Consider the following 55280-nt stretch of genomic DNA (forward strand, 5'->3'; position numbering starts at 1 on the left):
CGGGTGCTGCACCTCTCCGAGAACCACCGCTCCGCGCCGGCGGTGCTCGAGCTCGTGAACGAGGTCTCCGCCCGCGCGTTCCGCCCGCCGCCCGGCGAGCCGCCGCGCGACGACGAGCTCGCGTTCGGCGAGCACGACCGGCTGGTGGCCACCCGCCCCGAGGCGCTCCGGCCCGCGTGCGAGGTGCTGGAGGACGGCGCGGAGGGGAACGCCGCCGAGCGGCGCGAGCGCGAGGCCGAGGCCATCGCGGCGCGCATCCGGGCGCTCGTGTCCGGCGCCGCCGGGGTCGAGGTGCGGGAGCGCGACGGCGTCACCGCGCGGCGCCCGCGCTTCGGCGACGTCGCCATCCTGTTCCGGCGGCTCACGCAGATCGCGCCGTACGAGCGGGCGCTGCGCGCCGCCGGCATCCCGTATCGGCTGGCGCGCGGCGGCGGCTTTTACCAGGCGCCGGAGGTGCGGGATCTCGGCGAGCTGCTGGCGGCCCTCGCCGACCCGTCCGACGCGGTGGCCTGGGCGGCGCTGCTCCGGTCGCCGGCGTGCGCGGTGTCCGACGGGTCGCTGCTCCTGCTCGCCCGCGCCGGGCTCGGCCGGCTGCCCTGGCTCGCGCCGGCGGAGCTGGCCGCCGAGGTCGATCGCGCCGCCGCGGGCGCCCAGCCCGGCGCGGGCGTGGTCGCGGCCGGGCCGGGCGCGGGCCCGCCCGCAGCCGTCGCGCCGCGTGCGATCCCCGCGGACGAGTGGGCCCGCCTGCTCCGGCTGCTCGCCGCCTATCGCACGCTCCACGCGCTCCGCGACCGGGTGCCGGTCGGCGAGCTGCTCTCGCGCGCCGTGGAGGCGCTGGACCTCGACGCCGCGCTGCTCGCCGGCCCCGACGGCGAGCGCCGCGCCGTGAACCTCGAGAAGGCGCTCGCGCTCGCCGCGCGCTTCGGCGAGGACGGGGGTACGCCCGCCGAGCTGGCCGCGCACCTCCGGGCCCAGGCGGCGCGGCCGCCGCGCGAGCCCGAGGCCGAGCTGGAGGCCGCCGACGCGGTGTCGCTCCTGTCGGTGCACCAGGCGAAGGGGCTCGAGTGGCCGGTCGCGTTCGTGCCCGACCTGGGCGCGCGGGCCCGCGCCGACCTGCGGCGCGCGCTGCTCGATCGCGAGGGCAGGCTGTGCGTGGCGCTCTTCGACCCCGCCCGCGAGGCGTTCGTCGAGACCGCGGCGCTCGCCCGCGCGCGCGACGACGACCGGCGCTCCGCCGCCGCCGAGTCGCGGCGGCTGCTGTACGTGGCGCTCACCCGCGCCCGCGACCTGCTGGTGCTCTCCGGCGAGGGCTCCGGTGCGGAGACCTGGCGCGGGCTGGTGGAGGCCGGGCTGGCCGAGCGGCCCGACCTCGCCCGACGGATCCCCGTGGCCGAGGACGCCGCCGCCGCAGCCCACGCGCCGCCCGCGCCCGCGCCCGCCGCCGCATCGACCACGGAGCCCCTCGCCCCGCCCCCGCTCGCGCCCCCTGCGCCGCCCGCCGCCACGCGCGCCGCCGTCACCGAGCTCGCCGAGTACGCCCGCTGCCCGCGCCGCCACCTGCTCGGGCGCGTGCTCGGGATCCCCGAGCCGCGCGGCGCCCCCGGCGTCCCGCCCGGCGACGACCCCGGCCGCGCCACCGCCCGCGGCACGCTCGCGCACGCCATGCTGGCCGAGACCGATCTCGGCGCGCCGCCGCTCGAGCGCCGGGCCCAGCTCGCCGCCGCCGCCGCGCGGCGCGGTTACGACCCCGCCAGCCCCGGCGTGCGGCGGATCCTGCTCGAGGTGGCGCGGTTCGCCGAGGCGCCCGGCGGGCGCGAGCTCGCGCTCGCCGCGCGCGAGGGCCGGCTCCTGCGCGAGGTCCCGTTCCTGCTCCGCCTCGGCCCCGGCGACGGCGCGCCCGCGGTGTACCTCGTCGGCGCGCTCGACGCGCTGGTGCAGGAGCGGCGCGGCGGCGGGCTCACCGTGGTGGACTACAAGTACGCGACCCCGAGGGCCGGCGCCGCGGAGCGCTACCGGCTCCAGCTGCTCGCCTACGTGCTCGCCGCCGCCCGCGCCCACCCCGGCGCGCGCGTCCGCGCCCGGCTCCAGTTCCTGCGCGGCGACCACCGCGCCGTGGACGTGACCCCCAGCGCCCGGGAGCTGGAGCGCTTCGAGCAGGACGCGCCGCGCCTCGCCGCCGAGGCGCGCAAGGGCGCCGAGCCTTCCCCCGCCGAGCTCGGCCGCGACGAGGCCCGCTGCCGCGCCGAGGGCTGCGGTTACGTCCCGCGCTGCTTCCCGAGGCGGCACGGGGATTGAGCGAACGTTCACCCCGTGCCCGTGCCCGTGCCGGTGCCCGAACGCTCGGCGCGAGCGCCGCCGTGCCCCCCGCCGCGACGTCCCCGCGCGTACGCGTCGATGAGCGCATCGCCCAGCACCCGCCGCGCCAGAAGCTCGACGCCGAACGCGACGCGCTGTCCCACGCCATGCCGGGCGCCACCCGCGAGAACGTGCTCGAGGCCGCGCTCGACCAGTTCCTTGCCGAGCGCGCGCGGCGGAAGGGGCTCACGGCGAAGCCGCAGAAGCCCCTCCGGCCTTCCGGGTCGGCGCACATCCCTGCGCACGTGCGCCGCGACGTCTGGGAGCGCGACGAGGCTCCCCCCGAGCGGCATCGCCACGACCCGCGGGCTCGATCCGGCCGGGCGGAGGCGGTTCGGGCGCCCGAAATAGAACCGGCGCCGCAGCGCTCGACGCCATCGACGGCGCGGCGACCGCCCGGATCGGCACGATGACCTCGCGACGCGGCGGATTCTCGACGGGCCGGATCGAGGCCGCCACCGCCGCCGCGTCCCGGCTCGACAGCCCGAAGAACCGCGGCAGGATCTCGGCGCAGTTCTCGGTGGTCACCACCTTCGACAGCTCGCAGACGAGAGGCCCGGGCCCTGTACAGCCCGCGCCGGTCGAACTCCGCCAGCGCGACCAGGAACTCCGCCATGGCGTGGCGCTCAGAGCGGAGGAGGGCAACCAGACGGTTCGTGAACTCGAGCGCGGTGTCCATGGAGGAAGCATCGCACGCGAATTTCGCCGACCCCTCGTCGCCGAACACCGCTCAGCGCCGATACGCGCGCCCCCGCCGCCGACCGCTCGCCGCCCGTCGGTGCCGCACGCATGACGCGCAGCAACCGTCCCGCCCCACTCCGCCCCGCCCGCCCTACGGATGCCTCGTCGGATTCGCCCCCGTCTCCACCGCTTCCTTCCCGAGATCCTCCCGGTGCCGCACGTCCGTCCGGTGCATCCCGAAGCGCGCGCTCCCCTCGCCGAACTCCCGGAGCACGTCCGATGGGCTCGTGTACGTCCGGTCGGGCAGCGACCGGAGGAAGTTGATGGCGTCCGCCGGCGCGCCGGCCTCGGCCGCCGCGGACGACAGCTCGTCGCGCGTGATCGGGTACTCGACCTCGGACAGGATCGCCGAGGGGCTCCGCTCCGGACGCTCTCCCACTCCACGGGCCATTGGTGCCTTCCTTTCGGGTGGACCACGGAAACCTGCGCAGCCCGCGGCGCGACGGCGAGGCGCGGCCCGGCGGCCGCCGGCTTTTCCCCTTGCCTCGTTCGGGCGCGGGTCCGTAGATTGCGGGCGGAAATCATTCAGGCACCGCCCCCGAGCCACCGACACCGCCAACCGAAATCGCTGGAGAGAGAGATGCCCGAGCACACGACCGAGCGCGTGAAGCAGATCCTGTCCTGGTACGGATCGGACAACCCCGGGACGCTCGCGAACCTGCACCGCATGCTCATGCACGGGAAGCTGGGCGGCACCGGCAAGATGGTGATCCTCCCGGTGGACCAGGGCTTCGAGCACGGACCGGCGCGGTCGTTCGCGAAGAACCCCGACGGCTACGATCCCGACTACCACTTCCAGCTCGCGATCGACGCGGGCTGCAACGCCTACGCGGCGCCGCTCGGCTTCATCGAGGCGGGCGCGGCGAAGTTCGCGGGCCAGATCCCGCTCATCCTCAAGCTGAACAACTCCGACTCGCTCTCGAAGACGGGCGGCGCGCCCTGCTCGGCGGTGACGGCGTCGGTGAAGGAGGCCGTCCGCCTGGGCTGCTCCGCGGTCGGCTTCACCATCTACCCGGCCTCCGACGCGCGGAACACGCAGCTCGAGGAGCTCCGCGAGATCACCCAGGAGGCGAAGTCGATGGGCCTCGCGGTGGTGGTGTGGAGCTACCCGCGCGGCTCCGGCGTCTCCAAGGACGGCGAGACCGCGGTGGACATCAGCGCGTACGCCGCGCAGATCGCCGCGCAGATGGGCGCCCACGTCATCAAGGTGAAGCCGCCCAAGGACCTGGTCGAGCTGGACGCGGCGAAGAAGGTCTACGAGGAGCAGAAGATCCCGACGAAGACCCTGGCCGAGCGCGTGCGCCACGTGGTGCAGAGCGCGTTCAACGGCAAGCGCATCGTCATCTTCTCCGGCGGCGAGGCGAAGGGCACCGACGCGGTGCTCGAGGAGATCCGCGGCCTGAAGGAGGGCGGCGCGTTCGGCTCGATCATGGGCCGCAACGCGTTCCAGCGCCCGAAGGCCGAGGCGCTGAAGCTGCTGTCCGAGGTGATGAAGATCTACGCCAGCTAGGCGCGCGCTCCGGCGCGGGTCCAGGGGGCGGCGCCGCCGGGCGCCGCCCTCGCCGTTTCCGGGGGGGGGGCGCCGCGCGGCGTTGCGCCCGAGCGCGGCCGCCGCCGCGACGCCTGGGCGCGCGCCAGCCGCCCGCCTGCCGTACGCTCCGTGAATCCTCCGGGCCCGCGCGGGGCCGGGCCCACGGGGGCCGATGCGCGCCCGTCCCGCGGCATGGAACATGCCAGAAGCCGCTGTTTTCTCTTGCCTATGAAGGCAGGCGGGGTTTATACGGCTTTACCTTTTGTTTCGCGGTCTTCGCACCGGCATCCGGCCCGCGGCGCGGACCGCGGCGTCGAGGCAAGGACACACTCCATGCGGCTTTACCCGAAGGTCATCCCGACGATCGCCCGCGAGGTCGTACAGACCCTCATGCAGGACGGCGACGTGGAGGTGGAGACCCTGCGCATCGCCGACGCCGAGATGGACATGGCGGCGATCATGAAGGAGTACCTCGCCGCGGAGGAGCGGGTGAACGCCGCCACGCGCGAGGCGCTGGAGCGCCGCGGCTACGATCACTCGCGGTTCAACCAGGTGAAGCGCGAGATGGCGGACGTCCGCGGCTTCAAGATGGGCGACGAGGGGATCGAGTACGTCATCGGTCAGATGATCGAGTTCCTGCTCATCTCCCGCAACGTGGAGGAGGTCTTCTCCGAGGATCACGTCCTCCGCAAGAAGGTCTTCAACATCTTCAAGAAGCACCTCGACGTGGACGAGGAGATCGACCGCGAGGCGCGCGCCCGGCTGAAGCACCTGCAGGAGGGCACCGCCGCCTGGGACATCGAGTACCAGAAGACGGTCGAGCTGCTCCGGCGCTCGCGCGGGCTCATCTAGCCCCTCGGCGACACCCCGCGTCACCCACGGCCCGCCCTCGGCGGGCCGTCCCGTCTCCGGACCCGGCGCCGCCGCCGGAAAGTTGACCTTCGATATCGCCCGATTACCGTGGACCCTCGGTGCGGAGGGCGGCGGAGATGGCGCGGGCGGATCGGTTCTACCGTGGGGTCCGCGGGAGCGCGGCGCTGGCCACGCGCCCGCTCGCCGCCGGCGCGATCGCCGCCGAGGCGCTCGAGCCCGGCGAGATGCGTCGCCTGCCGTTCGAGGGCGAGCTGCTCGGCGCTGCGCGGGTGCGGTCCGGGTTCGTCGCCATCCCGCTCGACGCGTTCGACGCCGCGGCCCTGGCGCTGGAGGCCGAGGAGCAGGCCGCGTACCTGCACCTGCTGCGGCTCTCGTTCGGCGAGGGGCGCAACTGGTGCCGCGCCGCCAAGCGCGACCTCATGGCGCGCCTGCGCCTGTCCGAGCGCCGGCTGCTGCGCGTCCTCGACGCACTGGTGGAGAAGCGCTTCGCGCGCCCGCTCCACCGCGACAACCGCGGCACGCTCTGGCGCGTGTACCTGCCCCGCGAGGCCGCCGGCCGGGCGCCCGGGGACGAGGTGCTGCTGGGTCGCGCCATGCCCGCCGCGCTCCCGGTCCGGGCCCCCGACGTCCCCGCGCCGGTCCGCGCGCCCGCCCCGCCGCCGCCGCCCGCCGCGACGGGCCCCGAGGCCGCGCTCGCCTGCGCGCTCCGCGACGCGCGGGGCGAGGACGGGCCGGACGCGCTCGGCCGCGCCCTCCGCGACGTGCGCGACCTGCTCGCCGAGGGGCACAGCGCCTCGCGCATCGCGGCCGCGATCGACACCGTCCGCCGCCGCGCCGTGCGCGCGGCGCAGAAAGGCCAGCCATGAGCCGCCTGCCCGCCGTCGCGCTCGTCGAGTCGCTCGATCCCGACGCCGTCGAGGTCTCACCCGAGGCGCCGGCCGCACCGGGGGCGGGGGCGGTCGACGCGCTCCGCCGCCGGCTGTCCGGCTCCACCGCGCGCGAGCACGTGGTGCTCGACTTCCTGGAGGACGACCTGCGCGAGGCGCGCGCGGCGCTCTCCGCGGTGGCCGCGTACGTGGCGAACGTCGAGGCCGCGCTCTCCGACGGCGAGCCGAGCCAGCAGCGCCTGCTCTCGCTCGCGCTGGGCGGGGCGCCCGCCGAACGGCTCGACTACCTCTCGGGCGTGCTCGGGAGCGTGCGCCGCCGGCTGGCGCAGGTCGCCGCGCGCATGTGAGGCGCTCAGAGCGCGTGAATCCATCCCCGGACCGAGCCAGGCGGTCGAGACGCGAGCAGCGCGAGGCGCGACGACCGAGCATGCCCCGAGGCATGTGAGGGAGGAGCAACGACGCGATGCGACGCGGATCGGCCGCCGCGGCGACGGGAGGGGATGGGTTCACGTGCTCTCAGGGCGCGCGCGCGCCGCGCACGCTCGCCAGCATCGCGCGCACCGGCCCCAGGTCGATCTCGCTCACCGCCGCGACCAGCAGGCGGCGCCCGTCGTTCGAGAACCACAGGTGCAGCGGGCGCGCCCGCGCCGCCGGGTCGTCGGCGCGGCGCGCCACCGCGTCCACGCGCAGCGTCTGGAACCGGCCGGCGGGCGTGTCCACCGGCTCGATCTTCCGCGCGACCGTCCCCTCCAGCCGCCAGAAGCGCCGGTTCGCCACCAGCTCGAAGCAGAACGCCTCCCCTGGCGCGAGGCGCGCGGCGCGCAGCAGGTAGACCGCCGAGAGCGCGTCCAGCACCGGGCCCTGGCGCGGGTACGACGTCTTCCCCTCGCGGTCGCCGTAGCGGTATGCGACCACCACCTCGCCGGCCGGCGGCGCGAGCCGGGTGTCGCTCACCTTGCGGACGCCGTTCTCCAGCGCCTCGTCGCGGTACCGCTCGGGCAGGAGCGTGTCCGCGTCGATCCAGGAGAACCCCACCGCGGTGACGTTCTTGAGCGCGGCGAGGGAGGCGTCGGTGCGCGCGCGGGCGCGCAGCGGGATGACGCGCCCGCGGGACATGGGGCGCTCCACCGAGAGCTGGAGCGTGCCGGTGCGCACCATGCCGAGCAGGTCGAGATCGAAGGTGAGCGTCTCGCCGGGGCCCCAGGGGCGGGCGCCGGCGGCGAGCGGCGGCGGGCCGCAGGCCGGGGCGGCCGGAGCGGCGGATGGGGCGAGCAGGGCGAGCACGAGCAGCGCGGCGGAGGTCATCTGCGGCGCCCCGGCCGCGCCCGGGCGCTCAGCGCGCCGCCAGCCGCCGGGCGAGCGCGTCCCCCAGCCGCCGGCGCGCCGCGAGCCAGCGGGCCGGGTCGCGCTCCCACCCGCGGGCCGAGGGCACCAGCGCCTCCGCCGTCGTCGCGGCGAGGCCGCCGAGGCCCGCGGCGGACGCGAGCCGCAGCAGCTCCACGTCCTCCAGCGCGTCGCGCACGATCTTGAGCCGGATGGACTCGACCGGGAACGGGCGCGTCCCCCCGAGCATGGCCGGCCGCCCCGGGTAGAGCAGCGTCCCGTCGCCATTCCCCGCGAACGCGCGCACGTCGGTCCATGGGTCGCCTCGCCAGGCCTGGAGCATATCGTAGTAGAGCTCGCCGGAGAGGCCGCGCCGCCAGCCCAGCCAGGCCACCGCGCGCGCGGCCGCGCCCGGCCGGTCCACCTCGTAGCCCGGCCAGCCGGTGAACGTGCGGCGCATCTCGGCGTGGAGCGGGCCTTCCCCGGGCAGCTCCGCGCACCCGTGCGACATGCAGGACGCGTAGGAGAAGGCCACGCGCGGCGGCGCGCGCCCGTCCGGCAGCGCGTTCAGCACCGGCGCGTAGGCGTCGACCAGCCCGTCCAGCGCGGGCTGCGGGAGCGTGGTGGCGAACACGCGGATGCCCGCGGCGCGGGCGAGGCGGGCGCGGCGCGCCAGCTCGGTGACCTGGTCCGGCCGCGGCTCGTCGAGCGTGTACAGCCAGAGCCGGTCCGCCCATCCGCGCGCCTCGAAGTGCGTCCGCCACGCGCGCAGCGTGGCGGCGAGGTCCGCCTCCGGCCCGTTCCAGACGCGTCCGGCGATGCGCACCTCGGCGAACGCGCCGCGCACGCCCGGCACGAGCGTCCCGTCCAGCACCGGCCCGACCTCGGCGTCGTAGCGCGTCCAGTCGAGCGCGCAGCGCGCCGCCGTGCAGGTGCCGTCGGGCGGATCGGCCGACAGCGTGTACGGCGTCACCCGGTGCCGCAGCGCCGCCGCGGCGAGCGCGCGGGCCACCTCGGGATCGTCGGGGACGCCGAGCGCGCGGGTGCCGAGCCGGGTGGAGAGGCCGAACGGCGCGGCGAACGTGCCGGTGCGCGGGATCGCGAACGGCCACACCCGCAGCCGGACCGGGACGGCGGCCGCGCGCCGTCCGCCGTCCGAGAGCCGCACCACGCCCGCGTAGCCGCCGGGCGCGGCGTCCGCCGGCACGCAGACCTCCACCCAGATCGCCTGGAGCCGGCCGGTCGGGACCTCCACCGGGAACGCGCGCCGCGCCTCGCGGAACCAGGGGTCGCGCGCCGGGACGAGCGGGTCCGGCCACTCGCCGGCGGCGCCGTCCGGCCCGCTCGGCCGCGCCAGGCGCACCGTCGCCACGCGGTAGAGCGCGACCGGGATCCGGCGCCCGCGCCGGCGCTCGTCCGGGGCGAGCGGCGCGGCCTCGGCCGCGAGCGCCACAGGGACGCCGCGGGGCCGCACCGCGACCTGCGCCGACTCGCACTCGCCCTGCGCCGCGACCAGGTCCACCGCGCGGCCGGGCGGGAGCGGATCGGTGGGCCTGAGCTTGTCGAGGCCGCTCGCCACCGCCCACTCGAGCGCCTCCGGCGCGGCCCGAGGGACCGGGCCGGGGCGGGCGAGCGCGAGCAGGGCGAGCAGGATCGCGGGAGCGGCCACGCCGCGAAGGTGGGCGCCCGGGCCCTCGGGCACAAGCGAGCGCGAGGGCTCGCCCCGCGCGCGCCGCCCTGGAGGGCGGCGCTCAGCGGACCGTCGCGACCTCGCCGCCGGGCCGGTAGCTCTTCAGCGTCGCGACGATGCTGCCCACCGCGAAGTCGGCGGAGGCGCGGACCAGGATGTGGCGCGGATCGTCGGACAGCCACATGTACGAGTCGCGGCTGGTCGAGAACTTCCCCTCGAGCGCGGTGCGGACCTTCACCTTCAGGGTCGGGAACGTCCCGGCCGGCGTCTCGACCCGCTCCTGGCCGATCACCTCGGCCACGAGGGTGAACTGCTTCGAGCCGGAGACCACGGGCAGCTCGTAGCGGTGCCCGACCGTGAGCGGCTGCAGCCGGATCCACATGAACGCGCCGGTCAGGTCGTGCGCGTCGACCGGGATGGGGAACGTCTTCTCCTTGCGCTTCCCCTTCCGCTGCACGACCACGGTCGCCTGCCCGTTCGCCCGGTCGAAGCGCGCCGAGTCCACGTGGTAGTCGCCGACCTCGTAGGCCTTCAGGTCGGAGCCGCGGCTCATCCGCGCGGTCGAGTCCCAGTACGAGACCAGGTGCTCGCGGATGTCGATGAAGCCCGCCACGCCCTCGGTCTTGGCCTGGAAGATCACCGGCCAGACGTCACCCTCCGGCTGGCCGACCACGATGCGGCCCTCGCCCGTGGGGAGGTTGAGGTACCGGACGCTGAACACCGTCTCCTCGCCCGGCGCGAAGGCGTCGGCGCGCGAGGCGGGGACCGCGGCGAGCAGTGCGGCGAGGGCGAGCGTCCAGGTCTTGGTCATTGCGGCGGTTCTCCAGTCGCTTCTTCGAGCCATGCCGCGCGCGAAGCGGTGCGCGGTCGCCCCGAGGTAGAGCAAGGCCGGTGCCATCACCACGACAGCCGGACATTCTTCGGGATTCGAAGGCCGCCGCGCAATCACTGATGCGGGAGCGCGACAGCCGTGTCGCGCGTCCGACACGCCCCTGCGGCCTCCGGGGGTGGTCCCTTCGACCAGAATGGACGGGAGGGGCCCCCGCATTCCCACCCCCGCGCGCGAGGGACGCGACCGGTCGCCCGCTCGCTCGCGCCTCACCCCGAACTGGTCTAGGCTCGCGCCCAGCCGCGCCCGGCGCGGCGGAGGGAGCAGCGCGGTGCCGATCGATCGCGGGTACGAGGACGACGACGACGTCGATCAGGACGAAGGGAGCGGCCGGCGGTTCCAGGACTTCGACTGCCCGGACTGCTCGGCCAACAACCCGTACGACGACGGCTTCGGCGACGGAGACGAGGTCCGCTGCTTCTACTGCGGGCAGGACTTCGCGGTGGTGGTGACCGAGGCCGGCCGCCTGCGCCTCAAGACGCTGTAGCCGGGCCGGCGCCGCCCCGCGCCCCGTGCGGCGGCCGCGCGCCGAAGATGGCGCTGCCGACGCGGACCAGGGTGGCGCCCTCCTCGACCGCGATCCGCCAGTCGGCGCTCATCCCCATCGACAGCTCGCGCAGGCCGAGCCGGTCGCGGAGCGCCCGGAGCGCGCGGAAGTGCGGGCGCGGGTCGTCCTCCGGCGGCGGGATGCACATGAGCCCGGCGAGCTCGATCGACGGCAGCGCGCGGACGGCCGCCGCCAGCGCCTCGACGCGGTCCGGCGGGCAGCCCTCCTTCGACGCCTCTCCGCCGACGTTCACCTCGAGCAGCACGCGCGCGGTGGCGCCCTTCTGCCCGAAGCGGCGCGAGAGCTCGGCCGCCAGCTCCTCGCGGTCCACGGCGTGGACCAGCGCCACCCGGCCGGCCAGGTACTTCGCCTTGTTCGTCTGCAGGCCGCCGATGAAGTGCCAGCGCAGGCCGGGGAGGTCGGCGAGCGCGTCGGCCTTGGCGCGCCACTCCTGCGCGTAGTTCTCGCCGAAGTCGCGCTGGCCGGCCGCGTAGGCCTCGCGGATCGCCTCGGGCGGCTGCGTCTTCGAGACGGCGACCAGGGTCACGCCGGCCGGCAGGTCGGCGCGGATCGCGGCGAGCCGGTCGGCGATGGTCACGGGCGCTCCCACGGCAGCGGGAAGCCGGCGCGGCGGAGCAGCGCGGCCGTCTCGGCGAGCGGCAGGCCCACGACGTTCGACACGCTGCCGCGGACCTCCTCCACGAACGCGCCGCCCGAGCCCTGGATGGCGTAGGCGCCCGCCTTGTCGAGCGGCTCGCCGGTGCCGACGTACCAGTCGATCTCGGCGTCGCCGAGCCGCGCGAAGGCGACCTCGGTCGCGACCACGGCGTCGAGCTCGACCCCGAGCGCGCTCGCGTTCCGGCGGACGCACACGGCGGTGAGGACCTCGTGCCGCGTCCCGGAGAGCGCGCGCAGCATCCGCCGGGCGTCGTCCGCGTCGCGCGGCTTGCCGAGCACCTCGCCGCCGAGGACCACCGCGGTGTCCGCCGCGAGCACCAGGTCCCCGGGCACCGCGCGCGCCTTCTCCCGCGCCACCCGGAGCACGTAGTCCCTGGGCGGCTCGCCGGGCAGCACGCGCTCGTCGGTGTCGGCCGGGCGGATCTCCAGCGCGAGCCCGAGCTGCGCGAGCAGCTCGCGCCGGCGGGGGCTCTGCGACGCGAGGACGAGCCGGGGCGCCACGTCAGGGCTGCGGCGCAGCCGGCTGGGCCGCGCCCAGCAGCGCCACGTTCTCCTCGATCTTCGCCTTGCCGCGCAGCTCCTCGAGCCAGGCGCGGCGCACCTGCTCCGCCTTCATGCCCTGGAGCCGCGCCTCGATGCCCGCGCGCTCCGCCTCGAACCTCGCGGGATCCGGCGACTCGCGCAGCTTGACCACGGCGATCACCGGGCCGCTCGGCGTGTCGAAGACCTTCGGGAGCACCTCGCCCGCCTTCGCGGAGAGCGCGGCCTGCGCCAGCTCCGGCGCGGCGCCGACGCGCGGCACCACCGGCGAGCCGGCGCCGAACGGCCCGGTCTCCTCGGCGGCGAGGGCGGTGCCGCCCAGCGTCACCTTGCCCTTGCCGGCGGGCGGGAACAGCTCGTCGAGCGCCTTGCCCTTGCGCGCCGCGTCCAGCGCGGCCTGCGCCTTCTCGCGGGCCAGCGCCTGCGCGCGGTCGCGGGCCAGCAGCTCGCGGGCGATGTCGAGGCGTGCCGCCTCGAGCGTCACCTTGCGCGCGGGGACGACCTCGTCGGCGCGGATGAGGTGCCAGCCGGCGGGGGTGCGCACCGGCTCCGAGACCTCTCCGGCCTTCAGGGCGAGCGCGGCCTTGGCGAACGCGGCGTCGGCGAGCCCCTCGGAGACGAAGCCGAGGTCGCCGCCCCGATCCTTGGTGTTCGGGTCGTCGGACAGCGCCGCAGCCACCTTGGCGAAGTCCTCGCCCTTCTTCACCCGTGCCGCCGCCTCGTCGATCTTCTTCCGCGCGGCCGCCTCCTCGTCGGCGGAGGCGCCCGGCGCCACGCGCGCCAGCACGTGCCGGACGTGGGCCTTGGCCCTCTGGTCGTAGCGATCGGCGTTCTCCTTGTAGAACGCCTCGACGCGCGCGCCCTCCTTGTCCGCGAACGCCTTCGCTTCCGCGTCGGGCACCTTCACCTCGGCCTGCGCCGCGGCGACCGGGAACCGCACGAACTGCAGCGAGGCGCGGTCGGCCGAGGCCGCCCACTGCGCGCGCACCTCGGTGGCGGGCACCTTCACGGTCTCGACGAGCGCGCCGAGGATCTTCTGGTAGAGCAGGTCGTCGCGGACCGCCGCCTCGAAGTTGCCGGGCGAGCCGTAGTTCGCGCGGACCGCCTCGAGGTAGGTCTCGTAGCGGAACTGGCCGTTCTCCTGGAACGCCGGCATCTGGTGGACCGCCTCGGACACCTCGCGGTCGGTCACCACCACGCCGCGGCGCCGCGCCTCCTGCAGCGCCAGCTCGCGATCCTCCAGCACGCCCAGCGCCTGGCGCCCGAGGCCGAGCTGCGCCGCGAGCTCGCGGGTGAAGCCCTCACCGGCCTGCTGCTGGTAGAAGCGGAGCAGGTTCTCGTACTGCCGCTCGAAGTCGGCGGCCGAGATGCTCTTCCCGTTGACCCGGGCGGCGTAGGCCGGGGCGCCGCCGCAGCCCGCGCCCCCCTTGGACAGCGAACCGGGACCGAAGTTGATGGCGAACACCACCACGATCCCGAGGACGATGAGCCAGGAGAAAATGCCCTTCTTGTTGGCCCGGACGATATCGAGCATGAAGCGATGCTCCGAGTTGTTGTAAGACGAACGCCCTGGAAAGGGGTGGGCGCCGCGAAGTTGAACACCCTAGTCAACAAGGGCTAAAATGCAAGGGTTTTTGGCCCTGCTGGAGTCTCCGGAGTCCCCGTGTTCGCCTTGCTCAAGCGGTACCGCGAGCTGATCCTGGTCGCGGTCCTGCTCCTCGTGCCCCTCGGGGTCTTCTTCGCCCACGCAAAGCAGCCCAGCGAGCGCACCCGCCTGGATCGGGTGGTGCTCTGGATCACCTATCCGGTCCAGCGGGTGGTGGCCTGGGGCGTCACCGGCGTGCTCGACGGCTGGCGCGGATACGTCGCCCTGCGTCACGCGCAGGAGCGCGCCGTCGATCTGTCACGGCAGGTCAACCTGCTCCAGATGGAGAAGCAGCAGCTCGTGGCCGAGCGCGCGGAGGCGGAGCGCATCCGCAAGCTGCTCGCGTTCGCGGAGGCGACCCCCGAGCGCACCTACGTGGGCGGGCGGGTGATCGGCGTCCGCCTCGGGACGGCCGGCCTGCAGATCGTCACGCTCGACCGCGGCGCCGCGGACGGCGTGGACCGCGCCATGCCGGCGGTGGTGGCGGAGGGCGTGGTCGGGCGGGTGCACTCGGTGACGGACCACACCTCGGACGTGCTGCTGCTCACGGATCGCAACAGCTCCATCGCGGTGCGCGTGGACCGCACCCGCGCGCGCGCGAACGTGCGCGGCACCGGCAAGCCCGACGGCTGCAAGCTCGACTACGCGCTCCGCACCGAGGACATGATCGAGGGCGACCAGCTCGTCACCTCTGGCACCGACGGCGTGTTCCCGCCCGGCCTGCCGGTCGGCCGCGTCACGCACCTGCAGCGGAGCGCGAACGGCCTGTTCCAGGAGGCGCAGGTGGTCCCCGCCGTGGACGTCACGCGCGTCGAGGAGATGCTGGTGATCACCTCTGCGGAGCGCGCCGCCGAGGCGCAGCCCTCCGCGTACGCGCCGGGGACCCAGCGGTGAAGCCGCTCGCGCACGTCGTGTTCGCCCTGCTGCTGGCCGGGCTCCAGGCCGCGGTGCTCCGCTGGGTGGGCGGCGGCGCGTTCTCGGTCTCGCTGCTCGCCGCCTGCATCGTGTACCTCGGCCTGCAGGCCGGGAACGTGGACGGCTCGGTGGCCTCGGCCGGGGTCGGCTACGTGCTCGATCTCATGACCGGCTCGCCGAAGGGGCTCATGACGTTCCTGGCGGTGGCGGTGTTCGTGCTCGCGCGCGGCGCCGGCGCCGCGGTGGACGTGCGCGGGCGGGCGGGCTTCGCCGCGCTCTCCGGGCTGGGCGCGCTGGTGCTGTCGCTCGGCGCGCTGCTGCTGACGCGGCTGACCTCGGCCCCGGAGGTGCAGCCCGGCGCCGCCCTCCTGCCGCGCATGCTCCTCGAGGCGCTCCTCACCGCCGCCGTGGCCCCGCTGATCGGGGCGGGCATGCGCCGCATCGACGGCCTGTTCCACCGCGAGGAGCCGGGGCTCCTGCGCTGACATGTCGCTCATCCCGCCCAGCGCGCCCGGTGCGGCGCAGAAGGAGTTCAGGCCGCGGCTGGCCTGGGCCACGGGCCTGGTGGTGCTCGTGTTCCTGACGCTGCTCGGGCGTCTGTACCAGCTCCAGATCCTCCGCGGCGACGAGTACAAGGAGCGCGCCGACGAGAACTTCGTGAAGGAGCTGCGCATCCCCGCCGACCGCGGCCTGATGCTCGACCGCAACCGGCGCGTGCTGGTGGACTCGCGGCCCTCGTACGACGTGACGCTCACGCCGTACTTCTGCGGGAAGCAGTGCGACGAGATCCTGGCGCGCGTGGCGGCGCTGCTGCAGATGTCGCCCGAGGAGGTGGCCCGCGCGCAGGGGCAGCTCCGCTCGGCGCGCAAGCTCGAGCGCTTCCGCCCGTTCACCGTGAAGGTGGACATCACGCGCGAGGAGCTGGACCGGTACCTGGCGCGCCAGATGGACCTGCCCGGCGTGGACGTCCAGCCCATCCCGCACCGCAACTACCGCTTCGGCGGGCTGGGCGGGCACCTCATCGGCTACATGAACGAGGTCGGGGGCGAGGAGCTGAAGCGCCTCAACGAGGAGCTGCAGCGCACCGCCTCGCCGCAGGGCCCCTACTACATGGGCGACTACGTCGGCCGCCGCGGCCTGGAGCGCCGCTTCGAGCGCGACCTGCGCGGCGTGGACGGCAAGGAGCGCGTGCCGGTGGACGCGAAGGGGCGCCGCAAGGAGGACGCGGACGACCTCATCCCGCCCGACCAGCGCGTGGTCCCGAGCGTGCCCGGGCGCAACCTGGTGCTGTCCATCGACTGGCGCCTGCAGGAGTTCGCCGAGCAGACGTTCCCCGCCACCGCCGGCGTGGTGCTGGCGATGGACGCGAAGACCGGCTTCCTGCTCGCGCTGGTGGACCGCCCCGCGCCGGATCCGAACAAGATGTCCGGACGCATCACCGCGGCCGAGCTGGCGGCGATCCACTCGGACCCGCTGCAGCCCGAGCTGTTCCGCGCCATCCAGCAGCACTACCACCCCGGCTCCACCTTCAAGGCGCTCACCAGCATCGCGGCGCTGGAGGAGGGGGTCTACAAGCCGAACACCTCGGTGTACTGCCCGGGGCACTTCAGCATGGGCCGCGCGCGCTGGCGCTGCGACAAGGACAGCGGCCACGGCTACGTGGACTTCGAGCACGCGCTGGGCGCGAGCTGCGACGTGTTCTTCTACGCGGCCGGCGCGCAGCTCGGCGCCGACGCCATCGCGAAGTGGGGCCACCTCTCCGGCCTGGGCGTGCCCACCGGGTTCGACATCGCCGGCGAGGTGCCGGGCGTGGTGCCCGACGCGGCCTGGCACGACAAGCACCAGGCCGGCGGCTACCAGCGCGGCATGGCGGTGAACCTGTCCATCGGCCAGGGCGACGTGAACGTCACGCCCATGCAGCAGCTCGTGTTCTACGGCGCGCTCGCCACCGGCAAGATCTGGAAGCCGCAGGTGGTGCTGCGCGTGGAGGACCCGGACGGCCAGGTGCTGCAGGCGTTCACGCCGGAGACGCGCGGCGAGCTGCCGGTCAAGCCGTCCACCCGCGACACCGTGCTGAAGGGGCTGCTCGCGGCGGTGAACCAGCCGTTCGGCACCGCCTACTCGCAGCGCTCCGCCGACTACGTCATGGCGGGCAAGACCGGGACGGCGCAGGTGGTGAAGCTGGGCGCGCGGCGCCTCAAGGCGTCGCAGGTGTCGTACTTCGAGCGCGACCACGCGTGGTTCGCGGCGTTCGCGCCGGCGGAGGATCCGGAGATCGTGGTGGTGGTCCTGAACGAGCACTCGGGCTTCGGCTCGTCGAACGCGGCGCCGACCGCGTCGGCGCTGGTGAAGCGGTACTTCCAGCTGAAGGCGGAGGACGCGGCCGAGCGGGCCGGCCCGGCGCAGGGCCCGGCGCCCGAGCGCGCCCCGGCGCCTCCCGCCGCGCCGCCCGCGGCGCCGCCGCCCGGCGCGGTCGAGCCGGCCAGGCTGGGCACGGGCGGCGCGTCCGCCGCGGTGCCGGGGGTGGACCGTGGCGCCTGACGTCTCGCTCGCGGCCACGCCGCACCGGCGCGTGTTCGCGCACTTCCCCTGGCACCTCGCGCTGATCGTCCTGTCGATCTCGGCGATCGGGATCTGGAACCTCTCCTCCGCCTCGCGCAGCGCGCACGCGCCGGTCTGGATCTCGCAGACCTGGTGGATGGGCGCCGGCGCGGTGCTGGCGCTCGCCATCACGCTGGTGGACCACCGCGCGTTCCACCGCATGGCCTGGGTGTTCTACGCGGTGGTGCTGGTGCTGCTCGTGCTGGTGATGGTGAAGGGGCGCTACGTCATGGGCGCCCGGCGCTGGTTGACCATCGGCCCGGTGAACTTCCAGCCCTCCGAGCTGGCGAAGCTCTCGGTGGCGCTCGCGCTGGCGAGCTTCTTCGCGTCGGACACCGAGAAGCGCAAGGACGGCTACGGGCTGCTGCGCCTGATCGCGCCGATGCTGATCGCGCTCGTCCCGGCGGTGCTCATCCTGAAGCAGCCGGACCTGGGCACCGCGCTCATCGTGCTGTCGGTCGGGTTCACCCAGATCCTGTTCGCGAAGGTGCGCTGGAAGACGCTGGCGCTGCTGGCGGGCGTGGCGGTGGTCGGGTCGGTGCTCGTCTACCCGCACCTGAAGCCGTACCAGAAGAAGCGCGTCGAGACGTTCATCAACCCGGAGGCGGACGCGCTCGGCGCGGGCTACCACGCCACCCAGTCGATGATCGCGGTGGGCTCGGGGCAGGGGCTGGGGAAGGGCTGGGGGCAGGGCACCCAGACGTACCTGTCGTTCCTCCCCGAGCAGCACACCGACTTCATCTTCTCGGTGTGGGCCGAGGAGCACGGGTTCGTCGGCTGCCTGCTGCTGATCGCGCTCTACTTCGCGCTGGTGACGAGCGCCATGGACGTCGCGGGCAACGCGCGCGACCGGTTCGGGCACTTCCTGGCGGTGGGGCTCACCGGGATGCTCTTCTGGCACGTCGCCATCAACATCGGGATGGTGATCGGCCTGCTGCCGGTGGTGGGGGTGACGCTCCCGCTGATGAGCTACGGCGGGTCGAGCGTGATCGTCATCTACAGCGGGATCGGCCTGCTCGCGAACGTCGGGATGCGCCGGTTCGTGAACTGAGGGTGACGCGTGCCGCGCGCGCGTCGAGCGGTCGACGCGGCACGTTGCCGCACCTCGCGCCCCCGCCCGCCCGCGGCCCGCCGTGGCGGCCGCGAGCGGGGAACGACCGCCTAGCCGATCGCCTTCTTGACGCTGTCCTCGAGGCGCGTCTTGTCGGCGCCGATGACGGTGTCGACCACGCGGCCGCCCTTGAACACGAGCAGCGTGGGGATCGAGCGGATGCCGTACTGCTGCGGCACGTTCTGGTGCTGATCCACGTCCATCTTGGCGACCTTCAGCTTCCCCTTGTAGCGGGCGGCCAGGTCGTCCACGACCGGCGCGATCGCCTTGCAGGGCCCGCACCACACCGCCCAGAAGTCCACGAGCACGGGGGTCTCGCTCTTCAGCACCTCCTGCTCGAAGGTGGAGTCCTGCAGCACTACGACGTCGTTCGAGGCCATGGAATCTCCCGATGTCCGAAGTTGGCGCGAGTAATATCCGCGCGGTCCGAGGCTGGCAAGCGGCGCGGCGGGCGTGCTAATTTCCGGCTCCGCCGTGCGCGCCTCCGCGCCGCGGCGAGCGGGATCCGCGGAACGGAACGGCGCATGGCAGGTCTCCTCTTCGTCACCCAGTCGATGCTCGACAGCTGGGCCGAACAGGGGCGCATCGACTTCGTCGGCAACGTGATGACCCTCCTGGCGGGAGAAGGAAAGGGGCGCAGCTACGCGCTCGAGCCCGCGCTGCGGTTCATGGCGGTGCTCGGCGCGGAGGGCGATCCGCACGGGCTCCTCCACAAGGTGAAGACGGCGGCGCAGCTGCGCGAGCTGGGCGCCGAGCCGGTGAACGACTCCTGCATCCTGGGCGAGGTCGCCTACGAGGTGCAGCCCGGGTTCCTCGCCGAGGCGGCGGCGCTGCAGGCGGCCGTCGCCGCGCCGGGTGGGCGGCCGCGCGCCGGAGCGCAGGGCGGGACGGCGGGGGCGGGGAAGGCCCCGCTGCCGCGCGAGCTGGAGGAACGTCGGAAGGAGGCGGAGGCCCTCGCCCGTTTCCTGCTGGAGAACCTGTCTTGACCGGAGCCTCGGCCGGAGAGCGCGCGACGACGGCCCGGCCGTCCGCCGCGGGGAAGCGACCATGAGCGTCATCATCCTGCGCGTCGCCGCCGCAATGTACGCGGCGGCCGCCACGTCCTACATCGTGTACTTCGCCCGCCCTCGCCTGGCCCGCGCCGCCACCGCCGGCTACTGGCTGCTCGCGGCGGCGTTCGCCATCCACGCGGTCGCCATCGGCGTGGGCTGCGCCGAGTTCGGCGGCCGCGAGTTCTTCAGCCTGCGCGGCGGGCTGGTCCTGATGGTCTGGCTGCTGGCGGGCGCGTACCTGGTGCTCCAGCGGCGCTACCACCTGCCGACCGTGGGCGCGTTCATCACGCCGCTCATCCTGATCGTGCTCCTGCCCGCGATGTTCGGCGACCCCGGCCACCCGGGCGTGCCGCCCGAGACGCTGCGGCACAAGTCGGTCACCATCCACATCCTCACCGCCGGCCTGGGCGTGGCGCTGTTCGGCCTCGCGTTCGCGGTGGCGCTCATGTACCTGCTCCAGGAGCGCGAGGTGAAGGGCAAGCGCTTCGGCGCCCTGTTCTCCCGCCTGCCCTCGCTCGACGCGCTGGACAAGCTCAACCAGCGGCTGGTGCGCGCCGGCTTCGTCTCGTACACCATCGCGCTCATCGCCGGCACGGTCACCGCCACCGCGATCTGGAAGAGCCCCTGGTCCTGGGACCCGCAGCAGGTCATCTCGCTGGGCGTCTGGATCCTGTACGGCGCCATGGTGCAGCTCCGCCACACCGGCTGGCACGGCCGCCGGTACGCGCTCCTCACCCTGGTCGGGTTCGTGCTGGTGCTGGGCTCGATGGTGACCCTGAGGACCGTGCCGGGCGTCACGCGCCACGCCGGGGACTACGCGGGGTCGGCCCACACCGGAGGGGCGCAGTGACCGGCGATCGCCGCCTCTTCCTGGTCGGGCTCTCGCACAAGAGCGCGCCCATCGACGTCCGCGAGCGCGTGGCGCTGACCGGCGACGCGCTCAAGGCGGCGCTGTGCGAGCTGAAGGCGATGGAGGGCGTCACCGAGGCGCTGGTGGTCTCCACCTGCAACCGGGTGGAGGTGTTCGTCCACTCGGACCGGCCCGACGCCGCCCGCCGCTTCTTCACCGAGCGCTCGCCCGCGGCAGCCGACCACCTCTACGCGAAGGACGGGGTGGAGGCGGTCCGGCACCTGTTCCGCGTCGCCGCCAGCCTCGACTCGATGGTGGTCGGCGAGCAGCAGATCCTCGGCCAGGTGAAGGAGGCGTACGGGCTCGCCAGCGCCGCGTCGGCGGCGGGCTCCTACTTCTCGCGTCTGTGCAACCGCGCGTTCGCGACCGCGAAGCGCGTGCGCACCGAGACCGAGATCGGCCGCGGCGCCACCAGCATGTCGCAGGTGGCGGTCGAGCTGGTCGAGAAGATCTTCGGGCGGCTGGAGGGCCGGGCCATCCTGCTGGTGGGCGCCGGGAAGATGGGCGCGCTCTCGGCCAGGGCGCTGGCGGTGCTCGGCGCGGATCGCATCCTCGTCACCAACCGCTCCCCCGAGCGCGGCCTCGCGCTCGCGGCGCAGGTGAACGGCAGCTACCGCGGCTGGGAGGAGCTGCAGCGGCTCCTCGGCGAGGCCGACGTGGTGATCGTCTCGACCGGCGCGCCCACCTACGTGGTGACGCGCGAGTCGATGCAGGCCGCCATGAAGGCGCGGCGCCGCCGCTCGATCTGCCTCATCGACCTGGCCGTGCCGCGCAACGTGGATCCCGCCTGCGCCGAGCTCTCCGACGTCTACGCCTACGACGTGGACGACATGGAGCGCGTCGTCGCGACCAGCAAGCAGGCGCGGCAGGGGGAGGCGATCCGCGCGGAGGCGATCGTGGAGGCCGAGGTGATGGCCTTCGCGAAGGAGCGCGAGGCGCGCGCCGCGCTGCCGGTGCTGGCGCAGCTCCGCCGGCACGCCGAGCGGATCGCCCGGGCCGAGGCGGAGCGCACGCTCGCGCAGGTCGGCGGGAAGCTGGACGACAAGGGCCGCAAGAGCGTCGAGGCCATGGCCCAGGCCATCGTGAACAAGCTCCTCCACGGGCCGACCTCGCGCCTCAAGGAGGCGGCCTCCTCCGGCGACAGCGCGCTCCCGGGCGCCGCCGCGGAGCTGTTCGGGATCGAGAACGAGCCGGCCGGCGGGGAACGGCGGGAGGGCGGGGCCGAGGGCGCCGCCGCCGCGCCGGGCGCCGGGCCGGTCCGCAGCCAGGGAACATGAACGGAGACAGGATGATCCGCATCGCGACGCGCCGCAGCCCCCTCGCCAAGTGGCAGGCGAACCACGTGTCCCAGCTCCTCCGCGACCGCGAGCCGGGGCTCGAGGTCCGGCTCCACGAGCTGGTCACCCGGGGTGACAAGATCCTCGAGGTCCCCCTCGCCGACGTCGGCGGGAAGGGGCTGTTCGTGAAGGAGATCGAGGACGCGCTCCTCAACCGCGACGCCGAGGTGGCGGTCCACTCGATGAAGGACCTGCCCGCCGTGCTCGCGCCCGGCCTGGTGCTCGCGGCCGTGCCGCAGCGCGAGGACCCGCGCGACGCGCTCTGCTCGCCGCGCTGGAAGACGCTCGCCGCGCTGCCGAAGGGGGCGCGGGTGGGCACCTCCAGCCTCCGCCGCTCCGCGCAGCTCAAGGCGCTCCGCCCCGATCTCCAGATGGAGATGGTGCGCGGCAACGTGGAGACGCGCCTCCGCAAGGCGTCGGAGGGGCTGGACGCGGTGGTGCTCGCCTACGCCGGCCTGCGCCGCCTGGGCCTGGCCGAGCACGCCACCTACGTGTTCCCGCCCGAGGAGATGCTGCCGGCGGTGGCGCAGGGCGCGCTGGCGCTGGAGGCGCGCGCCGACGACGCGCCGACGCTGGCGCGGCTCGCCGCGCTCGAGGACCCGGACACGCGCGTCCGCATCGAGGCGGAGCGCGGCTTCCTCGCGCGCATCGAGGGCGGCTGCCAGGTGCCCATCGCCGGCCACGCCACGCTCGCCGGCGGCAAGGTCACCATCCGCGCGCTGGTCGCCTCGCTCGACGGCGCCCGGGTCATCCGCGGCGAGCGGACCGGCGCCTACGCCGAGGCGCGCGCGATGGGCGAGTCGCTGGCCGACGAGCTGCTCTCGCGCGGCGCCGACCAGATCCTGCGCGAGACCGAGGGCAAGGCGCCCGGGCTCGCCGCGCCGAAGCGCGGGTAGGGGGACGCGGTGCCTGCCGCGCCCGCGCGGCCGCTGGCCGGCCGCACCGTGGTGGTGACCCGGGGCAAGGGCTCCGAGGGCAAGGACGCGCTCGCGGCCCGGCTCGAGGCGCTGGGCGCGGAGGTGCGCGCGCTCCCCTCGATCGCGTTCGCTCCGCCCGCCGATCCCGCGCCGCTCGACGCCGCGCTCCGCGCGCTCGACCGCTTCGACTGGGCGGTGTTCACCAGCGCGAACGCGGTGGACCGGACGGTGGAGCGGCTGCGCGCGCTCGGCCTCGATCCGGCCGCCCTGGGCCGGCTCCGCCTCGCCGCCGTCGGGCCCGCCACCGCCGAGCGGCTGGCGGCGGCGGTGCGCGCGCCGGACGTGGTGCCGGTCGAGGCGAAGGGAGACGTGCTCGCCCGCACCCTGGGCGACCACATCCGCGGCCGGCGGGTGCTGTTCCCGCGCCCGGCCGAGGGCCGGCCCGAGACCGTGGCCGGGCTCCTCGCCGCCGGGGCCGAGCTGACCGCGGTCGAGGCGTACCGGACGGTCCCCGCGCCCGCCGAGGCGCTGGCGCACCTGGCGGGCTGGCTCGCGGCCGGTGAGGTCGCGGCGGTCGCGTTCGCGTCCCCCTCGGCGGTGGCGGCCGTGCTGGCGGCGCTCGGGGACCGGTCGGCCCTCCTCCGAGGGGTGCTGATCGCGGCGATCGGGCCCACCACTGCGGACACGCTGCGCGAGGCGGGGCTCCCGGTGGGCGCCGTCCCGGCGCACTACACCGGCCGAGACCTCGCGGAGGCCATCGCCGAGCGGCTCGGCCCCGGGTAGATTCGGTCGGGGGTGCCGCGTCGATGACCGTCGAGCTCGAGGCCGCCGAGGGGCTGGTGCGAGTCCGGGTGCCGCTGGACCGGGCGCCCGGGGAGCCCGGGCCCGCCGAGGATTGGATCTGGGCGGAGCCGCTGGGCAGCGGCCGCTTTCGGGTGGAGAGCTGCCCGTTCTTCGCCTACGGCGTCTCGCGCGACGACGTGGTGAGCGCGGCCGCGGTGGAGGGCGACGAGAGCCCGCGCCTCGACGACGTGGTGGAGAAGGGGGGCCACCGCACGCTCCGCCTGGCGCTCGACGCGCGGGCGGAGCTCGGTGAGCGCCCGGTGCAGGGGCTGCTGGAGCGCCTGCTCGAGGTGGGCTGCACGCACGAGCTGCTGCGCCCGAAGATCGTCGCGATCGACGTGCCGCCCGAGGCGGATCTGGACCTGGTCGCCGAGCTGCTCCAGGACCGGGCGCGCGAGGGCACGCTGGTGTGGGAGTGGGCCGACCCGCGGCCGTGCTGAGGACCTCGGCCCCGCTCGCCCCGCGGCTCAGCGCCTCGGCTTCGCCGTCGCCTTGCCCGCCGCGCGACGCTCCGCGCGCGCCGCCTTCTCGGCGCGCTTCCGGGCCAGGAAGCCCTTCGGCGCGGCGGGCGCCCGCGGCGCCTCGACCGGCTGTTCCGCCTCCGGCGCGCCCCGCGTGGACGGCGCGGGCGCCCGGGACCGGACGCCCTCGCGCGCGCGGCGCGGCTCGAGCGTCCAGTGGAACAGCCGCTTCACCACCAGCGTCGCGTACGCGCCGGGCGGCAGCGTGAAGGCGACGTTCACCCGGAACCGGTCGCGGTTCAGCTCGTCCGGGCGCGCCTCGCCCACCGCGAGGCGGCCCGGGAACGAGAACAACGGCCGCTCCTCGGGGTCGAAGTGGATCTCCGGCGTCCCCGGCACCGCCAGGTCCGCGAGCCCCATGTCCTCGCGGCCGAGCACCGACAGCGCGGCGCGCTCCACCGCCGGGTCGTCGAAGCGGGTGGACGGCGCGAGCAGCGGGAAGGTCTTCGACGAGAGCAGCCGCACCAGCGCCGCGTCCAGCTCGCGCGGGAACAGGAGCGACCCGGCCTGGTAGCGCAGGGACACGAGCCGCTGGATCCCCACCACCTCGCGCAGGTACTGCTTCACGCCCTCGTTCCAGAGCCAGCTCTGGTAGGCGAACACCTGCAGCCCGCGCCAGCGCGGCTCGGTGCGGAGCAGCGCGCCCCGGTAGTCCTCCGGGTGATCGCGCAGCCACTTCACCACCGCCTGGTAGCGCTCGGCGCCCGGGTTCGGGTTGCGCCGGTCCCACTCGCCCCAGTGCTCCTTCCAGAACGCCTTCACCTTCGCGTCGCCGGACTGGTCCAGCTCGCTCGGGCGGGCCAGGACGTTGCGCAGCGCGATCTCGAAGTCGCCGCGCATCAGGTCCTTCACGATGAAGCCCTGGCCGTGCTTCAGCGAGCCGAAGCGCTGCGAGTCGAAGTAGTTCACCACCCCGAGCCGGCGCACCTCGGCCACCGACGCGGGCAGGCGCGCCACGTCGTCCTCGCCGAGGTCGCGCACCGTCACCGCGAAGCGGTTGGAGGTGGTGTTCGCGGCGGACAGCCGCGTGCGGCTCCGGCCCAGCGGCTTGAGGCGCAGGTCGGTGTCCTGCAGCTCGATCTCGCGGCGCTCGAGGGCGACGAGCTGGGTGGTGCGCCCCTGCTTGTCCTTCAGCCCGCAGTAGCTCACCGACGCCCGCGGGATCTTGAAGCGCGTGCAGATGCGGTCGACCGCCTCGAAGGTCGACAGCTTCTGCTTGTCCATCAGGTAGACGAACCAGGCGCCGCGGGGGTCCTCGTCGAACTTCCAGGACTCCGTCACCTGGAAGTCCTCCGGTCGCTGCTTGAGCCTCATGGCCGCTCCGTACCACGCGCGCGCCGCGGCGTGGGGGTCGAACGGAAGGGGCGCGCGCTGCGGCGCTGGCGCGCCAGCCCGAACGAGTGTATCGAAACCGCCGGGAGCGGGTGGGGGCGCGCGATGGGAGAGCTGGGAATGGGCGAGCTGCTGATCATCCTGGTCGTGGTGGTGCTGCTCTTCGGGACGAAGAAGCTGCCCCAGCTCGGCGAAGGCCTCGGCAAGGCGATCCGGAACTTCAAGGACGCCGCGAGCGGGAAGGGGGGGCCGCCCGGCCCGCCCGCCGCGCAGCCGAGGGAGCTCCCGCGCCCGCCCGAGCCGCCCGCCGGCGGCGCCACCTAGCCCCGCGAGCCGCCCGGGCCCTGGGCCGGCGCCTGCGCCTCGCGCGGCCGGTAGAAGATCACGATGCTCAGGCAGTGGAACTCGTCGTCGCTCGACTGGGAGACGACGCGGTCCACCACCTCGACGTCGTTGGACCGAAGCCAGCGCGTGACGGTCTCGCCGAGCTCCTCGCGCTCCTTGGCCTTGGTGGCGGAGAAGACCTTCACGCCCGTGAAGTGCATCGCGCTCTCCCCTTCCCCGGCACGCAACACCCTCGCCCCCGCCGGCGCGTTCCCCCTTCAGGTTGTGCCAGACGCCCATGCCGGTGTCAAACCTGCGACCGCTCCAAGCTGCGAGCGTTCCTCGCGCTTTTGGGATCGCCCCGCGCGCGACCGGTTCCCCTGGCGCCGCCGGTCCCTAGATTTCGTCGCGCGGCGGCGCGGGGACGGAGGCGGGCATGGCGAGCGTGAAGAAGGGCCACGCGGTGGACTTCATCAACCGGATCCGGACGATGGAGTCCGCGGACCTCAACGCGCTCATCGTGCGCGAGGCCGGCGAGGAGCTGGCGCAGTTCTTCCTCTCGTACAGCGCGAGCCTCATCTCGCGCGATCCCGAGCGCGCCATCGAGAACACCTCCAGCCTGATGCTGATGGGATACCTGATCCGCGCGGCCGAGGAGCGGCGCGCAGCGGCGCCGCGCGCGTCCGCGCTCGCCTGAGCGGCCCGGGCGCGGGGCGTCGCGTCCTTCAAAAGCCGCGCGGCGCGTGCTAAGGCACCGGGACCGATCCGCACCCCGGGGCGACGCCATGCTCATCGACCTGCACGTCCACAGCCATCACACCCGCGGTTGCGCGCTGGCGCCGCGGGACGTGGTGCGGCGGGCCCGCGAGGCCGGCCTGGACGGCGTCGCCTTCACCGATCACGACACGCTCGAGGGGCTGGAGGAGATCCGGGCCGCCGCGCGGGACGAGGGGCTGGTCGCGCTGTGCGGCGTCGAGGTGACCACCGATCGCGGCCACTTCCTCTGCTTCTTCCCCGACCCCGCCGCGGTGCCCGCGCCCGTCCAGCTGTTCGGCGCCGCGCGGCCCTGGCCCGTGCGCGAGGTGCTCGCGCGCGTGCGGCAGCTCGGCGGCGCCGCGGTGGCCGCCCACCCCTACGACAAGACCGTGGAGCGCCCCTGCGGCGACGTGGTGTTCACGCTCGACGGCCTGTCGGCGATCGAGGGGCTGAACGCGCGGCGCAAGGGACCCGCGAACGACCTCGCCATCGAGGCCGCCGATCACATGAGCCTGCCCTGCACCGGCGGCTCCGGCGCGCACGAGCTCGCCGAGATCGGGAAGGCCGCGACGCTGTTCCGCGACCCCGTGGCGAGCGAGGCGGACGTCGTCCGCCAGCTCCGCGCCGGCACGGTGTACTGCGTCGCCGTGGGCGTGACCCCCTCGGAGCCCGATCGCGCACCCCGCGATCGCGGCGGCGAGCGAGGCGACCGCGGAGATCGCGGCGACCGGGGCGGCCACCGAGGGCACGGGCACGGCCGCGGCCGAGGGCACGGCGGCGGTGGTGGCAGTGGCGGTGGCGGCCACGGTGGCGAGCGCCGCCGGCGCTAGGCGCCGGTCCCCGAACGCAGCTCCGAGCTCGGCCCAGGTCGCGCGAGAGCGTCTCGGCCCGAGCTGCCGCGCCGAGCGAAGGTGTACGCGTCCATCACCCGGTCCCCGAAGATCCGCCGCGCCTCCTCGAGGTTGTGCCCCCGGCAACGAATGCGAAGGTTGTCCGCGGTCGAGGTCCCGCCGCGTGCCCGTGGGACCACGTGGTCGAGCTCGAGCCGGTGCGTGGAGCCGCAGGGCTCACCGGATGGCAGCGCGAAGGTGCACCGCCCGCCGTCGCGCTTCCAGACCTCGCGGCGAACGTGGGCAGGGATGTGGTCAGGCTTCGCGGGCCGGCGGGTCTTCTGGGGTCGTGCCGTGAGCCCCGTTCGCCGCGCACGCTCCGCGAGCAACGCGTCCAGCGCCGCCTCGAGCACGCGCTCGCGCGAGGCGCCGGTCATGCCGTGCGAGAGCGCGTCGCGGGCCGCGTCGAGCTTCTTCAGGAAAGCCTTGGAGACGGTGAGGTGCATGCGCGCCGAATCGCCGTCGAGCCAGTCCACCGAGCTGGGCTTGGCGGAAGGCGTTGCGGCGTCGGTCGCGTGGGGGACGCGCGCGGCCGGAGCGAGCGCGAGTGGGCACGCATCGGGCGGCTCGGCCCGGCTGGGTGCATTTGGTTCGGGCGCCCGAACTGGACAGGGAACCCGAATTTCGCGCTCCGTAAAACGCACGAGGATCGCCCAGGACGCGCGAACGCGCCCAGGGCCCCGCGCCCCCTCGGCTCACGCCCGCTCGCCGCAGCGCCGCCGAGCGAGCGCGCCAGACGCCTGCCCAGCGGTGGATCCGCAGGCGCGAACTGCTCCTTGCTCGGAGCGCGTCAAGCCTTCACCCAGAGACAAACGGGTGCCCCGCGACGCCAAGCCATCCGCCGCCACCCGCGCCCGCCGCCCCCCACGGCCTCGCGCCGCAACCGAGCCAACCGCGCCCCGCGCCCCGCCCTCGCGCTTCTCGTGAGCCGATCGCGCGCTCCCGGTTCCGGGCACGCGCAACCGCTCCCGATCCCGCCGGGCCCGTCTCAGCCAAGCCCCGCTGCCCCGGCCCGGCCACACCCGCGAAGCCGCCCCGCCGCGGCCCCCTCGACAGCCTGAAGAACCGCGGCCCCCCTACCGCTGCCTCACCAGCCGCTCGACCCGGTCGTCGCGCAGGAACGCGCGCCGCTTCCCCTCGGCCCACGACCACTCCTCGGTGCCGGCGGGCCGGTCGATGCGCTTCCGCTCGGGCACGCCCCACGCCATCTCGAGCGCGCGGGCGCTCATCCCCTCGAGCGCCTCCTTGCGCATGACCGCCTGCCGGTGCTCGGGCGGCAGCGCAGCGAACACGGCGCTCGGGTCGTCGGCGGTGAGCAGCCGCTCCAGCTCGCCGCGGACGTCCTCCAGGCTGGCGGCGGTCTGCGAGAGCACGATCACGTGCGGGCGCGAATCGCCGGCGACTTTCACGTACGCCCACGGGTGGTACCGGGGCGTGGTGACGACGCGCTGCGAGATCATCCAGCCGGTCGGCACCTCGATCTCGTCCACCCGCACCGGCGTGCCGGGCGGCAGCACGCGCTCCGCGGCCGGCGGGGCGATGGGCTCGCCGCCGGGCGTCTCCACCAGATCCACCTCGGCGGGCGGTGCGTCGGAGAGGAACACCTTGCCGGTGTCGCCCCAGAGCGGCCCCGCGTAGGCGGCCACGCGCAGGTAGCGCTGGGCGCCGTCGAGCGAGCGCGAGATGCGCTCGCGCTCGGCATCGGGGATGGTGGCTCGGGGGGCGCACGCCGCGAGGGCGAGCAGGGCGAGGGCAAGGGAGAGGGCGCGTCGCATGCGCCCTTTCTCGCACCGGTCGGGATGGCCCGCAAGCGTGCGCTCCGCGGGCCCTCCCTCATTTCCGCTCGGCCTGCTTGCCTTCCTCGATGAGCTCGCGCACCCGCTGCCCGCCCTTGTGGCCCAGCTCCGCGTAGCCCTTCGAGCCCAGCTGTTCCTTGCGCGCCTCGCCGCCGAGGCGGCCCGCCTCGCGCACCGTCATGCCCCCGCCGTTCCGGCGCCGGTCCCTGTCCTTGTCGTCCATCCGTGCCTCCTGCACGCGTGAAGCGGCCTCGCCGCGGAGCGAATCTGGGAGCCCCCCGCAGGTGCGGCAAGGGCGCGCGCCTCCTTCCGGCGCGGGACCGGCCGGGCCCTCGGCGCGCGTGCCCCCGGCGGCGGGCCCGCCACCCGGCTACATTCCCCCTCATGGTCCGGCTCGGCGAGAACGCCCGGCACGTGCTCGAGCGGCGCTACCTGCTGCGCGACGAGGGCGGGCAGGTGATCGAGACCCCCGAGGCGATGTTCCGCCGCGTGGCGCAGGCGGTTGCGGCGGCCGAGCACCCGGCGGCGCGGGCGCTCTGGGCGGAGCGGTTCGAGGCGCGGATGGCGGCGCTCGAGCTGCTGCCGAACTCGCCCACCCTCATGAACGCCGGGCGGGCGCACGGCCAGCTCGCCGCCTGCTTCGTGCTGCCGGTGGACGACGACCTCGCCGCCATCTTCGACGCGCTGAAGTGGGCGGCGCTCATCCACCAGTCCGGCGGCGGCACCGGGTTCTCGTTCTCGCGCCTCCGGCCACGCGGCGACGTGGTGAAGACCACGCACGGCGTGGCGAGCGGGCCGGTGTCCTTCATGCGCGTCTACGACGCCGCGACCGAGATCATCAAGCAGGGCGGCGTGCGGCGCGGCGCGAACATGGCGGTGCTCGCCGCCGACCACCCGGACGTGCTCGAGTTCGTGGACGCGAAGCGCGCCGCGGGGCTGGAGAACTTCAACATCTCGGTGTCCGCGCCGGACGCGCTCTTCCACGCGGCCGCGCGCAGCGGAGGCTGGGCGCTGCGCCACCCGCGCGGCGGCGCGGTGGTGCGCGAGGTGGACGCGGCCGGGCTGCTGGAGCGCATCGCCGCCTCGGCCTGGGCCTCGGGCGAGCCGGGCCTGGTGTTCCTCGATCGCGTCGAGGCGGCCAACCCCACCCCGGACCTGGGGCGGTTCGAGGCGGTGAACCCGTGCGGCGAGCAGCCGCTGCTGCCGTTCGAGGCGTGCACGCTCGGCTCGGTGAACCTGGCGCGGTTCGAGCGCGGCGGGCGGGTGGACCTCGAGCGGCTGGGCGCGTGCGTGCGCGACGGCGTGCGGCTGCTCGACGACGTGCTCGACGTGAACGTCTGGCCGCTGCCGCAGATCGCGGAGATCTCGCGGCGCAACCGGAAGATCGGGCTCGGGGTGATGGGCTGGGCGGACCTGCTCGTCGCGCTCGGGATCCCCTACGACGCGCCGGAGGCGCTGGCGCTCGCGGGCGAGGTGATGGGGTTCGTGCAGCGCGAGGCGCACGCGGCGAGCGAGGCGCTCGCCGCCGAGCGCGGGGCGTTCCCGGGCTTCGCGAGCAGCGCGCCCGCGCGCTCGGGCGGCCGTCCCCGGCGCAACGCCACCGTCACCACCATCGCGCCCACCGGCACGCTCGCCATCATCGCGGGCTGCTCCTCGGGCATCGAGCCGCTGTTCGCGCTCACGTACGTGCGGCACGCGCTCGACGACGCGGCGCTGCCGGAGGAGCACCCGGCGCTCGGCCGCGCGCTCCGCGCCGCGGGGGCCGAGGCGGCGCTGCCCGCGGTGCGCGCGGCCGGCCGGGCGCGGGGCGTGGCCGGCGTGCCGGACGCGGTGGCGCGGGTGTTCGCGACCGCGCACGACGTGACCCCCGAGGCGCACGTGCGCATGCAGGCCGCCTTCCAGCGCCACGTGGACAACGGCGTCTCGAAGACCATCAACCTGCCGCGCACCGCGTCGGTCGAGGACGTGGCGTGCGCCTACCGGCTCGCGTTCGAGCTGGGGTGCAAGGGCATCACGGTCTACCGCGACGGCTCGCGGGAGAAGCAGGTGCTGGTGAGCGGCGCCACCCGCAACGGCGAGCTCTGCCCGCAGTGCGAGGGGCCGGTGTCGCTCTCCGGCGGCTGCCGCACCTGCCCGCGCTGCGGCTGGGGGAGCTGCGAGACCACCGAGTAGCGCATGATCCAGCGCTTCCCCATCCCTGCGCTGCGGCCGTTCGTGGCGCGGCTCTGGGCGTCCGAGGACGCCGACGCGGCCGCGCCCGGGAGCGCCGGCCGCGAGCGGCTCCTGCCCACCGGCGCCATGCACCTCGCCTTCCGCGCCGCCGGGGATCCGGTGCGCCTCTTCGACGGGCCGGACGACGCGACCGGCCGCGCCATCGGGCGGGCGGTGGTGGCGGGCGCCCGGGCCGCGCCCTACCTGCGCGATCGCTCGCCCGGCGCGCGCTCGGTAGGCGCCATGCTGCGGCCCGGCGCGGCGCGGCTCCTGTTCGGCGCGGGCGCGGGCGAGCTGGCCGCTACGCCGACCAGGCCCACCTCGGGCGCGAGTTCCTGGCGCTCGCCGGCGTCCCCCCGGCCCCGGTTCCGCCGGCTCGCGGCGCCCTTCCCGAACCACCTGCCGCTCGGCCCTTCCGGGCCTCCCTGAAGGTCAGATTCCTTCAAGACGGTCGGCCCGCGCGCCCGTAGGTTCACCGGGCGAGGAGGACGACCAGGCAGATCAAGAAGCTGTTCCCGTACCTGTCGCCCGAGGAGATGCAGCGCCGCTGGGACGCGATGCTCGGCGGCGCGCGCTGAGGCGCTACCGCGGGGGCTGTCCGGCGCAGCGGCCGCGGGCGTCGGGCTTCGCGCTGGGAACGCCCAGCTCGGCGTCGATGCCGCGGATCAGGCGGTCCTGCACCGCGCAGAGCGCCTTCGGCCCGCCCAGCGCCAGGAACGACTCCACCAGGCTCACCTGGTAGCCGCTGCCCGACCGCTCGAGCTGGATCGTCACCTGCGCGCTGCGCGTGCCCACGTCGGCGGGGAAGCAGGAGAGCAGCACCGGGCCGGAGCCCTCGCGGCACTCCATCCGGTCCGTCGCGACGACGTCGCGGATGGCGCGGGCGATCCGGTACTGCTGCGCGTCGGCGACCGCGCCCGGCTCGGAGGGCGGGGGATCGACGCGCAGCACCGCGCCGGCGGTGGTGCGGCAGGCCGCCAGCGCGAGCGCGGCGGCGAGCGCGGCGGTGCGGGCGCCGGGGCGGATCACTTGGCCGCCTTCTCGCCCAGCTCGCGGGAGCGGCGGGTGGCGGCCTCCACCGCGGCGATGAGCGCGGCGCGCAGCCCGCCCACCTCCAGCGCGTGGACGCCCGCGATGGCCGTGCCGCCGGGGCTGGTGACCTGGTCCTTGAGGCGCCCCGGGTGCTCGCCGGTCTCGAGCACGAGCTTCGCCGAGCCGAGCACCGTCTGCGCCGCGAGCGCCATCGCCACCGGCCGCGCCAGGCCGACCTTCACGCCGCCGTCGGCGAGCGCCTCGATGGCGAGGAACACGAACGCGGGGCCGGAGCCGGAGAGGCCGGTCACCGCGTCGAGCAGCGGCTCCTCCACCACCTCGGTGGTGCCGACCGACTGGAACAGCGCGCGCGCCTGCTCCAGGTCGGCGTCGGTGGCGTGCGCGCCGCGGGCCAGCGCGGTCGCGCCCGCGCCCACCAGCGCCGGCGTGTTGGGCATGACGCGGACGATGCGGACTCCGGCGCCGAGCTTGCGGGCGATGGCGAGGATGGGGATGCCGGCCGCGATGGAGATCACGAGCTTCCGGTGGTCGATGGCCGGGGCGATCTCCACCAGCAGGTGCTCGATGATCTGCGGCTTCACCGAGATGACCACGATGTCGGCCCGCTCGGCGAGGGCACGGTTGTCCCCGGAGGTCTCCACGCCGTAGCGCGCCTGGATCTCCGCGCGCCGCTCGGCCCGCGGCTCCGAGCAGAGGATCTCCTCGCGGCTGGCGGTCCCGGCCCGCAGCAGGCCCTTCACCAGGGCCTCGGCCATGTTCCCCGTCCCGAGGAACGCGATCTTCTTCCCGAGTGGCATCCGGGCAGATTACCGCTACCCGATGATGAAGTCCTCCCGGGCGACCGCGCCGGACTCGAATCGGCCCAGGGTGAAGCGCTCGAAGATCTCGTCCTTGCCCCGGCCGGCGAGCCAGTCCGCGTACCGCTCGGCCACCGCCGGCGCCATCATGAACCCGTGCCCGACGAAGCCGGAGCACTGGTGGAAGTTCTCGAAGCCGGCCGGGCCCAGCACCGGGTTGTTGTCCGGGGTGACGTCGTAGCAGCCCGCCCACTGGCGGATCACCTTCACCTCGCCGAGCCGCGGCACGGTCTCCACCGCGGCGCGGGCGAAGCGGGCCAGGAAGCGCAGGGTCGAGCCCTGCACCACGCCCTCGGGCTCCTCGGGATCGCCCATGCCGCCCACGATCTCGCCGCGCTGCGACTGCGAGAAGTACAGGCCGTTCCCCAGCACGGACACGAGCGGCCCGAGCCAGGGCTTGAGCGGCTCGGTCACCAGGATCTCGTGGCGGGTGGGGCGGTTCGGGAGCGAGACCCCGGCGAGCGCGGCCACGTCGCGAGACCACGCGCCGGCGGCCACCACCACCAGCTCGCACGCCACCCGGCCGCGATCGGTGCGCACCGCGGTCACGCGCGCGCCCGCGGTGTCGAAGCCCGTGACGCGGGTGAACGTCCGGACCTTCGCGCCGAGCGCCTCGGCCCGCGACGCGTAGCCCCACAGGAACGGCCAGGGGAACACCACGCCGTCGTCCGGGTTCCAGGCCGCGGCGCGGAACCGGCGCGGGTCCAGCTCCGGCACCACCTGCAGCGCCTCGTCCGGCCCGATCACCCGGGTGCGCAGCCCCTCGCGCCGGTGCAGCTCGGCGTTCTTCTCGATCCGCGTCACCTGCTCGGCGGTGGGCGCGAGGAACAGGTAGCCGCTGCGGCGGAACCAGACGTTGATGCCCATCTCCACCGCGAACCGGTCGCACAGCTCGAGCGAGCGGCGGGCGAGGCGGATCATGGTCGGGGTGGTCCACTGCGCGCGGACCCCGCCGCCGTTCCGCCCGGAGGCGCCGGCGTTCAGGTATCCCTGCTCCAGCACCAGCACGTCGCGCACGCCCCGCCGCGCCAGCTCGTACGCGATCGCCAGCCCCTGGATCCCGCCGCCCACGATCACCACGTCCGCGCGGGCCGGGAGCGGGTCCGGCTGCGGGTGCGCGGCCGGGGAGGGCGGGCCCGACGAGGCATCCGCGGCGGGCGGCGGGAGCGGCACGCCGTCGTCGAGCGGCAGCCCGGCGGGATCGAGCGCGGCCAGCGCCGCGAGCGGCACCGGCTGGACCGGGGTGCGGGCGGTGAACGGCTGGATCTCGGCCGGCGTGGCCCCGAGCCGGAGCAGCTCCTGCGCGACGCGCGTCACGCAGGACTTGCCCTGGCATGGCCCGGTGCCGAGCCCGGTGACCCGCTTCACCGACTCGAGGTCGCGGTGGCCCGCCGCGAACGCGCGGCGCACCTCCTCCAGCGACACGTCCTCGCACGCGCACACCAGCCGCTTACCCACGGGCCGCCTCCCCCGCGCGCCGCCCGGCCTCGGCCGCGCGCGCCGCGTCCATCGCCCCGGTCACCTCGCCCGCGGCGAGGAGCCCCGGGACCCCCGTGTGGCCCCGCCCGTCCACCTGGAGCGCGAACGCGCCCAGCGCCGGGTCGAGCGCCACCGGCGCCCCCATCGACCGCGCCAGCTCGGTCGCGGGCGCCGGCGGCGTCGCCACGGCCAGCACGTCGCAGCGCACCCGGCGGCCGTCCGCGAGCGCGAGGCCGCGCACCCGGGCCCGTCCGAGGACGCGTCCCTCCGCCGCCTCCACCCGCTCCACCTCCACGCCCGCCGCGGCGAGCCGCGCCGCGAGCGCCTCCGGCTCGGGCCCGCCGCCCAGCACCACCGCGCGCCGCCCCGGCACCACGCCGTGCTCGGCGAGCGCGCGCGCCAGCCCGCGGCCGGCGACGACGCCGGGCCGGTCGTCGTCCTCCAGCCCGGGCGGCTGCGGGTGCCCGCCGGCGCAGATCAGGATCGCCGCCGGCCGCACCAGGCGCAGCGCGCCGGAGGCGGGCGCGAGCGCGGCGAGCGGGGCGCCGCCGTCGCGCCAGAGCCCGAGCACCGTCGTGGCGGAGGCCACCTCGCCGCCGGCCGCCGCGACGCGCGCGGCCGCCGCCGACGCCCACGCCAGCGGCGGATCGCCGGGGAGCTCGAGGCGGCAGCGCAGCCGGCCGCCCGGCGCCGGCTCGGCGTCGGCGAGCAGCACGCGCCGCCCGGCCCCGGCCAGCGCCTCCGCCGCGGCGAGCCCCGCCGGCCCGGCCCCCACCACCAGCGCGTCGAACGCCTCCTCGCGCGGCGCGGGCGGGAGCGGCCCCGCGGCGCGCTCCGGGCCGGGGAGCTTCCCCAGGCCGGCGAGCTGGCGCGAGAACGCCACCGCGGCGCGGTTCGCGAGCGGGTTCCAGGTGGCGAGGTGGTGGTGGTCGAGGCCGTGCGGGAACGCGCGGTCGATGACGCCGAGCAGGTCGTGCGCCGCGTCGGGGAGCGCGTTCTGCGTCTCGACCGTGAGGCCGTCGGCGCACGCGGTGCGGCAGGCGCGCTGGTCGGGCAGCCCGTCCACCCGCACCAGGCAGCTGCCGCAGGAGCCGGCCAGGCAGAACGGGCCGCGCGGGCGGTGGTACTTGGCGCTGCGCGCCAGGAGCGGCCGCCCGTCCGCGAGCAGCGCCGAGGCGATCGACTCGCCGCGGCGCGCCGGTACGGCGCGGCCGTCGAAGGTGATGGTGCAGTCGGCGGGGAAGTCCGGGAGTCTGGGCATGGTGCGCGCGCTCGGGGGTCCGGAAGGCGGCCGGAGGATAGCGCCGGAGCGACTCCGCGTCTCGGGGGGCGGCGGGGCGTCCGGAGCGCGGCGGGTGGGGCGCGGGGTGGCGCGTTATGATCCCGGGGTGACGACGCTGTTCGTGTTCGTGGACGGGGTGGGCGCCGGCGACCGCGACCCGGCGACGAATCCGCTCGCCCGCGGGGACTTCCTGCTCTCGCGCTTCGCGGACGGCGGCGGCGCGCCCCTGCCGCGCGGCGGCCGGGCGGCGCTGGCCGACGCCTGCCTGGGCGTGGCGGGCCGGCCGCAGTCGGCCACCGGCCAGGCCACCCTGCTCACCGGCGAGAACGCGCCGGCGCACCTCGGCCGCCACCTGCTCGGCTTCCCCAACGCGCCGCTGCGGGCGCTGCTCCAGGAGCGATCGCTGTTCCGCGCGCTCGCGGCCGCGGGGCGCCGCGGCGCGTTCGCGAACGCGTACCCCGTCGCCTACCTCCGCGCGCTCGGCCACGCGGCCGACGGCGCGCCCGAGCCCGCCCTGGCGGGCTCCCGCCGCCGGGCCCGCGCCGCCGCGACCACGGTGGCCTACGCGGCGGGCGGCGGCCGGTTCCGGACGCTGGAGGACGCGCGCCGCGGGGAGGGGCTCACCCACGATCTCACCGGGGAGCGCGCGCGCGGCCTCGGGGTGTCGCTGCCCCGGCGCGCGCCGGAGGAGGCGGCGGAGATCCTGCTGCGCCTCGCTGCCGGCCACGATCTCGCGCTGTTCGAGTTCTTCGAGACCGACGAGGCGGGCCACGCCCGCTCGATGGAGCGCGCGCTGGACGCGCTCGGGCGGCTGGACGCGTTCCTGCGGGCGCTGGTGGACGGGCTCGGGCCGGAGGACGCGCTGGTGGTGACGAGCGACCACGGCAACCTGGAGGACCTCTCGCTGCGCAACCACACCCTGGCGCCGGTACCGCTGCTCGGCTTCGGGCGCGCCGCCGCGGAGGTGGAGCAGGTGAGGGACCTCACCGGCGTGGCGCCGCTGCTGCTCCGGCTGGCGGGCGCGGACGCCCCCGCGGGCGGTCAGCCGCGGCGGACCACGCTCGCCACCAGCCAGAGCCGGTCGCCGTAGGCCCGCTCCGCGCACATCCACACCCGCGCCGGCTCGCCGCCGACCTCCAGCGCGGCCCCGGACTCCGGGCCCCAGATCCACTCGCGCGCCTCGCCGCCGCCGCCGGTGCGCGGCGGGCCCACCTCGCCGACGAGCGCGAGCGCCACCCGCACCGGATCGGCCGGCTCGGCGCCCACCACCTCCACGTTCGTGACCCGGCCCTCGCGATCGGTCTCGACGCTCGCGACCGCGGCGAGGCCGCCCTCCGCGTCGAGGAACGCCATCTCCGGCTCGGTGAGATCGATGTTGAGCAGGCGGCGCCGCTCGGCGTCGAGCGAGATGGGCGTGGCGTAGGGCCGCCACCCGGCGCGCGCGAACGCGTCCAGCGCGGCGCGGCGCGGCTGGAGGAGGATCGACTCGAGCGGCGGGACGGGGAGGGGGGTCGAGGTGGGCGTGCTCATCGGGCGTGCTCCGGCTGCTCCGGCGGGACGGCGGGGTGCGCCGGCGGCGGCGCAGGGACGGGGGCGGGCGCGGTGGGCGGCGCCGCGGCGGGCGGGGTGGCGCCGCGCTCGCTCCAGGGCGCCGGCAGGATGGGGCTGCGGTCGGTGGCGCGCGCCACCCGCTGCAGCTCCAGCTCGGCGATCAGCACCGCCGGCGCGACGGTGGACACCGGTACGTAGCCGCTCTCCGCGCCGCAGTAGCCGTTGAAGACGCGGGGGCGCTCGCCCGTGGCGAGGACCTTGTTGATCGCGGTGAGCGGCGTCCCGACCAGCTCCACGCCGCGGACCAGCTCCTCCGCGCCGGTGCGGGCGTCCACCCGGTACACCAGGCGCGGGGTGCCCTTGAACGCCTGGTACCCCATCGACATGGTGTTGGTGTTGCCGCCGGTGATGTCGCGGATGACGAGCCCGTACGGCTTGCCCTGCCGCCGCGCCTCGGCCATCAGCATGCGCTTCAGCTCGGCCGCGCCGGCGCGCTTGCGCGACTCCACCACGAGGTTCGCCATGCGCGCCACCGGCTGGCGCCCGGCCTGGGCGCGGCCGTGGCCGTTGGAGCGGTCGAACGGCTTCACCGGACGGCGCGAGAGCAGGAAGCTCTCCAGCCGGCCGTCGCGGACCAGCACCGTGCGGCGCGCCGGGACGCCCTGCTCGTCGAAGCCGTAGGTGCCGTTCAGCGCGACGCCGTCCACGCGATCGGCGGTGGGATCGTCCACCACCGTCAGGAACGGCGGCAGCACCGGCCGCCCCACCTGTCCCTTGAACGTCTGGCCGTCCTGCTCGTCCTCCATCCGCTCGCCCTCGAGCCGGTGGCCCACCGCCTCGTGGAACAGCACGCCCGCCGCCTCCGGCTCGAGCACCGCCGGGCCGGTGTACGGGTCGATGGCGGGCGCGCGGCGCAGCGCCTCCAGCTCGGCGATGACGGTGCCGGCGGCCGCGCGGAGCGCCTCGGGCGAGGGCAGCTCGGCCTCGCTGCGGGCGTAGAAGTCGCGGCCGTCCTCAAGGAGCTGGCCGTCCGGCGCGCGCGCCACGGCCTCGAGGTGGACGGAGTAGACGGTCCGCTCGGTCACGAGCGCCGACCCCTCGCTGGAGGTGAACCAGCGGACCTGCTTCTCGGCCGAGACCCGGAGCTGCGCGTCGAAGACGTCGGGGTGCTCGCGGAACCGGGCGGTGACCTCGCGCACCACGCCCTTCCAGCGCGCGCGGTCGAACGCGAACGGGCGCGGTGGGTCCACGTGGCGGGCGGGCGGCTCGCGGGAGAAGCTGGGCGGCCGGTCGGCGTCGTCCTGACGGTACACCGCGCGCGACTTCTTCTTGAAGTACGAGGAGAGCGCCTCCTTGTACTTCTCGTCGGTGGCGAGCCAGAGCGCGTTCCGGAGCGCGCCCACGTCGCCGTCGAGCGGCGCGTCGCGGGGCGCGTACCAGCCCGGCCCGGCGTCGCCGCCGCCGATCACGATGGTGTTCTCCTCCGGCGCGGACGAGTCGAGCTCGTAGCTCCCCACCCGCAGGTCCACCGCCAGGCTCCGGTCGCGCCGCGAGCGGTCGTCGAAGATGGCCCCGTAGCGCCCGCTCACCTCCTCGCGCGCCACCTCGGTCACCTGGTACGACGCGAAGTAGGGCGCCTCGTAGCCCTTCAGCCGGAGCCGCTCCATCGAGCGGGCCAGCTCCGCGCGCATGGCCTCGAGCGTGCCGAGGCGCGCGTCGGGCGCGTCCTGCACGCCGGGCGCGGCGGCGCCGGGGAAGGCGGCGGCGAGCAGCAGGAGGGGGACGAGCAGTCGGGCGGTGCGCAAGCGGGACCTCGGGAGCCTGATCCCGCCCATGTAGCACGGGCCCAGCGCCCGCGCTTCACCGCATCCCGCGGCGAGCGCCCCGCGGGTCCGCCGGGCCGGGCCCGCTCAGGCCTTCACGATCCTCTCGCGCCCGACGCGCACCGCGCGGCAGGCGTTGCGCGTGTCCACCACCAGGCGGGCGCGCTCCACCACGCGCGCGTAGTCCACGCAGCCGTGGTCGGTGGCGACCAGCACCGCGTCGGCGGTCTCGAGCGCCTCGTCGGTGAGCGGCACGCTGACCATGTCGAGCCGGTGCTGGCGCATGCGCGGGACCCGGGGGACGTAGGGGTCGTGGTAGACCACCTCCGCGCCGCGCTCCTGCAGGAGCTCGATGATGCGGACCGCCGGGCTCTCGCGCATGTCGTCCACGTCCTTCTTGTAGGCGATGCCCAGCACCAGCACCTTCGCGCCCTTCAGCGTGCGGCCGCGCGCGTCGAGCGCCTCCATGGTCCGGTGCACCACGTAGCGCGGCATCTCGGTGTTCACCTCGCCGGCCAGCTCGATGAAGCGCGTCTGGAACTCGAACTGCCGCGCCTTCCACGTCAGGTAGAACGGGTCGATGGGGATGCAGTGGCCGCCCAGGCCCGGGCCGGGCTGGAACGGCATGAAGCCGAACGGCTTGGTGGACGCGGCGTCGATGACCTCGTTCACGTCCAGGTCCATCCGGTGGCAGAGGATCTTCAGCTCGTTCACCAGCGCGATGTTCACGCTGCGGAACACGTTCTCGAGCAGCTTCGTCATCTCGGCCACCCGGGTGGACGAGACCGGCACCACGCGGTCGAACGCCGACGCGTAGAGCGCGAGCGCCGCCTCGAGGCACGACGGCGTGTAGCCGCCGACGATCTTGGGGATGGCGTGGGTGGCCACGCCCGAGCCGGGGTCCTCGCGCTCGGGCGAGAACGCCAGGAAGAAGTCGCGCCCCGCGCGCAGCCCGCTGCCGCGCTCCAGGATGGGCAGCAGCACCTCCTCGGTGGTGCCCGGGTACGAGGTGGACTCGAGCACCACCGCCTGGCCCGCGCGGAGGTGCGGCGCGATCGCCTCGCCGGTCCGCTCGACGAAGGACAGGTCCGGCTCGCGCTCCCGGGTGAGCGGCGTGGGCACGCAGATCACCACCGCGTCGCAGGCGGTCACGCGGGCGAACTCGGTGGTGGCCTCGAGGCGGCCGTCCCGCACCGCGTCGCGCACCGCGGCGCCGTCCACGGTCCGCAGGTAGCTGCGCCCCTCGCCCACCGCGCGCGCCTTGTCCGGATCGACGTCCACGCCCAGCGCGGACAGGCCGCGGCGGGCGAAGGTGAGGGCGAGCGGCAGGCCGACGTAGCCGAGCCCCACCACCGCCACCCGGGCGGTGCGGGCGGCGAGGCGGGAGAGCAGGTCGGTGGCGTGGTCGGGCTCGGCGGCGTGGGTCTCGATCATCGGGGGTGACTCCCTTCGGCTTCGACGTGGAGGAACAGCGTGGCGAGCGCGGCCGGACAGGCCAGCGGGCCGGCCAGCGTCGCGACGGACGCGGGGACGAGCTCGCCGTAGCCCGGCGAGCGCAGCGAGGGCGCCAGCTCGGGCGCGAGGCCCGCCGGCGCCGAGAACGCGACGAGGAGGTGTCCGGCCGGGCCGAGCGGCACCTCGATCACCCGCGCCGGATCCGCGGGCCGGCGCAGGCGGGCCAGCCGGGCGAGGCGCGCGAGCGCGGCGGCCTCGGCGGCGGTGGCCTCGCGGACCTGCGGCGCCGGGTGCGCGAGCGGCCAGCGCAGCTCCACCGCGTGCGTGCCGCGGCCCGCCAGCCGGTCGACCACCACCAGGCCGCCGTCGGCGAGCGCGAGCTCGCGCCGGTGGACCACGCCCGCGCGCGCCACGAAGCCGCGGTGCTCGCCGGCGAGCCGCTCCGCCTCGCCGCCCGGAGCGAACGCGAGCAGCCGCGCGCCGGCCGCGTCCGGCAGCGCGAACAGCCGGCCGGGCGGGATGGGCGACTGCTCCAGGCCGTCCACCGTCACGGTGGCGTGCGCGCGGGTGGACCGGAACGCGTCGCGCACCTCGGGGGCGCGCCCGTACACCGGCATGCCCGGATCGCATACCGCCAGCGCGCCGGCGGCGCGCAGCTCGAAGGAGAGCTTGTCGTTGTGGTCGTGCCCGCCGACGCCCCGCTGGCCGTGCGGGCCGCAGGAGACGAACGCCTCCAGCGCGCCGCGGCGGAGCGCGTGCACGCCGGCCGCCGGGAACGAGACGCTGCCGGGCGGCGGGCCGGGCCGGGCGCGGGCGAGCCAGTCGAGCGCCTCCGGCCCGAGCAGCCACGCCGCCTCCAGCGCGTCGTCCGGCGGCGCGCCGGGGCGGAGCAGCGCCGGATCGCGGAACAGCGCGGCGCCCAGCGCGCAGAGGTAGCCCGCCTCGGTGGGGCCGCGGGCGCGGAGCGCGAGCGCGTGGCCGGAGTCGTTGTCGCCGAGCTGCGGCAGGTCGCCGGACGCGGCGGCGAGCGCGCGGGTGGCCCGGAACATCGCGTGCAGCCGCCAGGGCTTCTGGGGCGGGGCGCCGCCGGCGCGCGCGAGCAGGAAGCCGGCCGCGAACAGCTCCAGCGAGAAGCGGTGGTACGGCACCGAGCCCTCGAAGCTGGTGCCCTCCGCGTGCACCTGCTCCGCGAGCGTCCGCGCCAGCCCGCCCGCCGCGAGCGCGCGCCAGCGGGGCGCCTCCGGCCACTCCGGCAGCGCCTCGGCGCAGGCGAGCAGGCCGAGCCAGTCGCACACCAGGTGGTTGTTGGGGACGGCGCCGCCGTCCTCGAGGTTCGCGAGCACGAAGCGGCCGCTCGCCACCAGCAGCCGCGCCGCCTCCGCCGCGAGCGACGGCGCCGGTGCGCGGCGCAGCGCGAGCACCCACAGCGCCGTGGCGAGGTGCCAGGCGCGCAGCCCCGCCTCCATGGCGCAGGTCCAGTGGACGCCGCGGCCCACCGGGTTCTGCGCCGCGAAGTCGGTCACCGACGCGGCGAGCGCCTCCGCCAGCAGGTCGCTGGCGGCGGCGCGCGGATGGAGCGCGGCGCCGCACGCGAGCGCGACCCAGTGCTCGCCCCGCCCCATCGCCCACGCCATCTTGGGATCGAGCCCGGGCGCCGGCGGCAGCGCCGCCGAGGGCGCCCGCCCGTCGAAGCGGCCGCCGTGGATCGGATCGCGCTGCCAGTCGGTGCCGCCGTCGGCGCGGCGGACGTCCACCTCGCGCCCGTACACCACCAGCCGTCCGGCCGCCGCCGCCTCGGCCCGCGCCAGCGCCCGCTCGACCTCGCCGGGCATGCGCTGCTCGAGCGCGCGGCGCAGGGCCTCCGGGCTCCAGGCCGGGCGCGCCGGGCGGGGCCGCGCCAGCAGCGCGGCCAGCCCCGCCGGCCCGTCGCAGCCGAGCGCCTCGAGCAGGGCTCGCGGCGACGGCGCGAGCGGCGGCGCCAGCCGGTTGCGGGCGCCCCGCACGGCGCGGCGCGCCGCGGTGGCGAGCAGCCGGTGCGGCGGCACGCGGGCCGCCAGGTATCCGTAGTAGCCGATCGCGCCCATCCCGCCCCGATGCTTCCGTTCCGGGCCCCCCGCCCGCGCGGCCGGGAGCCGGGGTGATCACCCCGTGCCGCCCCGCCGGTCCTGGTGCCGCAAAGCAAAGGCCCGGCCACGCGCGCCGCCACGCCCCGGAGGCGAGCGCGCGCGCGGGCGAGGCGCGCCGTGCCCTCCGGCGGTGGCGCGGCGTTCGCCGGATGGGAAGCGCCGTTCCCACGGCCGCCCGCGCGAGCGGTGGCGGGGCTGCGCGGCAGCGGTCCGCGTCCCCTGGCCGGCGGCTTGCTAACCGACTCCGCGGACCCGGCCGGTTCCGGGTCTTGGACGCGTTCCCGGGAGGCTGGCGTGGGTGCGGTGGCGGTGGGGCTCCTCATCGAGGAGCAGCGGGGCGAGATCGCCGAGGCGTGGCGGCGCGCGGTCGCGAACGAGCTGGGGGGCGAGGAGGCGATCGGCTTCGCGATCGGGCCGCTCCTGCGCGAGCTGTCGCTTGCGCTCCGGGGCGATGCGCCGCCCGGGCGGGCCGCGCGCGCCGCCGACGGGTTGCTGCGCTGCGGGGTGCTGGTCCGCTCCGGCGCGCCGCCCGCGCGCGTGGCGCGGGAGTTCAAGCTGCTCCACCGCGCGCTCTGGGACACGCTGCGGCGGGCCGGGCGGATCGTGGCCATCGACGAGCGGCGCGCCGCGGACGAGTGGCTCGACGAGGCGCTCGCCGCCGCGCTCGAGCGCCTGGACCGCGTGCGCATGCGCATCGACCTGCTGGAGCGCGGGCCGGCGGTGATCGCGCCCGCGCGCGAGGGCGGCCTCGCGACGCCGCACCCGGGTTCGCTCCGGCCTCCGCCGCTGCCGTCGCAGCGCGCGGCCGCGACGCCGCCGCCGCTCCCGGGCGCCGTGGCGGCCCCGTGGCAGCCGGGCGACTGATCGCTCCGCGGCGGTGCGCCGGGCCGGATCGCGGTCGCTGATCGCGGTCGGTGTTCGGACGCAGATCGCGGGCGCCGCTCGCGTTCGGGCCCTCGCCGGGAGTCCTCCGGCCCGGCGTCGCTGGGGTCTCCGGCGCGCCGCGGCCAGTGCCCGGCGCCGGCGAGCCCCAATTTCTCCACGTGCGGCGCTGCGCCCGGGGTGAGGCCCGGCGGCGCGGCGCCCGCACGCCCGGCGGCAGGGGGGCCGGCGCTGCACGCCGAGTGACGTGCTCGCAGCGAAAGAACGAGCGGGCGAGCCCGGTGTAGGCTCAGGTGAGGGAGTGCGGTCGGAGTGGCGGCGCGCGTGGGATGGCATGCGCGCGCGGCCGACCTGCACCCTCTTCCACGCACCCCTGCCCCTCGGAAGGCGAGAAATTCGGTCGGTCGGCCTGTCGTTGTCCGGGCGCTGCAACGAACCCGGAAAGGACGACCCCGATGAAGACCCGCCGCCGAGCCTTCACCGCCGCCGCCAGCGCGCTGGCGCTCTCGCTGCTGCCCCTGACGGCCTCCGCCGCCGACGCCTGGGTGGCGAGCGCCACCGAGAAGATCCGGCCGGACGCGAAGGCCCGCCCCCAGACCGAGGCGCACCTCTCGGCGGCCCGGAACGAGTTCGCCGCGTTCCAGGTGGTCGTCACCGGTCCCGCGAAGCGCGTCACCGCCCGCGTCGAAGGGCTGGACGGGATGGACGCCACGCTGTTCCGCGTGGACACGCTCGACGTGACCAGCCCGTCCGCGGTGGACGGCGGCACCGGCCGCTGGCCCGACGCGCTCGTCCCCGACGTGGACGACGTGGTGGGCGAGCAGCGCAACGCGTTCCCGTTCGACGTCGGCGCCGAGAGCCGCGCGGTCTGGGTGGACGTGCACGTGCCCGCCGACGCGCGCTCGGGCGTCTACCAGGGCGCGGTGGTGATCTCCTCGGACGCGGGCGAGGCGCGCGTGCCGGTGGTGCTGAGCGTGTACGACTTCGTGCTCCCGTCCACCTCGTCGCTGCGGACGGCGTTCGGCCTCTCCTACGGCGTCATCGCCTCCGCCCACGGCGTGTCCGGCGACGCCGACGCGGCGCTCCGGGCCCGCTACGGCCAGCTCGCGCTCGACCACCGCATCACGCTCACCGGCCTGAACGACGACGGCCAGCACGCCGACTTCGGCCACCTCGACCGCTTCTACGGCCCGCTCATCGCCGGGACCGCCCCGACCCGCCTCGAGGGCGCGAAGCTCACCGCGGTGAAGTACGTGGGCGGCCGCACCAGCGTGGACGAGCACGCCGCCTGGGCGAAGCACGCGCGCGAGCAGGGCTGGTTCGATCGGCTGTTCGACTACACCTGCGACGAGCCGCCGCTCACCTGCGCCTGGAGCGACATCCCGGCGCGCGCCGGCGCGGCGAAGCAGGGCGACCCCGAGTTCCGGACGCTCGTGACCACGCAGCTCTGGGACGCCGAGGACCACGGCGTCGCCGACGACATCGACGTCATGGTGCCGGTGGTGAACTGGATGGACGACCGGCCGGGCAGCGCCGTCGCCGGGGACCAGCGCGACCGGTACGATCCGTTCCTCGCCTCGGGCCCGCGCAAGGAGCTCTGGCTGTACCAGAGCTGCATGAGCCACGGCTGCGGCGGGACGGTGAACATCGGGTCGCCCTCCGAGTCCGACCGCTACTTCACCGGCTGGCCGAGCTACATGGTCGACGCCTCCGCCTCGCGGAACCGCGCCATGGAGTGGATCACGTTCCTCGAGCGCGCCAGCGGCGAGCTGTACTGGGAGACGGCCTACAGCTTCCGCGCCGACCCGTGGTCGAGGCAGTGGGACTTCTCCGGCAACGGCGACGGGACCCTGTTCTACCCCGGCAAGCCCGCCCGCATCGGCGGCAAGACCGACGTCCCGGTGGCCTCGGTGCGCCTGAAGATGATCCGCGCCGGCATGCAGGACTACGAGTACCTGAAGGCGCTCGCCGACGCCGGCGACCCCGAGCTGGCCCGCAAGATCGCGCGCGACCTGTTCCCGAACGCGTGGTCCACCGACGTCGCGCCGGAGCGGTTCGACCAGGCGCGCGAGCAGATCGCGCGGCGCATCCTCGAGCTCGGCGGCAAGCCCACGCCGGCCGCGGTGGAAGCGGGCTTCTCCGGCACCCGCTCCGGCGGCGGCTGCGGCAGCGCGGGCGGGTTCGGCGGCGGCGCGCTGCTGGCGCTCCCGGCCCTGGCCCTGCTCGCGCTGGTCCCGCGGCGGCGCGCCCTGGCGCGGGCCGTGGCGGCGCTCCGGCGCCGCTGAGCAGCGGTTCACGAGGGGCGGCCGGCCGGGCCGGTCGCCCCGGACCCTCCTCCGGCGGGGCGCGTCCACGCGGCGCGCCCCGCCGTTCCTTTCCTGGGAGTGACGGCCGGGTACAATCACGCCCGGTGAGGACGTTCGGAAAGTACCGGCTGGTGGAGCTGCTCGCGTCGGGCGGCATGGCCGACGTCTGGCGCGCCGAGGTGGCGGGCGCGGCCGGGGTGGTGAAGGAGGTCGCGCTGAAGCGCGTCCGCGGCGAGCACGGCGCGCGCAGCGACTTCGTCCGGATGTTCATCGAGGAGGCGCGCCTCGCGTCGCGCCTCACGCACGCGAACGTCGTCCAGGTCTTCGAGTTCGACCAGGTGGACGGCCGCTACTACATCGCGATGGAGCTGGTGCGCGGGCGCCACCTCGGCCAGGTGGTGGAGCGCGCGCGCGAGGCGGGCGTCCGCCTCGGGCTGGCCCGCGCGGTCCACGCGTGCGCCGAGGTCGCGAGGGGGCTCTCCTACGCGCACCGGCTCGCCGACGGCGGGCGGCCGCTCGGGCTGGTCCACCGCGACGTCTCGCCCCACAACGTGCTCGTGTCGTTCGAGGGCGAGGTGAAGCTCGCCGACTTCGGCATCGCCCGCGCCATGAGCCAGGGCGGGCTCACCGATCCCGGCACCGTGAAGGGCAAGCTCGCGTACATGGCGCCGGAGCAGGCGCGCGGCGCGCCGCTGGACGCGCGCGCCGACGTGTTCGCGCTCGGCGTGGTGCTCTGGGAGCTGTGCGCGGGGCGCAGGCTCTTCGCGCGCGACAGCGAGGCGGCGACGCTCGCGGCGGTGCTGGAGGGCGTGGCGCCGCCGCCGCCCTCGGCGTGGAACGACGAGGTGCCCCCCGAGCTCGACGCGCTGGTGCTGGCCGCGCTGGAGCACGACCCGGCGCGCCGGACCGCCTCCGCGGGCGACCTCGCCACCGCGCTCTCGCGCGTGCTCCTGCGCCTCGCGCGCGCGCCGGAGGACTGGGATCTCCGCGCCCTCATGCACCGGCTCTGGCCGGACGGCACGGCGGCGCCGGTGGGCCCGGCCTCGCAGCCCACCCGCGTCCAGCCGGTGCCGCTCGCGGCGGAGCCGCCCGCGGGCGGCACCGGCGACGGGGCGGGCGCCGCGGCCGATCCGGAGGCGCAGGCGGCGCTCGCGGCCGAGGCCGCGGCCGGCGCCCCGGCCGGCGACGCCACCGCGCCGACCCGCACCCGCATCGCGCCGCCCCCGCCGGCGCGCCGTTCCCGCGGCCGGCTCCGGACCGCGCTCGCCATCGCCTCGGCGGCGGCGATCGCCGGCGCCGGCGCGGCGGCGCTCCGGTGGAGACCGGCGGCCCACGCCGGCGGCACGGCGGCCCCCGGCGCACGGGGCGATTCACCCATGGTCGATGCGCCCGCGCCCGGGGCCGCGACGCCTCCGGCCGCGGTCGCGCGCGCGCCGGCCCCCGCGCCCGGGCCCGCGCCGGCGGACCCGGCGCAGACCGCACGGACGTCGCCCGCGGTCGCCGCGCCGGCGGCGCCCACGGCCGCGCCCGGAGAGCCGGCGCGCCCCGGCGTGCTCCACGTCACCGCGACGCCGTGGGCGTACGTCCAGGTGGACGGGCAGGGCGTGGGCGAGACTCCGGTGACGCGGTCGCTCGCGCCGGGGCCGCACCGGGTCCGGGTGAGCCATCCCCGGTACGGCGCGCGCGAGCTGATCGTCGAGATCGCGCCGGGCCGCCGGACCGATCGGCACGCCAACCTGACGCTCCGGTAGCGCCGCTCCACGCGGCGCCCGGCCACGTCCCGCGACCGCGGGGCGCGCCCGTCGCACGCCGCACGCCGCGATCCCCGCTCCGCCCGCCCCGGGTGATCGGCCGTGCCGCAGGCGCGGCGCAGGCCGCCGCGCACCTCCACGCCCCGCCCGTGCGCGCCTTCGTCCATTGACGTTCGCCATTCAATGGCTTAGCCTCGAAATCAAGTTTTCAGTGTTCAACTCTCAAGCGAATCGATCGAGTGGATTTCCTCCGCAACGACGAGATCACCCGCCTCGAGCGGGAGCGCGCCGGCGGGATCACGAGCGGTGAGGTGGTCCGGCTGTTCGAGTCGCGAGGCGCCCGCCTGTCGGCGGCGACCTTCCGGAAGTACGTGCAGCTGGGGCTGCTGCCCCGGAGCCGGCGGGTGGGCCGCAAGGGCAAGCACACCGGCTCCACCGGGCTCTACCCGGTGTCGGTGGTCCGGCGCATCGCGCTCATCAAGCGGATGATGGCGGAGGGCTACACGGTCGAGGACATCCGCGGCAGCTTCGTGACGGTGCGGAACCGGCTCGAGGACGTGGAGCAGGGGCTCCACGCGCTGCTGACGGAGCTGGCGGAGAAGGCGCGGGCGCACCCGCGCCGGAAGCGGTTCGAGGACGAGCTCGTGCAGGCCGAGCGCCAGCTGAAGCGGGCGCTCGGGCGGATCGAGCGGGTGGGTGGCGCGGTCGCGACGGTGGGTGCGGACGAGACGGTCCGGGCCGGCTAGCGGCAGCGGCTGGGTGGTGCCCGAGGTGGATGGTGGCCGGTGCCCTCCGGGGTGCCGCAGGTGGAGAGGGAGGGCAGGGGATGAGCGAGGCGAAGCGCAGCGCGGAGCCCGCGCCGGAGCGGCAGGGGCTGGAGCCGGACGCGGAGGAGACGGCGGCGGGTCAGGACGTGGGGGAGGGCCCGGACGCGGGGGAGGGACAGCGCGGGCGGCGGCGCTCGAAGACCATGTCGCGCAAGGAGATCGCGCGCGAGCTGCGGCGCCAGCGGGCGTTCGGCCTGGTCGACCCCGAGCTGGACGAGGTGATGAAGGAGATGGAGGCGCGCCGCCCGCGATCCCGGGCCGAGTGCGCCAACGGGCCGCGGCCCTGCATGTTCATCTCCTGCAAGCACCACCTCTACCTGGACGTGAACCCGTCCACCGGGTCCATCAAGCTGAACTTCCCCGACCGCGAGGTGTGGGAGCTCGGCGAGACCTGCGCGCTCGACGTGGCCGATCGCGGCGGGATCACGCTCGAGGAGGTGGGGTCGATCATGAACCTCACCCGCGAGCGCATCCGCCAGGTCGAGACGCGCGGGCTGCTCAAGCTGCGCGCCATCGCCGAGGACGAGCCGCGGACCGCTGCGGACCTCGCCGCCGAGGACGAGGCCTGATCGAGCGGGGCTGCCCATCGCCCCACCGACCCTGAGCTGGCCGAAGGGGCGGCGGGGCGTCGGGCACCCACGCCCTTGAAAGGTGTCGCCGCGAGCGTTACAAGGGCGCCCTCCCACGGAGGAAGCCCGACATGACTCGCCGCGCGCTCGTCTCGGTCTCCGACAAGACCGGTCTCGTTCCTTTCGCCAGGCGGCTCGCCGCCCTCGGCGTGGAGCTGCTCTCCACCGGCGGCACGCAGAAGGCGCTCGCCGAGGCCGGCGTCCCGGTGGTCGGCGTGGGCGACTACACGCAGGCCCCGGAGATCCTGGGTGGCCGCGTGAAGACGCTCCACCCGCGCGTGCACGGCGGCATCCTCTATCGCCGCGGCCTCGCCTCCGACGAGGCCGACGTGAAGGCGCGGGACATCCCGCCCATCGACCTCGTGGTGGTGAACCTGTACCCGTTCCGCGAGGCGGTCGCGGCCGGCAAGCCGTTCGAGACCTGCGTCGAGGAGATCGACATCGGCGGGCCGACCATGGTCCGGAGCGCCGCCAAGAACTCCGCGCACGTGGGCGTGGTGGTGGACCCGGCCGACTACGAGAAGGTGGCGGCGGAGCTGGAGGCGACGCGCACGCTGTCCGCCGCGACGCGCTTCTACCTCATGAAGAAGGCGTTCGCGCACACGGCCGCGTACGACGCCGCCATCTCCGAGTACCTCACCGCGCGCGAGGCCCCCGAGGCCGCGCCGGCGCACTTCCCGGCCACGCTCGCCGCCGTCTACACGAAGGCGTACGATCTCCGGTACGGCGAGAACCCGCACCAGGCCGGCGCGTTCTACCGCGCGGCCCGCGAGCCGGAGGAGCCCTCGGTCGCGTTCGCCGACGTGCTGCAGGGCAAGGAGCTCAGCTACAACAACCTGCTCGACCTGCAGGCCGCGCTCGCCGGCGTGATGGAGTTCGACGAGACCGCCTGCGTGATCATCAAGCACAACACGCCGTGCGGCGTCTCCACCGGCCGCACGGCGGGCGAGGCGTTCGCGCGCGCCCGCGAGTGCGATCCGGTCTCGGCGTTCGGCGGCATCGTGGCGCTGAACCGGCCCGTGGACGAGGCCACCGCCTCGGAGCTCACCAGCCTGTTCCTGGAGTGCGTGATCGCGCCCGGCTACGACGCCGCCGCCCGCGCCGCGCTCGCGGTGAAGAAGAACCTCCGCCTGCTCGAGGCCCCGCGGCTCGGCGCCGCGCGCGCCACCTGGCGCCGGCGCCCCGAGGAGGGGCGCGAGCTCCGCTCCATCCCCGGCGGCCTGCTGGTGATGGACCGCGACCTCGGCTCGGTCCGCCGCGACGACTGCAAGGTGATGACGAAGCGCGCGCCCACCGAGCAGGAGTGGAAGGACCTGCTGTTCGCGTGGAAGGTCGTGAAGCACGTGAAGTCGAACGCCATCGTGTTCGCGAAGGACGACCGGACCGTGGCGATCGGCGGCGGCCAGACCAGCCGGGTGGAGTCGGTGAAGACCGCGGTGATGAAGGCGGCGCTCGACGTCCGCGGCTCCTCGGTGGGCTCCGACGCGTTCTTCCCGTTCGCCGACGGCGTCGAGGAGATCATCAAGGCCGGCGCCACCGCCATCATCCAGCCCGGCGGCTCGATGCGCGACGCCGAGGTGATCGCCGCGGCCGACAAGGCCGGCATCGCCATGGTCGCGACCGGCATGCGGCACTTCCGGCACTGACCGCCGGGGCGCCTTTCCGGGCGCGGCCGCGCGCCGGCCCGGGCCGGGGAGGCCCGCGGCGCCTGCGCCCCCGCCGCGCGGGGCCCCCTCCCTGCACGCCTCCCGCGGCCCTTCCGGCGCGGCGGCCCGTGGTATAAGCCCGGGTTCTCATGCGAGTCCTCGTCGTCGGATCGGGTGGCCGCGAGCACGCGCTCGCCTGGAAGATCTCGAGGAGCCCGCTGGTGCGGGCCCTCTTCGCCGCGCCCGGAAACCCGGGCATCGCGCGCGTCGCCACGCTCGTCCCGCTCGCCGCGACCGACGTGGCCGGCCTCGTGGCGTGGGTGCGGCAGAACGCCATCGACCTGGTGGTCGTGGGGCCCGAGGCGCCGCTCGTGGCGGGCCTGGTGGACCGCCTCCAGGAGGCCGGGGTCCCGGCGTTCGGGCCGGCCGCCGCCGCGGCCGAGATCGAGGGCTCGAAGGCGTTCGCGAAGGACGTGATGCGGGCGGCCGGGATCCCGACGGCGGAGTACGAGACGTTCGAGGACGTCGCGCCCGCGGTCGCGTGGGCCAGGGCCCGCGACGGCCGGGTGGTGGTGAAGGCCGACGGCCTCGCGGCCGGCAAGGGCGTGGTGGTGTGCGGCGACGCCGCCGAGGCGGAGGCCGCGCTCCGCGCCATGCTGGTGGACCGGGTGCACGGCGGCGCCGGCGCCCGGGTGGTGGTGGAGGAGCGGCTGGAGGGACCGGAGGCGAGCTGCATCTGCTTCACCGACGGCGAGCGGGTCCGGCTGCTCGCGGCCGCGCAGGACCACAAGCGCATCTTCGACGGCGACCGCGGGCCCAACACCGGCGGCATGGGCGCGTTCTCGCCCACGCCGAACGTCACCCCGGCGGTGGCCGGGATGGTCGAGCGCGACGTGCTGCTCCCGGCGGTGCGGGAGCTGGCCCGGCGCGGCCGCCCGTTCCGCGGCGCGCTCTACGCCGGCCTGATGCTCACCCCGCGGGGCCCGCGGGTGCTCGAGTTCAACGCGCGCCTTGGCGACCCCGAGACCCAGCCCATCCTGCTCCGCATGGCGAGCGACGTGGTGCCGGCGCTGCTCGCGTCGGCGCGCGGCGACCTCTCCGCCGCCGAGATCGCGTTCGACCCCCGCGCCGCCGTGGGCGTGGTGCTCGCGGCCGAGGGCTACCCGGGCGACGTGGCGCGCGGGGACGCCATCGACGGGCTGGACGGCCCGTTCGACGAGGGCGTGCAGGTGTTCCACGCCGGCACCGCCGCGGACGCGGCCGGCCGGGTGGTGACGAGCGGCGGGCGCGTGCTGACGGTGTGCGCGCTGGGCCGCGATCTCGACGACGCCGCGGCGCGGGCCTACGCCGCCGCCGGCCGGATCCGCTTCCGCGGCATGCAGTACCGAAAGGACATCGGCAAGAAGCCATGAGCGAACCCAAGGTGCTGATCCTGATGGGCTCCGACTCGGACTGGGAGGCGATGTCGGAGGCGAGGAAGGCGCTGGAGGACCTGGGCGTCGCGACCGAGGTCCACGTCTCCTCCGCCCACCGCACGCCGGAGCGCACCGGCAAGCTGGCGCGCGAGGCGGCCGGGCGCGGCATCCAGGTGATCATCTGCGGGGCCGGCTCGGCCGCGCACCTCGCCGGCGTCTGCGCCGCCGAGACCGAGCTGCCGGTGCTGGGGGTCCCGCTCGCGGCGAGCGACCTGAAGGGCCTCGACGCGCTGCTCTCCACCGCCCAGATGCCGGCGGGCGTGCCGGTGGGCACGCTCGCCATCGGCAAGGCCGGCGCCCGCAACGCCGGCCTGCTGGCCGCGCGCATCGTGGCCCGCGTCGATCCCGAGGTGGCGGACCGCGTGCGCGCGCAGCGCCGCAAGATGGCCGAGGAGGTCGAGGCGAAGGACGCCGCGCTCCAGGCCAGGCTGGGCTCGAAGGGATAGCCGGGCGCGTGGGCCTGATCGATCGCTACCTGGCACGGGAGATCCTGCTCCCGTTCGCCGCGGCCCTGCTGTTCCTGACCCAGATCCTGCTCGCCACGCAGATCCTGGGGCAGGCCGACGTCCTGTTCGGCTCGGGCGTGTCGCTCGTGGACGTCGGGCTGGTGATGCTGTCCCTCATGCCGCACCTGCTCGGGTACGTCATCCCGGTGGCGTTCCTGCTGGGCGTGGTGCTCGGCGTCGGGCGCCTGGCGGAGGACCGCGAGGTGGTGGCGCTCGGGGCGGCGGGGCTCTCCCCGGTGCGCCTGGTGCGCGTGCCGCTGCTGCTCGGCCTGGTGGTGGCGGCGCTGGGCGCCTGGCTCTCGCTCTCGGTCGAGCCCGCCAGCATCCGGGCCGCGCGCCTGCGCCTGAACGAGGTGGTGAAGCGCAACGTCACGAACGACGTCCGCGGCGGCACCTTCTACGACCAGATCCCCGGCTACACCATCTACGCCGAGCGGGCGCGCGGTGGCCGCTGGGAGAACGTGCTCATCCAGGACCGCTCCAACCCCGACGCGCCCATGCTGGCGCTCTCGCACCGCGGCCGCCTGGAGCCGGTCGGCGCGGGCCAGGACATGCGGCTCGTGCTGGAGCAGGGCGAGGTGCACCGCGAGGAGGTCGGCACCGCCGACTACGCCTCGGCCGCGTTCGGCAAGGCCGAGATCCTCGTGGGGCTGGGCACCGCGCTCAGCGATCGCAACGTGCTCGCGAAGTCGAGCCGCGAGGCCACCGTGTCCGACCTGCGCGCCCGCGCCGCCGCGGCGCGCGAGAAGGGGGACGTGGTGGAGGCGCGCCGGCAGGAGGGCTACCTGCACCGGAAGCTCTCCGCGCCGCTGGTGGTCGTCGCGTTCGCGCTGCTCGGCGTCCCGCTCGGCGCGGAGCGCCGCGGCGGCCGCGCGTTCGGCATGGGCGCCACCTTCCTGCTGGTGGTGGTGCACTACCTGCTGCTGCGCGGCGGCGAGGTGCTCACCCAGCTCGGCCACCTCCCGGCCGCGTTCGCGCTGCAGCTCCCGAACCTGGTGCTGGGCGCGGCGGGGATCGGGCTCGTCCTGCTGATGGCGCGGCGCGGGCCCGAGGCGGTGCGGTGATCCTGTTCCGCTACGTCGCGCGCCGCATGCTCGGCGCGTTCCTGGTGGCGCTGACCGGCGTGGTCGGCATCTACCTGGCGGTGGACTTCGTGGACAACGCGTCCGCGTACACCGGCGCCGGCTGGCTGCCGGCGGTGCTGCAGCTCTACGCCTACAAGGCCGCCGGCGTGGTCTACATGGTCGCGCCGGCCGCGCTGATCCTGGGCGCGGGCATCGCCACCTCCATGTTCCGCCAGACCCGCGAGTACACCGCCATGCGCGCGGTGGGGCTCGGCCCCTGGCGGCTGGCGGTGCCGGTGCTGGCGGTGACGCTGCTCGCCGGCGGCGTCCTGGTGGTGCTGAACGACCTGGTGGGCGTGCAGGCGGCGGAGCGCGCCGAGGAGATCACCGCGCACCGCTTCGCGCGCGGCGGCAACCTGCGCCGGTTCCTCGCGGCGCGCGAGCCGAAGCGCTGGTTCCGCGGCATGGACGGCAAGCGCGTGTACCACCTGCGCGGCAACCTGCCCGACGGCGGCTTCGAGCGCGTCACCGTGTACGAGCTGGGCGAGGGGTTCACGCTGGCGCGGCGGATCGACGCCGCCCGGATGCACCCCGACGGCCGCGCCTGGATCCTGGAGGACGTCGAGGACCGGACGTTCCGGCAGGACGGGTCGATGGGGCTGGAGCGGGCGGACCGGAAGCGGTACGCGTTCGACGAGCCGCCCGACGCGTTCGCCGTGATCGCCGGCAAGCCCGACCAGATGCGCTGGAACACGCTCATCCGGCAGATCGGGATCCGCAAGCGGCTGGGCCAGCCGGTGACCGAGTTCCAGCTCGAGCGCTACGACCGGCTCGCGTACCCGCTGGCCGGCATCCCCGGCGCGCTGCTGGCGCTGGCGCTCGCGCTGCGGCGCGACCGGAAGGGGCACCTCGCCGCGGCGCTCCTCGAGGCGGTGGGCGTGACGCTCCTGTTCTGGGGCATGCAGGGCGTGAGCTCGGCGCTCGGCCTGTCCGGGCGCGTCGCGCCCTGGATCGCCTCCTGGGCGCCCAACGTGGTGTTCCTCGCCCTCGGCGCGATCGCGGTGCACCGGGCGCGCTGACCCGCCCGGCGCCCCCGCCCCCAACACCCCGCTCGCGCCCGGCCGCCCGGCGCCCCACCTTGCGCCCGAGTGCCCCAGGCGGAAGCGGCGGTCGTGCAGGTGGAGCGAGGGCGGGCCGACGCGGCCCGCGCGGTGCTGGTGCGCCTGGCGTGGGCCGGCGCCGCGCTGACCGCCGTCTCGCTCCCGGTCTCGATCGCCGGGATGCAGATCGGCGCCGGGGTGGCGCTGGGCGCGCTCCTCCTCTGGCGCGTCGCCGGGGGTCGCGGGCCGCCGG

General features: G+C 75.8%; 53 protein-coding genes and 3 pseudogenes (2 of these 56 cut by a window edge). 34 read left to right on the top strand and 22 right to left on the bottom strand.

All coding sequences use genetic code 11. The features are described 5' to 3' along the window. A protein-coding gene (locus A2CP1_RS07225; RefSeq protein WP_012632736.1) for a UvrD-helicase domain-containing protein crosses the window boundary here: on the top strand, positions 1–2295 show its 3' portion. The gene continues 1293 nt to the left of window position 1, outside the view; 2295 of the gene's 3588 nt are visible here — the last part of the coding sequence; the start codon falls outside the window, past its left edge; it ends in the stop codon at positions 2293–2295. 131 nt (positions 2296–2426) lie between these two features. Continuing rightward, positions 2427–2627: pseudogene (locus tag A2CP1_RS23710) on the top strand (HNH endonuclease); the annotation flags it as partial. A gap of 1 nt (position 2628) precedes the next feature. Here A2CP1_RS23710 and A2CP1_RS23715 read toward each other — a convergent pair. Together A2CP1_RS23715 and A2CP1_RS07235 are read right to left on the bottom strand one after the other, a co-directional pair. Continuing rightward, positions 2629–3034 (bottom strand): annotated as a pseudogene (locus A2CP1_RS23715) (HNH endonuclease); the annotation flags it as partial. A 153-nt stretch (positions 3035–3187) separates the two neighbouring features. Continuing rightward, positions 3188–3475, bottom strand: a complete 288-nt coding sequence (locus A2CP1_RS07235) for a DUF2795 domain-containing protein (RefSeq protein WP_245530006.1) — start codon at positions 3473–3475, stop codon at positions 3188–3190. Between the two features lie 201 nt (positions 3476–3676). Here A2CP1_RS07235 and A2CP1_RS07240 point away from each other — a divergent pair, with 201 nt between their 5' ends. From A2CP1_RS07240 to A2CP1_RS07255, 4 genes are all read left to right on the top strand, one after another. Then, positions 3677–4606, top strand: a complete 930-nt coding sequence (locus A2CP1_RS07240) for a class I fructose-bisphosphate aldolase (RefSeq protein ID WP_012632737.1) — start codon at positions 3677–3679, stop codon at positions 4604–4606. A 354-nt stretch (positions 4607–4960) separates the two neighbouring features. Next, complete coding sequence (locus tag A2CP1_RS07245) at positions 4961–5479, top strand: DUF507 family protein (protein WP_011421561.1); 519 nt, start codon at positions 4961–4963, stop codon at positions 5477–5479. 137 nt (positions 5480–5616) lie between these two features. Further along, the gene (locus A2CP1_RS07250; RefSeq protein ID WP_012632738.1) at positions 5617–6366 is read left to right on the top strand and encodes a hypothetical protein; all 750 of its coding nucleotides are present in this window, start codon (positions 5617–5619) and stop codon (positions 6364–6366) included. Further along, entirely contained in the window at positions 6363–6734 is a 372-nt protein-coding gene (locus tag A2CP1_RS07255; RefSeq protein ID WP_012525400.1) for a hypothetical protein, read from the top strand. Before A2CP1_RS07250 ends, A2CP1_RS07255 begins: the two co-directional genes overlap by 4 nt. A 169-nt stretch (positions 6735–6903) precedes the next feature. On the opposite strand, the gene A2CP1_RS07260 is transcribed toward A2CP1_RS07255, so the two are convergent. The 3 genes from A2CP1_RS07260 to A2CP1_RS07270 all read right to left on the bottom strand — a co-directional run bounded on the left by A2CP1_RS07260 (position 6904) and on the right by A2CP1_RS07270 (position 10211). Further along, positions 6904–7692, bottom strand: a complete 789-nt coding sequence (locus A2CP1_RS07260) for a DUF3108 domain-containing protein (protein ID WP_012632739.1) — start codon at positions 7690–7692, stop codon at positions 6904–6906. Positions 7693–7720: 28 nt separating this feature from the next. Beyond that, positions 7721–9379 carry a DUF4091 domain-containing protein gene (locus tag A2CP1_RS07265; RefSeq protein WP_041450650.1) on the bottom strand — a complete coding sequence of 553 codons (1659 nt, stop codon included), beginning with the start codon at positions 9377–9379 and terminating at the stop codon, positions 7721–7723. An 82-nt stretch (positions 9380–9461) separates the two neighbouring features. Beyond that, entirely contained in the window at positions 9462–10211 is a 750-nt protein-coding gene (locus A2CP1_RS07270; RefSeq protein ID WP_012525403.1) for a DUF3108 domain-containing protein, read from the bottom strand. 349 nt (positions 10212–10560) lie between these two features. Between A2CP1_RS07270 and A2CP1_RS07275 the strand changes: the two genes are divergently transcribed. Next, positions 10561–10776, top strand: coding sequence for a hypothetical protein (locus A2CP1_RS07275; RefSeq protein WP_012525404.1), 216 nt, complete (start codon positions 10561–10563; stop codon positions 10774–10776). Here the strand turns inward: A2CP1_RS07275 and A2CP1_RS07280 are convergent. The 3 genes from A2CP1_RS07280 to A2CP1_RS07290 are packed head-to-tail and all read right to left on the bottom strand — an operon-like array spanning position 10763 to position 13588. Then, entirely contained in the window at positions 10763–11434 is a 672-nt protein-coding gene (locus A2CP1_RS07280; RefSeq protein WP_012632741.1) for a YggS family pyridoxal phosphate-dependent enzyme, read from the bottom strand. The two genes, A2CP1_RS07275 and A2CP1_RS07280, sit on opposite strands and share 14 nt — an antisense overlap. Then, on the bottom strand, positions 11431–12015 hold the full coding sequence (locus A2CP1_RS07285) for a Maf family protein (protein ID WP_012632742.1): 585 nt from the start codon (positions 12013–12015) through the stop codon (positions 11431–11433). The genes A2CP1_RS07280 and A2CP1_RS07285 overlap by 4 nt, the downstream gene beginning before the upstream one ends. 1 nt (position 12016) lies before the next feature. Next, complete coding sequence (locus tag A2CP1_RS07290; RefSeq protein WP_012632743.1) at positions 12017–13588, bottom strand: peptidylprolyl isomerase; 1572 nt, start codon at positions 13586–13588, stop codon at positions 12017–12019. Positions 13589–13717: 129 nt separating this feature from the next. Between A2CP1_RS07290 and mreC the strand changes: the two genes are divergently transcribed. Genes mreC through rodA form a run of 4 tightly spaced genes read left to right on the top strand, consistent with a single transcriptional unit; the run spans position 13718 to position 18266 of the window. Continuing rightward, complete coding sequence (gene mreC / locus A2CP1_RS07295; RefSeq protein ID WP_012632744.1) at positions 13718–14593, top strand: rod shape-determining protein MreC; 876 nt, start codon at positions 13718–13720, stop codon at positions 14591–14593. Continuing rightward, a complete protein-coding gene (locus A2CP1_RS07300) occupies positions 14590–15099 on the top strand; it encodes a hypothetical protein (RefSeq protein ID WP_012525409.1) in 510 nt (169 codons plus the stop codon). The genes mreC and A2CP1_RS07300 overlap by 4 nt, the downstream gene beginning before the upstream one ends. A 1-nt stretch (position 15100) precedes the next feature. Further along, positions 15101–17155 carry a penicillin-binding protein 2 gene (gene mrdA, locus A2CP1_RS07305; protein WP_012632745.1) on the top strand — a complete coding sequence of 685 codons (2055 nt, stop codon included), beginning with the start codon at positions 15101–15103 and terminating at the stop codon, positions 17153–17155. Then, positions 17145–18266, top strand: coding sequence for a rod shape-determining protein RodA (gene rodA / locus A2CP1_RS07310; RefSeq protein ID WP_012632746.1), 1122 nt, complete (start codon positions 17145–17147; stop codon positions 18264–18266). Before mrdA ends, rodA begins: the two co-directional genes overlap by 11 nt. Positions 18267–18376: 110 nt before the next feature. On the opposite strand, the gene trxA is transcribed toward rodA, so the two are convergent. Further along, the gene (trxA, locus tag A2CP1_RS07315; protein WP_012525412.1) at positions 18377–18706 is read right to left on the bottom strand and encodes a thioredoxin; all 330 of its coding nucleotides are present in this window, start codon (positions 18704–18706) and stop codon (positions 18377–18379) included. Positions 18707–18850: 144 nt separating this feature from the next. Here trxA and A2CP1_RS07320 point away from each other — a divergent pair, with 144 nt between their 5' ends. From A2CP1_RS07320 to A2CP1_RS07345, 6 genes are all read left to right on the top strand, one after another. Continuing rightward, positions 18851–19312 carry a hypothetical protein gene (locus A2CP1_RS07320; RefSeq protein ID WP_012525413.1) on the top strand — a complete coding sequence of 154 codons (462 nt, stop codon included), beginning with the start codon at positions 18851–18853 and terminating at the stop codon, positions 19310–19312. A gap of 61 nt (positions 19313–19373) precedes the next feature. Beyond that, entirely contained in the window at positions 19374–20228 is an 855-nt protein-coding gene (locus A2CP1_RS07325; RefSeq protein ID WP_012632747.1) for a cytochrome C assembly family protein, read from the top strand. Further along, positions 20225–21565, top strand: coding sequence for a glutamyl-tRNA reductase (gene hemA, locus A2CP1_RS07330; RefSeq protein WP_012632748.1), 1341 nt, complete (start codon positions 20225–20227; stop codon positions 21563–21565). The genes A2CP1_RS07325 and hemA overlap by 4 nt, the downstream gene beginning before the upstream one ends. Before the next feature lie 11 nt (positions 21566–21576). After that, a complete protein-coding gene (hemC, locus tag A2CP1_RS07335) occupies positions 21577–22521 on the top strand; it encodes a hydroxymethylbilane synthase (RefSeq protein WP_012525416.1) in 945 nt (314 codons plus the stop codon). Positions 22522–22530: 9 nt separating this feature from the next. Continuing rightward, a complete protein-coding gene (locus tag A2CP1_RS07340; RefSeq protein ID WP_012632749.1) occupies positions 22531–23325 on the top strand; it encodes a uroporphyrinogen-III synthase in 795 nt (264 codons plus the stop codon). A 23-nt stretch (positions 23326–23348) separates the two neighbouring features. Then, on the top strand, positions 23349–23825 hold the full coding sequence (locus A2CP1_RS07345; RefSeq protein WP_012632750.1) for a DUF4265 domain-containing protein: 477 nt from the start codon (positions 23349–23351) through the stop codon (positions 23823–23825). A gap of 27 nt (positions 23826–23852) precedes the next feature. On the opposite strand, the gene truD is transcribed toward A2CP1_RS07345, so the two are convergent. Further along, positions 23853–25220 carry a tRNA pseudouridine(13) synthase TruD gene (truD, locus tag A2CP1_RS07350; RefSeq protein WP_012632751.1) on the bottom strand — a complete coding sequence of 456 codons (1368 nt, stop codon included), beginning with the start codon at positions 25218–25220 and terminating at the stop codon, positions 23853–23855. Between the two features lie 138 nt (positions 25221–25358). Here truD and tatA point away from each other — a divergent pair, with 138 nt between their 5' ends. Further along, complete coding sequence (gene tatA, locus A2CP1_RS07355; RefSeq protein WP_012632752.1) at positions 25359–25562, top strand: twin-arginine translocase TatA/TatE family subunit; 204 nt, start codon at positions 25359–25361, stop codon at positions 25560–25562. Here tatA and A2CP1_RS07360 read toward each other — a convergent pair. After that, entirely contained in the window at positions 25559–25783 is a 225-nt protein-coding gene (locus tag A2CP1_RS07360; RefSeq protein WP_012525421.1) for a hypothetical protein, read from the bottom strand. The genes tatA and A2CP1_RS07360 overlap by 4 nt on opposite strands. A gap of 215 nt (positions 25784–25998) precedes the next feature. On the opposite strand from A2CP1_RS07360, the gene A2CP1_RS07365 reads away from it, so the two are divergent. Next, positions 25999–26259 (top strand): hypothetical protein, encoded by a 261-nt coding sequence (locus A2CP1_RS07365; RefSeq protein ID WP_012525422.1) that lies wholly within the window; start codon positions 25999–26001, stop codon positions 26257–26259. An 88-nt stretch (positions 26260–26347) separates the two neighbouring features. Continuing rightward, positions 26348–27148 (top strand): PHP-associated domain-containing protein, encoded by an 801-nt coding sequence (locus A2CP1_RS07370; protein WP_012632753.1) that lies wholly within the window; start codon positions 26348–26350, stop codon positions 27146–27148. Here the strand turns inward: A2CP1_RS07370 and A2CP1_RS07375 are convergent. The 3 genes and pseudogenes from A2CP1_RS07375 to A2CP1_RS07385 all read right to left on the bottom strand — a co-directional run. Next, positions 27145–27822 (bottom strand): annotated as a pseudogene (locus A2CP1_RS07375) (HNH endonuclease); the annotation flags it as partial. The gene A2CP1_RS07370 and the pseudogene A2CP1_RS07375 overlap by 4 nt on opposite strands. A gap of 462 nt (positions 27823–28284) precedes the next feature. Further along, positions 28285–28983, bottom strand: a complete 699-nt coding sequence (locus A2CP1_RS07380; RefSeq protein WP_012632755.1) for a hypothetical protein — start codon at positions 28981–28983, stop codon at positions 28285–28287. A 58-nt stretch (positions 28984–29041) separates the two neighbouring features. Further along, positions 29042–29227: a hypothetical protein gene (locus A2CP1_RS07385; RefSeq protein ID WP_011421537.1), complete on the bottom strand. Its 186-nt coding sequence runs from the start codon at positions 29225–29227 to the stop codon at positions 29042–29044. A gap of 161 nt (positions 29228–29388) precedes the next feature. Between A2CP1_RS07385 and A2CP1_RS07390 the strand changes: the two genes are divergently transcribed. Together A2CP1_RS07390 and A2CP1_RS07395 are read left to right on the top strand one after the other, a co-directional pair. After that, complete coding sequence (locus A2CP1_RS07390) at positions 29389–31176, top strand: adenosylcobalamin-dependent ribonucleoside-diphosphate reductase (RefSeq protein ID WP_012632756.1); 1788 nt, start codon at positions 29389–29391, stop codon at positions 31174–31176. A gap of 3 nt (positions 31177–31179) precedes the next feature. Beyond that, on the top strand, positions 31180–31644 hold the full coding sequence (locus A2CP1_RS07395) for a DUF6597 domain-containing transcriptional factor (RefSeq protein ID WP_012632757.1): 465 nt from the start codon (positions 31180–31182) through the stop codon (positions 31642–31644). A 153-nt stretch (positions 31645–31797) separates the two neighbouring features. Here A2CP1_RS07395 and A2CP1_RS07400 read toward each other — a convergent pair whose 3' ends face one another. The 4 genes from A2CP1_RS07400 to A2CP1_RS07415 are packed head-to-tail and all read right to left on the bottom strand — an operon-like array spanning position 31798 to position 35865. After that, positions 31798–32244 carry a hypothetical protein gene (locus A2CP1_RS07400; RefSeq protein ID WP_012632758.1) on the bottom strand — a complete coding sequence of 149 codons (447 nt, stop codon included), beginning with the start codon at positions 32242–32244 and terminating at the stop codon, positions 31798–31800. Next, on the bottom strand, positions 32241–33065 hold the full coding sequence (gene proC / locus A2CP1_RS07405) for a pyrroline-5-carboxylate reductase (protein WP_012632759.1): 825 nt from the start codon (positions 33063–33065) through the stop codon (positions 32241–32243). Before proC ends, A2CP1_RS07400 begins: the two co-directional genes overlap by 4 nt. A 15-nt stretch (positions 33066–33080) precedes the next feature. After that, positions 33081–34583: an FAD-dependent oxidoreductase gene (locus tag A2CP1_RS07410; RefSeq protein WP_012632760.1), complete on the bottom strand. Its 1503-nt coding sequence runs from the start codon at positions 34581–34583 to the stop codon at positions 33081–33083. Next, on the bottom strand, positions 34576–35865 hold the full coding sequence (locus tag A2CP1_RS07415) for a 2Fe-2S iron-sulfur cluster-binding protein (protein ID WP_012632761.1): 1290 nt from the start codon (positions 35863–35865) through the stop codon (positions 34576–34578). Before A2CP1_RS07415 ends, A2CP1_RS07410 begins: the two co-directional genes overlap by 8 nt. 94 nt (positions 35866–35959) lie before the next feature. Here A2CP1_RS07415 and A2CP1_RS07420 point away from each other — a divergent pair, with 94 nt between their 5' ends. Further along, complete coding sequence (locus tag A2CP1_RS07420) at positions 35960–36976, top strand: alkaline phosphatase family protein (protein ID WP_012632762.1); 1017 nt, start codon at positions 35960–35962, stop codon at positions 36974–36976. Here the strand turns inward: A2CP1_RS07420 and A2CP1_RS07425 are convergent. The 4 genes from A2CP1_RS07425 to A2CP1_RS07440 all read right to left on the bottom strand — a co-directional run bounded on the left by A2CP1_RS07425 (position 36928) and on the right by A2CP1_RS07440 (position 42799). Further along, complete coding sequence (locus tag A2CP1_RS07425) at positions 36928–37416, bottom strand: hypothetical protein (protein ID WP_012632763.1); 489 nt, start codon at positions 37414–37416, stop codon at positions 36928–36930. The genes A2CP1_RS07420 and A2CP1_RS07425 overlap by 49 nt on opposite strands. Next, entirely contained in the window at positions 37413–39272 is a 1860-nt protein-coding gene (locus tag A2CP1_RS07430; RefSeq protein WP_012632764.1) for a TldD/PmbA family protein, read from the bottom strand. The genes A2CP1_RS07425 and A2CP1_RS07430 overlap by 4 nt, the downstream gene beginning before the upstream one ends. A 75-nt stretch (positions 39273–39347) precedes the next feature. Further along, positions 39348–40694: a nucleotide sugar dehydrogenase gene (locus A2CP1_RS07435; RefSeq protein ID WP_012632765.1), complete on the bottom strand. Its 1347-nt coding sequence runs from the start codon at positions 40692–40694 to the stop codon at positions 39348–39350. After that, entirely contained in the window at positions 40691–42799 is a 2109-nt protein-coding gene (locus A2CP1_RS07440) for a heparinase II/III family protein (protein ID WP_012632766.1), read from the bottom strand. Before A2CP1_RS07440 ends, A2CP1_RS07435 begins: the two co-directional genes overlap by 4 nt. A gap of 336 nt (positions 42800–43135) precedes the next feature. Here A2CP1_RS07440 and A2CP1_RS07445 point away from each other — a divergent pair, with 336 nt between their 5' ends. From A2CP1_RS07445 to A2CP1_RS07495, 11 genes are all read left to right on the top strand, one after another. Next, on the top strand, positions 43136–43705 hold the full coding sequence (locus A2CP1_RS07445; protein WP_012632767.1) for a hypothetical protein: 570 nt from the start codon (positions 43136–43138) through the stop codon (positions 43703–43705). 473 nt (positions 43706–44178) lie between these two features. Beyond that, positions 44179–46008 carry a DUF4091 domain-containing protein gene (locus tag A2CP1_RS07450; RefSeq protein ID WP_012632768.1) on the top strand — a complete coding sequence of 610 codons (1830 nt, stop codon included), beginning with the start codon at positions 44179–44181 and terminating at the stop codon, positions 46006–46008. Positions 46009–46133: 125 nt separating this feature from the next. Next, positions 46134–47780 carry a serine/threonine-protein kinase gene (locus tag A2CP1_RS07455; protein ID WP_012632769.1) on the top strand — a complete coding sequence of 549 codons (1647 nt, stop codon included), beginning with the start codon at positions 46134–46136 and terminating at the stop codon, positions 47778–47780. 239 nt (positions 47781–48019) lie between these two features. Beyond that, on the top strand, positions 48020–48526 hold the full coding sequence (locus A2CP1_RS07460) for a MerR family transcriptional regulator (protein WP_012632770.1): 507 nt from the start codon (positions 48020–48022) through the stop codon (positions 48524–48526). 80 nt (positions 48527–48606) lie between these two features. After that, positions 48607–49176: a sigma factor-like helix-turn-helix DNA-binding protein gene (locus tag A2CP1_RS07465; protein ID WP_012632771.1), complete on the top strand. Its 570-nt coding sequence runs from the start codon at positions 48607–48609 to the stop codon at positions 49174–49176. A gap of 131 nt (positions 49177–49307) precedes the next feature. Further along, complete coding sequence (gene purH, locus A2CP1_RS07470) at positions 49308–50882, top strand: bifunctional phosphoribosylaminoimidazolecarboxamide formyltransferase/IMP cyclohydrolase (RefSeq protein ID WP_012632772.1); 1575 nt, start codon at positions 49308–49310, stop codon at positions 50880–50882. 149 nt (positions 50883–51031) lie between these two features. Then, positions 51032–52294, top strand: coding sequence for a phosphoribosylamine--glycine ligase (gene purD, locus A2CP1_RS07475; RefSeq protein ID WP_012632773.1), 1263 nt, complete (start codon positions 51032–51034; stop codon positions 52292–52294). Beyond that, positions 52291–52803, top strand: coding sequence for a 5-(carboxyamino)imidazole ribonucleotide mutase (gene purE / locus A2CP1_RS07480; protein ID WP_012632774.1), 513 nt, complete (start codon positions 52291–52293; stop codon positions 52801–52803). The genes purD and purE overlap by 4 nt, the downstream gene beginning before the upstream one ends. An 8-nt stretch (positions 52804–52811) precedes the next feature. Further along, complete coding sequence (locus A2CP1_RS07485; RefSeq protein WP_012632775.1) at positions 52812–53927, top strand: LptF/LptG family permease; 1116 nt, start codon at positions 52812–52814, stop codon at positions 53925–53927. Further along, the gene (locus A2CP1_RS07490; RefSeq protein WP_012632776.1) at positions 53924–55006 is read left to right on the top strand and encodes an LptF/LptG family permease; all 1083 of its coding nucleotides are present in this window, start codon (positions 53924–53926) and stop codon (positions 55004–55006) included. The genes A2CP1_RS07485 and A2CP1_RS07490 overlap by 4 nt, the downstream gene beginning before the upstream one ends. A gap of 69 nt (positions 55007–55075) precedes the next feature. Then, positions 55076–55280, top strand: the beginning of a protein-coding gene (locus tag A2CP1_RS07495; protein WP_150106330.1) for an O-antigen ligase family protein. It continues 1178 nt past the right edge of the window; only the first 205 of its 1383 coding nucleotides appear in the window; its start codon is at positions 55076–55078; its stop codon lies off the right edge, out of view.

It is taken from the genome of Anaeromyxobacter dehalogenans 2CP-1, from assembly GCF_000022145.1.
Taxonomy (GTDB): domain Bacteria; phylum Myxococcota; class Myxococcia; order Myxococcales; family Anaeromyxobacteraceae; genus Anaeromyxobacter; species Anaeromyxobacter dehalogenans.

Bases quoted from the DNA above. Each gene is read 5' to 3' on its own strand.
- A2CP1_RS07240 (WP_012632737.1), top strand. From the start codon at position 3,677: ATGCCCGAGCACACGACCGAGCGCGTGAAGCAGATCCTGTCCTGGTAC.
- A2CP1_RS07245 (WP_011421561.1), top strand. From the start codon at position 4,961: ATGCGGCTTTACCCGAAGGTCATCCCGACGATCGCCCGCGAGGTCGTA.
- A2CP1_RS07250 (WP_012632738.1), top strand. From the start codon at position 5,617: ATGGCGCGGGCGGATCGGTTCTACCGTGGGGTCCGCGGGAGCGCGGCG.
- A2CP1_RS07255 (WP_012525400.1), top strand. From the start codon at position 6,363: ATGAGCCGCCTGCCCGCCGTCGCGCTCGTCGAGTCGCTCGATCCCGAC.
- A2CP1_RS07260 (WP_012632739.1), bottom strand. From the start codon at position 7,692: ATGACCTCCGCCGCGCTGCTCGTGCTCGCCCTGCTCGCCCCATCCGCC.
- A2CP1_RS07270 (WP_012525403.1), bottom strand. From the start codon at position 10,211: ATGACCAAGACCTGGACGCTCGCCCTCGCCGCACTGCTCGCCGCGGTC.
- A2CP1_RS07290 (WP_012632743.1), bottom strand. From the start codon at position 13,588: ATGCTCGATATCGTCCGGGCCAACAAGAAGGGCATTTTCTCCTGGCTC.
- mrdA (WP_012632745.1), top strand. From the start codon at position 15,101: ATGTCGCTCATCCCGCCCAGCGCGCCCGGTGCGGCGCAGAAGGAGTTC.
- trxA (WP_012525412.1), bottom strand. From the start codon at position 18,706: ATGGCCTCGAACGACGTCGTAGTGCTGCAGGACTCCACCTTCGAGCAG.
- A2CP1_RS07320 (WP_012525413.1), top strand. From the start codon at position 18,851: ATGGCAGGTCTCCTCTTCGTCACCCAGTCGATGCTCGACAGCTGGGCC.
- A2CP1_RS07325 (WP_012632747.1), top strand. From the start codon at position 19,374: ATGAGCGTCATCATCCTGCGCGTCGCCGCCGCAATGTACGCGGCGGCC.
- hemC (WP_012525416.1), top strand. From the start codon at position 21,577: ATGATCCGCATCGCGACGCGCCGCAGCCCCCTCGCCAAGTGGCAGGCG.
- A2CP1_RS07345 (WP_012632750.1), top strand. From the start codon at position 23,349: ATGACCGTCGAGCTCGAGGCCGCCGAGGGGCTGGTGCGAGTCCGGGTG.
- truD (WP_012632751.1), bottom strand. From the start codon at position 25,220: ATGAGGCTCAAGCAGCGACCGGAGGACTTCCAGGTGACGGAGTCCTGG.
- tatA (WP_012632752.1), top strand. From the start codon at position 25,359: ATGGGCGAGCTGCTGATCATCCTGGTCGTGGTGGTGCTGCTCTTCGGG.
- A2CP1_RS07360 (WP_012525421.1), bottom strand. From the start codon at position 25,783: ATGCACTTCACGGGCGTGAAGGTCTTCTCCGCCACCAAGGCCAAGGAG.
- A2CP1_RS07365 (WP_012525422.1), top strand. From the start codon at position 25,999: ATGGCGAGCGTGAAGAAGGGCCACGCGGTGGACTTCATCAACCGGATC.
- A2CP1_RS07370 (WP_012632753.1), top strand. From the start codon at position 26,348: ATGCTCATCGACCTGCACGTCCACAGCCATCACACCCGCGGTTGCGCG.
- A2CP1_RS07380 (WP_012632755.1), bottom strand. From the start codon at position 28,983: ATGCGACGCGCCCTCTCCCTTGCCCTCGCCCTGCTCGCCCTCGCGGCG.
- A2CP1_RS07385 (WP_011421537.1), bottom strand. From the start codon at position 29,227: ATGGACGACAAGGACAGGGACCGGCGCCGGAACGGCGGGGGCATGACG.
- A2CP1_RS07390 (WP_012632756.1), top strand. From the start codon at position 29,389: ATGGTCCGGCTCGGCGAGAACGCCCGGCACGTGCTCGAGCGGCGCTAC.
- A2CP1_RS07395 (WP_012632757.1), top strand. From the start codon at position 31,180: ATGATCCAGCGCTTCCCCATCCCTGCGCTGCGGCCGTTCGTGGCGCGG.
- proC (WP_012632759.1), bottom strand. From the start codon at position 33,065: ATGCCACTCGGGAAGAAGATCGCGTTCCTCGGGACGGGGAACATGGCC.
- A2CP1_RS07415 (WP_012632761.1), bottom strand. From the start codon at position 35,865: ATGCCCAGACTCCCGGACTTCCCCGCCGACTGCACCATCACCTTCGAC.
- A2CP1_RS07425 (WP_012632763.1), bottom strand. From the start codon at position 37,416: ATGAGCACGCCCACCTCGACCCCCCTCCCCGTCCCGCCGCTCGAGTCG.
- A2CP1_RS07430 (WP_012632764.1), bottom strand. From the start codon at position 39,272: ATGGGCGGGATCAGGCTCCCGAGGTCCCGCTTGCGCACCGCCCGACTG.
- A2CP1_RS07435 (WP_012632765.1), bottom strand. From the start codon at position 40,694: ATGATCGAGACCCACGCCGCCGAGCCCGACCACGCCACCGACCTGCTC.
- A2CP1_RS07440 (WP_012632766.1), bottom strand. From the start codon at position 42,799: ATGGGCGCGATCGGCTACTACGGATACCTGGCGGCCCGCGTGCCGCCG.
- A2CP1_RS07450 (WP_012632768.1), top strand. From the start codon at position 44,179: ATGAAGACCCGCCGCCGAGCCTTCACCGCCGCCGCCAGCGCGCTGGCG.
- A2CP1_RS07465 (WP_012632771.1), top strand. From the start codon at position 48,607: ATGAGCGAGGCGAAGCGCAGCGCGGAGCCCGCGCCGGAGCGGCAGGGG.
- purH (WP_012632772.1), top strand. From the start codon at position 49,308: ATGACTCGCCGCGCGCTCGTCTCGGTCTCCGACAAGACCGGTCTCGTT.
- purD (WP_012632773.1), top strand. From the start codon at position 51,032: ATGCGAGTCCTCGTCGTCGGATCGGGTGGCCGCGAGCACGCGCTCGCC.
- purE (WP_012632774.1), top strand. From the start codon at position 52,291: ATGAGCGAACCCAAGGTGCTGATCCTGATGGGCTCCGACTCGGACTGG.